46 protein-coding genes and 1 pseudogene are annotated in these 50,097 nt (G+C 42.8%); 24 read left to right on the plus strand and 23 right to left on the minus strand.

Going from position 1 to position 50,097, the window contains the following annotated elements; all coding sequences use genetic code 11:
* Positions 1–198: 198 nt before the first annotated feature.
* On the minus strand, positions 199–771 hold the full coding sequence (locus RJ01_RS12470; protein WP_034171325.1) for a peptidylprolyl isomerase: 573 nt from the start codon (positions 769–771) through the stop codon (positions 199–201).
* A 103-nt stretch (positions 772–874) separates the two neighbouring features.
* On the opposite strand from RJ01_RS12470, the pseudogene RJ01_RS15920 reads away from it, so the two are divergent.
* Positions 875–1,544 (plus strand): annotated as a pseudogene (locus tag RJ01_RS15920) (acetoacetate decarboxylase family protein).
* Positions 1,545–1,589: 45 nt separating this feature from the next.
* Here RJ01_RS15920 and RJ01_RS12485 read toward each other — a convergent pair.
* On the minus strand, positions 1,590–2,660 hold the full coding sequence (locus RJ01_RS12485; RefSeq protein WP_004780375.1) for an alpha/beta hydrolase: 1,071 nt from the start codon (positions 2,658–2,660) through the stop codon (positions 1,590–1,592).
* A 213-nt stretch (positions 2,661–2,873) separates the two neighbouring features.
* On the opposite strand from RJ01_RS12485, the gene RJ01_RS12490 reads away from it, so the two are divergent.
* The 6 genes from RJ01_RS12490 (at position 2,874) to RJ01_RS12515 (ending at position 8,810) form a co-directional block, all read left to right on the plus strand.
* Positions 2,874–3,407 (plus strand): hypothetical protein, encoded by a 534-nt coding sequence (locus RJ01_RS12490; RefSeq protein ID WP_034171327.1) that lies wholly within the window; start codon positions 2,874–2,876, stop codon positions 3,405–3,407.
* Between the two features lie 723 nt (positions 3,408–4,130).
* Entirely contained in the window at positions 4,131–4,673 is a 543-nt protein-coding gene (gene grpE / locus RJ01_RS12495) for a nucleotide exchange factor GrpE (protein ID WP_034171328.1), read from the plus strand.
* 119 nt (positions 4,674–4,792) lie between these two features.
* A complete protein-coding gene (dnaK, locus tag RJ01_RS12500) occupies positions 4,793–6,733 on the plus strand; it encodes a molecular chaperone DnaK (protein WP_034171329.1) in 1,941 nt (646 codons plus the stop codon).
* 166 nt (positions 6,734–6,899) lie between these two features.
* Positions 6,900–7,295, plus strand: coding sequence for a hypothetical protein (locus RJ01_RS12505; RefSeq protein WP_227504433.1), 396 nt, complete (start codon positions 6,900–6,902; stop codon positions 7,293–7,295).
* A 120-nt stretch (positions 7,296–7,415) separates the two neighbouring features.
* Positions 7,416–8,321: a matrixin family metalloprotease gene (locus RJ01_RS12510; protein ID WP_034171331.1), complete on the plus strand. Its 906-nt coding sequence runs from the start codon at positions 7,416–7,418 to the stop codon at positions 8,319–8,321.
* Between the two features lie 111 nt (positions 8,322–8,432).
* On the plus strand, positions 8,433–8,810 hold the full coding sequence (locus RJ01_RS12515) for a hypothetical protein (protein WP_162835342.1): 378 nt from the start codon (positions 8,433–8,435) through the stop codon (positions 8,808–8,810).
* 61 nt (positions 8,811–8,871) lie between these two features.
* Here RJ01_RS12515 and erpA read toward each other — a convergent pair whose 3' ends face one another.
* From erpA to RJ01_RS12535, 4 genes are all read right to left on the minus strand, one after another.
* Complete coding sequence (gene erpA, locus RJ01_RS12520) at positions 8,872–9,207, minus strand: iron-sulfur cluster insertion protein ErpA (protein ID WP_004780362.1); 336 nt, start codon at positions 9,205–9,207, stop codon at positions 8,872–8,874.
* Between the two features lie 116 nt (positions 9,208–9,323).
* Positions 9,324–10,337 (minus strand): putative solute-binding protein, encoded by a 1,014-nt coding sequence (locus RJ01_RS12525; protein ID WP_034171357.1) that lies wholly within the window; start codon positions 10,335–10,337, stop codon positions 9,324–9,326.
* Between the two features lie 194 nt (positions 10,338–10,531).
* The gene (locus RJ01_RS12530; RefSeq protein ID WP_034171332.1) at positions 10,532–11,542 is read right to left on the minus strand and encodes a putative solute-binding protein; all 1,011 of its coding nucleotides are present in this window, start codon (positions 11,540–11,542) and stop codon (positions 10,532–10,534) included.
* Between the two features lie 254 nt (positions 11,543–11,796).
* Entirely contained in the window at positions 11,797–12,801 is a 1,005-nt protein-coding gene (locus RJ01_RS12535; protein ID WP_034171333.1) for a putative solute-binding protein, read from the minus strand.
* A gap of 211 nt (positions 12,802–13,012) precedes the next feature.
* Between RJ01_RS12535 and RJ01_RS12540 the strand changes: the two genes are divergently transcribed.
* Positions 13,013–14,956 (plus strand): ATP-binding cassette domain-containing protein, encoded by a 1,944-nt coding sequence (locus RJ01_RS12540; RefSeq protein WP_034171334.1) that lies wholly within the window; start codon positions 13,013–13,015, stop codon positions 14,954–14,956.
* 304 nt (positions 14,957–15,260) lie between these two features.
* Positions 15,261–16,424 (plus strand): zinc-dependent alcohol dehydrogenase, encoded by a 1,164-nt coding sequence (locus RJ01_RS12545; protein WP_034171335.1) that lies wholly within the window; start codon positions 15,261–15,263, stop codon positions 16,422–16,424.
* A 690-nt stretch (positions 16,425–17,114) separates the two neighbouring features.
* Here the strand turns inward: RJ01_RS12545 and RJ01_RS12550 are convergent.
* The 5 genes from RJ01_RS12550 to dnaA form a co-directional block, all read right to left on the minus strand.
* Positions 17,115–17,462: a hypothetical protein gene (locus tag RJ01_RS12550; RefSeq protein WP_034171336.1), complete on the minus strand. Its 348-nt coding sequence runs from the start codon at positions 17,460–17,462 to the stop codon at positions 17,115–17,117.
* Between the two features lie 192 nt (positions 17,463–17,654).
* Positions 17,655–20,120: a DNA topoisomerase (ATP-hydrolyzing) subunit B gene (gene gyrB, locus RJ01_RS12555; RefSeq protein ID WP_034171337.1), complete on the minus strand. Its 2,466-nt coding sequence runs from the start codon at positions 20,118–20,120 to the stop codon at positions 17,655–17,657.
* Between the two features lie 54 nt (positions 20,121–20,174).
* Complete coding sequence (gene recF / locus RJ01_RS12560; RefSeq protein ID WP_034171338.1) at positions 20,175–21,257, minus strand: DNA replication/repair protein RecF; 1,083 nt, start codon at positions 21,255–21,257, stop codon at positions 20,175–20,177.
* A 25-nt stretch (positions 21,258–21,282) separates the two neighbouring features.
* Positions 21,283–22,431 carry a DNA polymerase III subunit beta gene (gene dnaN, locus RJ01_RS12565; RefSeq protein WP_004780351.1) on the minus strand — a complete coding sequence of 383 codons (1,149 nt, stop codon included), beginning with the start codon at positions 22,429–22,431 and terminating at the stop codon, positions 21,283–21,285.
* A 109-nt stretch (positions 22,432–22,540) separates the two neighbouring features.
* Entirely contained in the window at positions 22,541–23,923 is a 1,383-nt protein-coding gene (gene dnaA / locus RJ01_RS12570; RefSeq protein ID WP_004780349.1) for a chromosomal replication initiator protein DnaA, read from the minus strand.
* Positions 23,924–24,581: 658 nt separating this feature from the next.
* On the opposite strand from dnaA, the gene rpmH reads away from it, so the two are divergent.
* The 5 genes from rpmH to mnmE all read left to right on the plus strand — a co-directional run bounded on the left by rpmH (position 24,582) and on the right by mnmE (position 28,688).
* A complete protein-coding gene (gene rpmH / locus RJ01_RS12575; protein WP_000831329.1) occupies positions 24,582–24,716 on the plus strand; it encodes a 50S ribosomal protein L34 in 135 nt (44 codons plus the stop codon).
* A 29-nt stretch (positions 24,717–24,745) separates the two neighbouring features.
* Entirely contained in the window at positions 24,746–25,141 is a 396-nt protein-coding gene (rnpA, locus tag RJ01_RS12580) for a ribonuclease P protein component (protein WP_034171339.1), read from the plus strand.
* A gap of 9 nt (positions 25,142–25,150) precedes the next feature.
* Entirely contained in the window at positions 25,151–25,471 is a 321-nt protein-coding gene (gene yidD / locus RJ01_RS12585; RefSeq protein ID WP_004780345.1) for a membrane protein insertion efficiency factor YidD, read from the plus strand.
* A 5-nt stretch (positions 25,472–25,476) separates the two neighbouring features.
* Positions 25,477–27,240, plus strand: coding sequence for a membrane protein insertase YidC (gene yidC, locus RJ01_RS12590; protein ID WP_034171340.1), 1,764 nt, complete (start codon positions 25,477–25,479; stop codon positions 27,238–27,240).
* 92 nt (positions 27,241–27,332) lie between these two features.
* The gene (gene mnmE, locus RJ01_RS12595; RefSeq protein WP_004780343.1) at positions 27,333–28,688 is read left to right on the plus strand and encodes a tRNA uridine-5-carboxymethylaminomethyl(34) synthesis GTPase MnmE; all 1,356 of its coding nucleotides are present in this window, start codon (positions 27,333–27,335) and stop codon (positions 28,686–28,688) included.
* Between the two features lie 41 nt (positions 28,689–28,729).
* Here the strand turns inward: mnmE and RJ01_RS12600 are convergent, their stop codons facing one another.
* Both RJ01_RS12600 and RJ01_RS12605 read right to left on the minus strand, forming a co-directional pair.
* A complete protein-coding gene (locus RJ01_RS12600; RefSeq protein ID WP_034171341.1) occupies positions 28,730–29,875 on the minus strand; it encodes an MFS transporter in 1,146 nt (381 codons plus the stop codon).
* Positions 29,876–30,045: 170 nt separating this feature from the next.
* Complete coding sequence (locus tag RJ01_RS12605) at positions 30,046–30,309, minus strand: metal/formaldehyde-sensitive transcriptional repressor (protein ID WP_034171342.1); 264 nt, start codon at positions 30,307–30,309, stop codon at positions 30,046–30,048.
* A 40-nt stretch (positions 30,310–30,349) separates the two neighbouring features.
* Between RJ01_RS12605 and dmeF the strand changes: the two genes are divergently transcribed.
* Positions 30,350–31,303, plus strand: coding sequence for a CDF family Co(II)/Ni(II) efflux transporter DmeF (dmeF, locus tag RJ01_RS12610; protein ID WP_034171343.1), 954 nt, complete (start codon positions 30,350–30,352; stop codon positions 31,301–31,303).
* Positions 31,304–31,439: 136 nt separating this feature from the next.
* On the plus strand, positions 31,440–32,138 hold the full coding sequence (locus tag RJ01_RS12615) for a DsbC family protein (RefSeq protein WP_034171344.1): 699 nt from the start codon (positions 31,440–31,442) through the stop codon (positions 32,136–32,138).
* 84 nt (positions 32,139–32,222) lie between these two features.
* Here the strand turns inward: RJ01_RS12615 and RJ01_RS12620 are convergent, their stop codons facing one another.
* From RJ01_RS12620 to RJ01_RS12640, 5 genes are all read right to left on the minus strand, one after another.
* The gene (locus RJ01_RS12620; protein ID WP_034171345.1) at positions 32,223–32,480 is read right to left on the minus strand and encodes a GlsB/YeaQ/YmgE family stress response membrane protein; all 258 of its coding nucleotides are present in this window, start codon (positions 32,478–32,480) and stop codon (positions 32,223–32,225) included.
* Positions 32,481–32,655: 175 nt separating this feature from the next.
* Positions 32,656–33,183, minus strand: coding sequence for a hypoxanthine phosphoribosyltransferase (gene hpt / locus RJ01_RS12625; RefSeq protein WP_004780337.1), 528 nt, complete (start codon positions 33,181–33,183; stop codon positions 32,656–32,658).
* Between the two features lie 211 nt (positions 33,184–33,394).
* A complete protein-coding gene (gene guaD, locus RJ01_RS12630) occupies positions 33,395–34,714 on the minus strand; it encodes a guanine deaminase (RefSeq protein WP_034171346.1) in 1,320 nt (439 codons plus the stop codon).
* Positions 34,715–34,912: 198 nt separating this feature from the next.
* Entirely contained in the window at positions 34,913–35,878 is a 966-nt protein-coding gene (locus RJ01_RS12635) for a TerC family protein (RefSeq protein WP_034171347.1), read from the minus strand.
* Between the two features lie 331 nt (positions 35,879–36,209).
* The gene (locus RJ01_RS12640) at positions 36,210–37,403 is read right to left on the minus strand and encodes a sugar transporter (protein ID WP_171248475.1); all 1,194 of its coding nucleotides are present in this window, start codon (positions 37,401–37,403) and stop codon (positions 36,210–36,212) included.
* Between the two features lie 292 nt (positions 37,404–37,695).
* Here RJ01_RS12640 and RJ01_RS12645 point away from each other — a divergent pair, with 292 nt between their 5' ends.
* Entirely contained in the window at positions 37,696–37,983 is a 288-nt protein-coding gene (locus RJ01_RS12645) for a GNAT family N-acetyltransferase (protein WP_034171349.1), read from the plus strand.
* Here RJ01_RS12645 and RJ01_RS12650 read toward each other — a convergent pair.
* Entirely contained in the window at positions 37,976–38,329 is a 354-nt protein-coding gene (locus RJ01_RS12650; protein WP_034171350.1) for a hypothetical protein, read from the minus strand. The two genes, RJ01_RS12645 and RJ01_RS12650, sit on opposite strands and share 8 nt — an antisense overlap.
* Positions 38,330–38,531: 202 nt before the next feature.
* Here RJ01_RS12650 and RJ01_RS12655 point away from each other — a divergent pair, with 202 nt between their 5' ends.
* Positions 38,532–39,002 (plus strand): BLUF domain-containing protein, encoded by a 471-nt coding sequence (locus RJ01_RS12655; RefSeq protein ID WP_034171351.1) that lies wholly within the window; start codon positions 38,532–38,534, stop codon positions 39,000–39,002.
* A gap of 59 nt (positions 39,003–39,061) precedes the next feature.
* Here RJ01_RS12655 and RJ01_RS12660 read toward each other — a convergent pair whose 3' ends face one another.
* From RJ01_RS12660 to mpl, 3 genes are all read right to left on the minus strand, one after another.
* Positions 39,062–39,976 (minus strand): zinc-binding dehydrogenase, encoded by a 915-nt coding sequence (locus RJ01_RS12660; protein ID WP_034171352.1) that lies wholly within the window; start codon positions 39,974–39,976, stop codon positions 39,062–39,064.
* Positions 39,977–39,994: 18 nt separating this feature from the next.
* On the minus strand, positions 39,995–40,138 hold the full coding sequence (locus RJ01_RS16815; RefSeq protein WP_004780326.1) for a hypothetical protein: 144 nt from the start codon (positions 40,136–40,138) through the stop codon (positions 39,995–39,997).
* Between the two features lie 346 nt (positions 40,139–40,484).
* Positions 40,485–41,849: a UDP-N-acetylmuramate:L-alanyl-gamma-D-glutamyl-meso-diaminopimelate ligase gene (mpl, locus tag RJ01_RS12665; protein WP_034171353.1), complete on the minus strand. Its 1,365-nt coding sequence runs from the start codon at positions 41,847–41,849 to the stop codon at positions 40,485–40,487.
* 241 nt (positions 41,850–42,090) lie between these two features.
* Here mpl and RJ01_RS12670 point away from each other — a divergent pair, with 241 nt between their 5' ends.
* The 4 genes from RJ01_RS12670 (at position 42,091) to RJ01_RS12685 (ending at position 46,290) form a co-directional block, all read left to right on the plus strand.
* On the plus strand, positions 42,091–42,432 hold the full coding sequence (locus RJ01_RS12670; RefSeq protein WP_004780323.1) for a DMT family protein: 342 nt from the start codon (positions 42,091–42,093) through the stop codon (positions 42,430–42,432).
* 196 nt (positions 42,433–42,628) lie between these two features.
* Positions 42,629–43,141, plus strand: a complete 513-nt coding sequence (gene purE, locus RJ01_RS12675) for a 5-(carboxyamino)imidazole ribonucleotide mutase (RefSeq protein WP_004780321.1) — start codon at positions 42,629–42,631, stop codon at positions 43,139–43,141.
* 28 nt (positions 43,142–43,169) lie between these two features.
* Entirely contained in the window at positions 43,170–44,291 is a 1,122-nt protein-coding gene (locus tag RJ01_RS12680; RefSeq protein WP_034171354.1) for a 5-(carboxyamino)imidazole ribonucleotide synthase, read from the plus strand.
* A 703-nt stretch (positions 44,292–44,994) separates the two neighbouring features.
* On the plus strand, positions 44,995–46,290 hold the full coding sequence (locus RJ01_RS12685; RefSeq protein WP_034171355.1) for a lytic murein transglycosylase: 1,296 nt from the start codon (positions 44,995–44,997) through the stop codon (positions 46,288–46,290).
* Positions 46,291–46,392: 102 nt separating this feature from the next.
* Here the strand turns inward: RJ01_RS12685 and RJ01_RS12690 are convergent, their stop codons facing one another.
* Positions 46,393–47,520, minus strand: coding sequence for an anhydro-N-acetylmuramic acid kinase (locus RJ01_RS12690; protein ID WP_034171356.1), 1,128 nt, complete (start codon positions 47,518–47,520; stop codon positions 46,393–46,395).
* 63 nt (positions 47,521–47,583) lie between these two features.
* Between RJ01_RS12690 and tyrS the strand changes: the two genes are divergently transcribed.
* Positions 47,584–48,816, plus strand: a complete 1,233-nt coding sequence (gene tyrS / locus RJ01_RS12695) for a tyrosine--tRNA ligase (RefSeq protein ID WP_161792066.1) — start codon at positions 47,584–47,586, stop codon at positions 48,814–48,816.
* 568 nt (positions 48,817–49,384) lie between these two features.
* Complete coding sequence (locus RJ01_RS12700) at positions 49,385–49,606, plus strand: hypothetical protein (RefSeq protein WP_004780312.1); 222 nt, start codon at positions 49,385–49,387, stop codon at positions 49,604–49,606.
* Positions 49,607–50,097 lie beyond the last annotated feature (491 nt).

The following is a 50,097-nucleotide window of genomic DNA, read 5'->3' on the forward strand; positions in this document are numbered from 1 at the left end:
TTCGTTCGTTTCCGTCTATCTCGTCGGTATGAGCTCATTATAGGGCAATTTCTTACACAAGCAAGTGCTTTTAACGCACACCAATCATGACTGTTTCATTTTTATGCACCAAATTGGTTCATTTTTCTACTAATTGTTACATAAGTTCATAATATTCCAAATAAAATACTAACAAAACATTTATGTTTTATTTTTCACTTACTTTTTCACGATTGGTGTTTTAATGGTCACACTGTTGATTTTTACAGCTGTTTTCGGAACGTCCTGATGCATACCATAGTTCTGAGTAGGCACTTGAGCGATCTTATCAACTACTTCCATACCTTTAGTAACCCGGCCAAACACTGCATATCCGGCATTTCTTGGTGAACGGTCCAGAAAACTGTTATCTACCAGGTTAATAAAGAACTGCGCTTTAGCCGAATTAGGATCATTAGTACGTGCCATAGCCAAAGTGCCACGTTTGTTTTGCAAACCATTATCTGATTCATTCTTGATTGAAGCTTTATTATTGGCTTTTTCCTGCATGTTGAGATCAAAGCCTCCGCCCTGAATCATGAAGCCTGGAATGACCCGATGGAAGATGGTTCCTGTATAGAAGTTGCTTTTGACATATTCTTCAAAGTTTTTCACCGTAATCGGTGCTTTGTCATTAAAGAGTTCAATTTCGATATTACCGGATGAGGTCTTCATCTCGATCAGGGTATTGGCAGCAAAACTTGGCAAGCTAAATGCGATCAACGCGATAGCAGATAATGATTTTTTTAACATTTTTTAACTCATCTACTGATAAAGAAAGGTTGGGATTCACAACATATTAATCTTTCATGACTAATAATGCAGTGACCTGCCGACTAAAGACAAGAGAATAATAATGAGTCATGCATTACTACAGGAGAAAAGCGTCCATCAATTTCAGCCTTGGCATTTGTAGGGGAAGGGTTTTATTCTGAATTACTGGATTACCCCTCATTTTATTCGTGAATTTCAGAGTTTTCGGATTGCGCCATCTCCACTCGGCCGTGTCGTTCAGGTTCTATTGGTGCGCTATCATCATTCTCCTGTGGGTCCTTATGATGAATTGCTGATTATGGATCATCCTTTAATTAGCAGACGGCGTCTTTCGACTATTCCGAAAATTTATGTCTCTACCCATGAATCTATTGTGCATGGTCAGCACTTGTGGGGCATTCCTAAAGAATATGCAGAGTTTGATTGGCAACAACAAGGACAGGAAACGATTTGTCGCATAACTCATCGTGCAAAGCATGACGCTTAGTCTTAAAAAACCTAAATCTCCTCGTTCTTTCTATTTAAATAGTCATCATCTTCCAAGCTCCATGCTAAAAATCCGGCAAACCTGGAAATCCCAGCATTACCAGTTTAGCCCTCAATTTCGGGGTTATTTATCCAAACTTATTCAGGCAGAGTGGCAAGATACTCAGGATATATTCCCGGATTTTTCTAAAGCTAAATATTTACAAAGCTTTTATGTGCCTAAATTTAATTTAGTCTTTCCAGAAGCCAAGATCCATAAAAAATAAAAAAGGTGTTTCACGTGAAACACCTTAATTACATCTATTTTTGAATCAGATCTTTTTGTCCAAGAATTTACGGAAATTCTTGCTGAGTTCAATGACCTGCTTTTTCGAACGTTTATGAATTGGGGTCAGATTGATAAAACCGTGTGCCTGATCCGTATATTCCTGATAATACACTCGCACCCCATTCTCACGTAACTTCAGAGCATAGATTGAACCTTCATCATGCAGCACATCATGACGGGCGGTAATCACATAGGCAGGTGACAGATTCTTTAGTTCACCATAGGTCGGTGAAATCAGCGGATCATCCAGTTCGACTTGATGTGTTTCAGCATATAGCTTAGTCACCAGATCAATATCCTGAGCTGAAAGTACCAGGCCCTGATTATAGGCATAAAAAGAAGGATGGCGGCTTTTAAAATCGACAGCCGGGTAAAGCAATAACTGTGCGCGAGGTGCATAGATTTTATTGGCACTCCGCTGCGCAACCACTGCCGCCAGATTTCCACCTGCACTATCCCCTGCCACTACAATCTGGTTTTTATAGATTTTCAGCTGCTTGATGTTTTGATGTACCCAAGCCAGAGCATCTTCACAGACCTGTACCATCTGCAAAGGACTGTATTCTGGCGTTAGCGGATAAGCCACGCTGAGCACTTGCACCTTGGCATGCACCGCCAATAAACGGCAGAACTCATCATGTGTATCCAGACCACCCACTATAAATGCACCGCCATGATAGAAAATGACCATCGGCAATTTTTTCTGTGGTGCCGGATGATAATGTCGGGCAAAGATAGTGCCATTTTGCAATGGCAGACGCAGATCCTCGACTGCCTTGACCGGTGTCGGTTTTGCCTGAATAGCTTTCATGCGTTCATCAAACAGTTGACGTGATTGCACCGCATCTTCACTAATAAAACTGTGCTGTCCCTGTTTGATCTGAGTCGCCATCAAGCATTTTATATAAGGATCCAAATCAGGATAGTCATAAGGATAATCCAATGCTTTTACCAGACGTTCTTGTGCAAAGCTCGGCAGGCAATCCAGCAAACGTGCTGCAGTGCCCTGCCCCTTATCCATTACAAATTTTGTGACCGGATTATTCGCACCCATGAGTTTTCATCCTTTTCCCATAATTCTTCATTTTTTCTACATGATTAGGGTTTTAGTGACCATATTCTTATATAAGACTTAATATCAATGTACATAGATCATTTGCCAAATACGCTAACCTGAATTTAATCAGATGTCATTGAGAGTTTAAGTGAGATTTTTACAGCACTTTTGCGACTTTAATGTAGAAGTCTGTATAAAAGGAGATAGCTTATGGCGATAAAAATAATAACGGTATCTTTAGCCACTGCATTTTTAGCCGTAGGCTGTGTGGCTTTTCCTGATGATGGTTATTATGACGGACGTTATGACCGTCACGATCGAGGTTATGATTATCGTTATGATCAAGACCGTCGCTATGACCGGCAACGCTGGGAATACGAACAGCAGCGTAAAAGACTGGAACTGGAACGTCGCAAAAATATTCAGCAGCGTAACTGGGAACAGGAACGTCGCAAAAATATTCAGCAGCGTAACTGGGAACAGGAACGGCGTCGGCAAATAGAACTGGACCGGCGTAAAACTCAACTGGAACGACAACGTCTGGAACAGCAACGCAAAAATCTGAGTAATCAGCGTCAGAAACAGGCGCAGGCCGAACGTAAACGTCGCCAGCAGCTGGAACAACGTAAGAAAGTGGCAGAACAGCAGCGTAAACGGGTTCAGCAAAACCGCTCTAACAATCCACGCTGGAATGATCAGCGACGTAAACAAGAACAGCAGCGACCACATAATCGTCGTGATTAGGCAGAATATTAAATAAAAAGAGAGGCCCTGATTTAAATCAGGGCTTTTTTATGGACTGAGTTTTATAGTTTTGATCTCATTCCAGTCATTTTCTTTTAATAGAAGAAATTTTTTCACTCAGCATAGTCTTGATGAAGATGATCCCATTTTATAAGTCGAAAATCGTAGCAAATTTCAGGCAAAAAAAAGGCTTATCTAGAGAAAAGATAAGCCACGAAAACACATTTCTAAAAAAGAGAAGAAACTACAGCGATAGAATCTGAAATGAATAATATAGCGTTGCTCATTTTTTTTGTAATACTTTATTGCTTAGTTATTAATCGCTTTTATGTCTAAAAAATAATCTGGACAAAAAGAAGCCGGACCATATGTGAGGGATCCGACTGGAAAAACAGTTTAAAAAATAAGGCAACAGCAACCTGGTTCAGCTCTCTCCTCCGAACAAGGTCGCTGTTAATGACGCCATGATGTACCGGTCTTAAAAATATTTAAAACAGATAAAAATTATTATTCCTATCTAAAAATACGATGCTGCTTTTATTAAAGTCATTAAATCCAAATAAATCTTAAAATTAATCTGTATTTGTGCTTGAATTTTTTGCCCCTGCCCCGATTTCTTTAAATAATTAAAAATTTCAATCATGGCAGTTCAGTATTAACGCAGTTAACTCTGACGCCCAAGGACTGTACATGTTTAAGAACCCATTTAAACGGAGTAAATCAATGGCGACTGAGCAAAACGATCAAGCTCAAGAACTTGAGCAAGAGCAAACGGAACAACAAACAGCTCAAGCTGAACCTGAACAAGCTGAAGTTACCGTTGAGTCTTTACAGGAACAAATCGCACAGCTTGAAGGCGATTTAAAACTGGAAAAAGCACGTACTGCAAATGCCGTATATGAGGCACAAAAAAGTGTAGAACGCATTCAGCGCGAATCAGAAAAGCATAAAGATACTGTTTTGGAAAAGTTCTCTAAAGAGCTGTTAGAAACTGTAGATAACCTGGAACGTGCAATTCTCGCTGCAGGTGAAGAACAAGGCCCGTTACGGGAAGGCGTAGAACTAACTTTAAAAGGTTTACTGACAACATTAGAAAAATTTGGTGTGGTCGTAGTTGATACCGAGAATGGTTTTAATGCCGAGTTACATCAGGCAGTTGGTATTGCACCAGATGCCAAAGCCAATGAGATCGGTACAGTCTTGCAAAAAGGCTATGCCCTGAACGGGCGTTTATTACGTCCTGCAATGGTTATGGTTGGCTCTTAAGCTAAATAAATTCGGGAGTTTGTGAAATTTTTTCTAAAAACTTACTTGAAAAAAATTGAGCGGCTCTCATATCGGATAACAAGTGTAAATCACAAAAAAATTTTTGAGGAAACATCAAAATGGCTAAAATCATTGGTATTGACTTAGGTACTACAAACTCATGTGTTGCAGTACTTGAAGGCGACAAAGTTAAAGTTATCGAAAACGCTGAAGGCGCACGTACAACTCCATCTATTATTGCGTACAAAGATGGTGAAATTCTGGTTGGTCAATCAGCTAAACGCCAAGCGGTAACGAACCCTAAAAACACATTATTCGCGATTAAACGTCTGATCGGTCGTCGTTATGAAGACCAGGCAGTACAAAAAGATATCGGTCTAGTGCCATATAAAATCATCAAAGCAGACAATGGCGATGCTTGGGTTGAAGTAAACGATAAGAAACTTGCACCACAACAGATCTCTGCAGAAGTTCTGAAAAAAATGAAGAAAACTGCAGAAGACTATCTGGGTGAAACAGTCACTGAAGCGGTGATTACTGTTCCTGCTTACTTCAACGATGCACAACGTCAAGCAACTAAGGATGCAGGTAAAATTGCAGGCCTAGAAGTTAAACGTATCATCAACGAACCAACTGCTGCGGCGCTTGCGTTCGGTATGGACAAGAAAGAAGGCGACCGTAAAGTTGCAGTTTACGACTTGGGTGGTGGTACATTCGACGTTTCAATCATTGAAATCGCTGACCTTGATGGCGACCAGCAAATCGAAGTGTTATCAACTAACGGTGATACCTTCCTTGGTGGTGAAGACTTCGATAATGCATTGATCGACTACCTGGTTGAAGAGTTCAAGAAAGAACAAAACGTGAACTTGAAAAACGATCCACTTGCGTTACAACGTCTGAAAGAAGCAGCTGAAAAAGCAAAAATCGAGCTTTCTTCTTCTAACGCAACTGAAATCAACCTTCCATACATCACTGCAGATGCGACTGGCCCTAAACACTTAGTGATTAACGTGACTCGTGCAAAACTTGAAGGTTTAGTTGCAGATCTTGTAGCTCGTACCATCGAGCCTTGTAAGATTGCGCTGAAAGATGCAGGTCTTTCAACTTCTGACATCTCTGACGTAATTTTGGTAGGTGGTCAATCTCGTATGCCACTTGTACAACAAAAAGTACAAGAATTCTTCGGTCGCGAGCCACGTAAAGACGTGAACCCGGACGAAGCAGTCGCAATGGGTGCTGCGATCCAAGGTGCGGTATTGTCTGGTGATAAAACTGACGTACTTCTTCTTGACGTAACTCCACTAACTCTTGGTATTGAAACCATGGGTGGCGTGTTGACTCCAATCATTGAGAAAAACACGACGATTCCTGCGAAGAAATCTCAGGTGTTCTCAACTGCTGCGGACAACCAGCCTGCTGTAGACATTTCAGTTTACCAAGGTGAACGTAAAATGGCTCAACAAAACAAATTGTTGGGTAACTTCCAGTTAGGCGACATCCCACCTGCTCCACGTGGTGTGCCACAAATTGAAGTATCGTTCGACATCAACGCGGATGGTATCTTGAAAGTATCTGCGAAAGATAAGAGCACTGGTAAAGAGCAATCTATCCAGATCAAAGCAAACTCAGGTTTGTCTGATGCTGAAATCGAAGCAATGATCAAAGATGCTGAAGCAAATGCTGAAGAAGACCGTAAGTTCGAAGAGCTTGCAAAAGCACGTAACGAAGCGGATGCACTAGTTTCTTCTGCTCAAAAAGCAGTAAAAGATCTTGGCGAACAAGTGACTGCTGACGAAAAAACTGCAATCGAAACTGCGGTTTCTGAGTTAGAAGCGTCTACGAAAGAAAATGATGTCGAAGCAATCAAAGCAAAAACTGAAGCATTGCAAAACATTATTATGCCGATCACCCAACGTGCTTATGAAGCAGCTCAAGGCCAAGGCGGTGCACAAGGTTTCGATCCTAATGCATTCCAAGGCGGCGAAGGCCAAGCTCAAAAAGCAGATGACGGCGTAGTTGATGCTGAATTCACTGAAGTAAAAGATGACAAAAAATAATTTGTCACTTTGAGAAAAAGACCGCATTTTATGCGGTCTTTTTTTTGCTCAATGCATAGGCAATAGAATGTTTTTTAATTAAACTATAATGAAATAAATAACTTAAAAATAAAAACGTATGCAGAATTTTATTAAGCTTTTTCTTCTGGCTTCCGGGCTTGCGATCATGCTGCTCTACCCGATGGGCAATCTGCTTCTGATCTTACCGCCGAATGTGGTACTCGCGCCTTTTAATTACCTGCAAACTTTCGGAATTGAAGCTTCTTTTTCCTTGGGTTTCCTGATTGCTATCATTGTATTACTGATCCTGGCTGTACCTCAGCGTTACCCTTCCGGAAAAGGTTTTATCATTCTGGGTATTGGATTGCTGAGCTATATTATTTTCCAGATCTTTAAATCTGAAATCACGCTGTATGCCTTTAATCACCAAACCAGACATTCCTATAACCTGAAATATTTAATTGAATTTATGATCTTCTTATTGAATGGCATAGGCCTTGGTTTTATTTATCATTCCAATATGCCAAGACAGATTGAACAGTGGAAAGGTAAAAAATCATAATCTGACCTGAGTAGAACCGTGCATAGGCACGGTTTTTTATTGCCACTTTTTATCGCTCTGACGCTAGGATTTTGCTGGTTTTTTAGCTACATTGAGCCAAACAATATTTAAAAAAACACTATGCGTCTTTTAAGCTTTCTGGGGATTGTCGTTTTCATTGTGTCACTGTTTTTGTATCTACAAACCAAGACCCATCCACAATTAAAATTTAATTCCCTGGCTGACCGTTTGACCCATCCTTTTGATACGCGCCTACGTTTCCGGATTGACCAAGTCGATCCCGGTTTTGGCTTGACCCGTGATGAGGTCATTCAATTAAGTCAGGAAGCGATTCAGATCTGGCATGAAGGAACCAATCGCGATGATCTGATGGTCTATGATGAGAATGCTCAGCTGGCCATTCAACTGATTTATGATCAACGCCAACAGGACTATGAAGCCTTTAAAAAGGTTGAAAAAAAGTTACTTGCCGATGAAGCCAGATATCAGCGTGAAGTCAGCAATCTGCAAGTTTCACAGAAAAATCTGGAAGATCAGCAGCAACGACTGATCCAGCAAAAAAGTCAGCTGGAATTTGAATTTCAAACTTTATTGCAACGCCGTCAACAAGCCAGCTCATCTGCCGAGCGTGAACAGCTTCAGTATGAGATGGAAATGCTCAAGCCTAAATTGGAAAGTTTTAAGCGCGAATATGCCTATCTTCAGGAACAGCTATCTTCATTTAATCAGCAAGTTTCTGTTCATCAAAACAGTGTGCAAAGCCATCAGCGAAATATCCAGCAGGCCCAGCAGCGTTTTCCCCCACGCCAGTTTCATAAGGGTATTTTTATGGGAGATAAGATCCAGATTTACCAGTTTGATGCCAAAGATGATTTACGTTTAACTTTGGCACATGAGCTGGGCCATGCCTTGGGTCTCTATCATCATAATGATCCGGAAGCCTTAATGTATCCTGTATTGGGTGAACAGAATCTGCAAGATTTCAAACTACGCCCGGCAGACAAGACCCTATTGTATACCCGATAACATTCAGGTTTTAATTCCCTATATTATTTATGTGTTTAGGCTAGTAAAAATACAACTTGGTTTCATTTCATGTTATTGTGAAGAACAGTAGGACGTCTTAGGCCAACTTTCTTGGAGATTCATGTGAGTTACTACCATATTTTAATTGAAGTAAATGACCACATTAGTACGATTGATGAAACCCGTGATATCGAGATCTTTGATATCGAGGATATTCAACCTTATCTTCATTCAATTTTGCTGCCTTATTTCAATGAACAGCTGATCGAGCTGGATGATGAAAATCTTGAATTTAAGGATATTTTGCATCTGCAAGTGAAACAGACTTTGTTACCGATCAATGACTTGATTGAGGAAGAACAGCGTCTGTTGCCGAGTGATACGGACATTACCATTACAGCCTACGAGATATTTAATAACCGCGAACTGAGTCAGGATGTCACTACAGTGATTTTTGACCTGCTTGAAGCGGTCAAACTGGAAAGCTAAGCTTTCTTCAGACATAAAAAAAGTCCTCATATGAGGACTTTTTTATTCAACTTGATAGGTATTAGATCGAGAATGAAGATCCACAACCACAGGTCGTGGTCGCATTCGGGTTTTGTACCACAAAACGTGAACCTTCCAAACCTTCAACATAGTCAACCACTGAACCGACCAGATATTGATAGCTCAGAGAATCGACCAGCATTTTGACATCGCCATTGACGAATTCTGCATCATCTTCATTTTGGCTTTCCGCAAAGTTAAAGCCATAAGAGAAACCTGAACAACCGCCACCGGTGACATACACACGGAGCATTAAGTCTTGGTTACCTTCACTGTCACGCAACTGGCGTACTTTATTTGCGGCATTGTCGGTGAGCACAAGCGCTTGAGCATTCATGGCGGATTCCTCTGTTGAATGGAATGTCTTTAAAAAGAAAAGACCATATTTCAAGTATAACACACTCAATATATGGTCAGTCTGTACAGATTAAAAGTCAAATCAGAGTAATTTTATCAGGATTGTTTATAGTTCTCATCCTGTAATGCACATTCGAAGTTTTTCGGATTTTGCTTGCAGCGGAATTGCCAGAGTAACTTCATCATGCGTTTATCATAAATACCCCGTTTGGTCAGATCAATCCGCGAATCACGCATCAGCTTTTGGTAACCTAGCTTATCTGCTTCAGGAATATCCATCCAGTATTTAGAGGGAATATCTGCCTTCATTTTACCCAAAATTCCAAAAGCACGTGGTAACTGGCTTTTCACCCATTCACGTGATTTTTGTCCATATCCTGCCGGGAATTTATCTGGACGAATAATAATATTACCGGTGACCTGCAATACCGGATAATTCACAATAGCACCCTTGCTACCCAAACCTTTATGCAGTTCTAGCGGTTTAAATACAGCAGCCGGCGCGCCAATAATATCGACCTGACCATTGTTAAATTTAGAGCCAAAGTTGGTCACATCGGCGCTGACTGCCTGTGCACCCACTTGTTGAACCATGATTTTTTGTGCTTCGTCATAGTCAAGTACAGCAATTTTTTTACCTGCTGCTTTTGCAACAGTATTAATACTCCGGTCATTGACCATCAGGAAGGCATCGCCTACCGGAATTACCCCTGCGACTTCATACTTGCCTTGAACCATGAGCTTGGCAAAGGTCGGACTCGCCAAGCCTTGCATAACTTTTACCGCCAGGTTCAGATCAGGAATTGCACCAATCGCATCGAGTGAACCAGTAAAACGGTTGAACTGACGGCCACGCATACCAGTGACACTGATCCCGTCACATTTACCAGCTTTAAAATCTTCTGCGACGACGGCTTCATTGGTATTTACCCTGAGCTCGATATCAGCACCCCAGTTTTTTGCAGCCAACTGATAGTCTTTCATTACGGCATAGACGTCACCATTTTTGCCGACCAGATCGAATACACATACTACCTGTTTAGCCTGCGTCAGACCTGAAACTGCCGTGAGTGCTGCACCTACAGCCAGGGCTTTCCATCCTCTCTGCATCATTTTGCTTTCCTTGATTGCCTTGTTTTTGTTATCTGCTTTAAGTGCTACATGTTATTGTTTTTTATACTAAACATGAAAGCATTATTTTTAATCAGCTTAACTGCTTTACCGTGATCTGCAATGGCAGATCTGACTTTGTTTAATATAAAAAAAGCTTAGATAAATCTAAGCTTTTTTCCTTAAAAATCAAATTATTCGCCAGAAAGTGAACATTCAAAGTTGGCCTTATCGACAGAGCAACGTGCACGTTTCAATACCGACATCATGCTGGCCTCATAGATTCCACGCTTGGTCATATCCATACGCCCTTCACGTAATAACTTCTGGTACTTGGTTTTGTCTTCCGCGCTCAGATTCAGCTTATATTTCGCTGGAATACCGGCTTCCAGACGATTAATCATCGCCATGCTCTTAGGCAGGTTTTTAATGAACCAGTCACGAGACTTCTGGCCAAAACCGGCTGGGAATTTCTCCGGACGGATCACAAAGTCAGAGGTGACATGCAGTACCGGGAAGTTAAACATCGCACCGCTATTGCCCAGACCTTTATAGATTTCGAGTGGCTTGTACGCATACGCCGGTGCGCCCACCATATCGACCTGGCCATTATTAAACTTGGCCACGAAGTTGGATACATCAGACACTACGGCCTGAGCACCTACACGTTGAACCATGATTTTTTGCGCATCATCATAGCCAAGAACAGCGAACTTCTTCCCTGCGGCTTTTTCAATAGAGTTGATGTTTTTGTCACGCACAAAGATAAAAGCTGAACCCAGTGGCGCAATCCCGGCCACCTCATACTTTTTACCGCCCATGGTCGTAACCATTTTAGCCGCATTACGCTTATCTAAAGCGAAGCTAATCGCACGCTGTGCAATGGCATTACTTGGAGCACCACCTAAGGCATCGATTGAACCGGCAAACTTGTTATATTGACGGGCACGCATGGCGGTCATGAATACGCCATCACATTTGCCAGCCTTAAAGTCATTGTCAGCGACGGCTTCATCCTGACGAGCGATCAGATTAATATCTGCGCCCCAGCCTTTTGCTGCCAGTGCCCATTCCTGAGCCATCTGGAAAGACTCGCCAGATTTACCAAGTAGGTCAAACACACAGATATCGACCTTTTCTGCATGTGCCACACCTGCAAAACCAAATGCAGAAAATGCAGCCAATGATAAGAGTGTTTTTTTCATTTTAGTTATCCTTTGAAATCTTGTTGTTAGCTGAGTGTCCGTACACGCGTCAAATATTAAGCAAATTTATTTCAAAAAAATAGAGCATTTACTCCAGATAAAAGCGGCTTTTTGGCCTATAAAGATAAATCAGTTTTTCTTGATTTCTTTTATCTTATTTTTTTATAAATATATCAGCATCTTAATATTTTAGCTTAGCTACTTTGAATTACATTTCCTTCGATGTAGTTACAAAGATATACATGATTTTAAAACTATTCACCACTAATTGAACACTCAAAATTGGTTCTTTCTATAGTACAGCGTGCCCGTTTTAATACTGTCATCATGCCAGCGTCATAGATGCCCTGTTTGGTTAAATCCATGCGTCCTTCACGCAGAATTTTCTGATAACTGACCTGTTCCTCACGACTCAGGTTCAGAATATATTTACGCGGGATTTCTGCTTCCATACGTTTTACCATCGCGAAGCTGCGTGGTAACTGCTTAACAAACCATTGTCGGGAATTGGCTGCAAACTGTTCCGGAAATTTATCCGGTCGAATAATCAGATCTGCCGTGACATTGACCACCGGAAAGTTAATCATGGCTCCTTTTTGGCCCAGTCCTTTAGTCACTTCGAGAGGTTTAAAGGCATAAGCGGGCGCTGCCACAATATCCACTTCACGCTGATTAAATTTACGGATGAAATTGGAAATTTCCGAATTTACCGGTACAGCTTCTACCCGGTTCACCATAATGGTTTGGGCATAGTCATAATGCAGCACAGCAAACTTCTTGCCCTTAATATGTTCTAGCTTGTTCATATTACGATCACGGACAAAGATATAAGCAGGACCAATCTGGCCAATACCGGCTACTTCAAATTTTTCCTTGCCAATCTGAGTGGTCATGCGCTTGGTATTACGCTTATCCAGCACATAACTCACCGCTTTCATGGCAATGTCATTATTAGGAACGCCGCCAATGGCATCAATGGAGCCTGCAAATTTGTTATAAGCTCGCGCGCGCATGGATGTCATATAGAAGCCATCGCATTTTCCGGCTTTGGCATCCTGATCGACTTTGGCTTCATCCTGATAAGCAATCAATTGAACCGTAGCCCCCCACTGCTTGCTGGCTAATGCCCATTCTTCCAGCAGTTTGAAGGATTCACCCGATTTTCCCAGTAAATCAAATACACAGACATTGACTGGGGCAGCATGTGCACTCGAAGCCCATAGGCCCAGTGCAGATAAAATTAAAAATCCTTTTTTCATTTTTATTCTACTCAATATTATTATGAACCTTGATGGCTCTATCTTTCGGTTTTTAAACAAAATAGAGTATTTACTCAAAACATAGTTCATCATATATGAATCTATAAATTTTTAAAGCCTGAACAGGATAAACTACAACGAGGATTTTTTGTTTTCTCCCGGCTTTCCATTAGAATAGCGGCATTCTCTTTTGCCCTTGTTAGTAAGTTCAATGATTCAGTTAGACCAAGTTTCGTTACGCCGTGGTGGGCGAGTGTTATTTCAAAAAGCCTCCATGCAGCTTCATCCCGGCTGGAAAATTGGTTTAACCGGCGTGAATGGCGCAGGAAAATCTACCCTGTTTGCGGCTCTTTTAGGTGAGCTCAGTGCAGATGAGGGTTCGCTAACCCGTCCATCCGTTTGGACCGTAGCGCATATGGCTCAGGAAATTAAAGCCCTAGATATGCCAGCCATTGATTTTGTTCTGTCAGGCGATGAAGAGTATTGGGATATACAGGCTAAACTAGCGCATACGGAACAGCTTTCTGATGCAGAACTGGCACAGCTACATGGCCGTTTTGACGAGATTCATGGCTATTCCGCTCCCTCTAAAGCAGCACAGTTAATGGCCGGTCTGGGCTTTATGGATCATCAGATCCGTCTGGATGTTTCCAGTTTTTCAGGCGGTTGGCGGATGCGACTGAATTTGGCCCGTACCCTGATGAGCCGTTCCGACCTGCTATTACTCGATGAGCCAACCAACCACTTGGATCTGGATGCGATCTTGTGGCTCGAAGATTGGTTAAAGGCGTATGAAGGCACTTTAGTGCTAATTTCGCATGACCGTGATTTTCTGGATGCCGTGACGGATCATATTCTGCATATCGAAAATCAGGAACTCACCCTCTATACCGGCAATTATTCAACTTTTGAAGTGACCCGTAGTGAACGTCTGGCGCAACAGCAACAAGCCTTTGAGAAACAGCAAGAAGCCCGGGCACATTTACAAAAATTTATTGACCGTTTTAAAGCCAAAGCGACCAAAGCACGTCAGGCCCAAAGTCGGATCAAAATGCTGGAGCGCATGCAGGATCTCGCCCCTGCTCATGTGGATACACCTTTTACCTTCAGTTTCCGTGAACCGACCAAAATGAGTTCACCACTTCTGGCCTTGGAACAGGCGGAAATTGGTTATGGCGATAAATCGATTGCCAGCAAAATTAATCTGCAAATCACTCCAAATTCACGTATCGGTTTATTGGGGATGAATGGTGCGGGTAAATCAACCCTGATCAAAACCTTAGTCGGAGATTTGCCGTTATTAAATGGTCAACGCAAGGCCTCAGAATTACTCAATATTGGTTATTTTGCCCAGCACCAGATGGATGCTTTGGACGCTAATGCCAGCCCAATGCTGCAACTGGCGCGCATCGCCGATCCAAAAATCAGTGAAGCTTCTTTACGTTCTTTCCTCGGCAGTTTCGGTTTTAGCGGTGAGCGCATGGATACCCCATGTGAGAGTTTCTCTGGGGGGGAACGTGCACGTTTGGCTTTGGCTTTAATTGTTTGGCAGCGTCCAAATGTACTGATTCTCGATGAACCGACTAACCATCTGGACCTGGATATGCGCCATGCCCTGACTATGGCTTTGCAGGATTTTGAAGGTGCGGTGGTACTGGTTTCGCATGAACGTCAATTGATTGCGACAGTATGTGATGAATTGCTGTTAGTGCATGCCGGACGTTGTACCGAATTTGAAGGAGATCTACAGGACTATGCCAAATGGTTACGTGAAGCACGTCAACAGCAGATTAATGCGCAGAATGCCTTGGCCAAAGGACAGGTAGTAGAAACAGAAACTAAACCTGTAGTTGTAGCCAAAGTAGATAAGGAAGCACAGCGTAAACTGGCCGCCCAGCGTCGTGAGCAGACTCGTCCGATTCGCAAGAATATTGAAAAATGTGAAGCTCAAATCGACAAACTACAGCCGCGTCTGGCAGCAATTGAAGAATTACTGGCAGATAGCGCTTTATATGAAGCTGCACGTAAAGATGACTTGCTGAAACTCATGAATGAGCAGACAGAACTGAAACAGAAACTGGAAACTGCCGAAGAGCAAATGCTAGAACTGATGATGGAGCTGGAAAGTTTGGAGCAATCTTTTCAGGAAGGTTAAGTTTTAAACCTTGATTCAAATCTTGGAGATTAGCTACAACTGGAGCTAATCTCTTTTTTTTATACTTTTTATATATTGCTCTCTCCATCTTTTCCCTGATTTCTTCATCGAAACCATTTTTGACATATTTTGTAGTGAATTACGCAAATCCTATATAAGTTTATTTTTTAAACACTCGGATGTCTTATTTCATACATTAATTTACAGCGATTTCTTAGTGCATAAGGCTCTAATAAAAGTGTTTTTATTTTTGGCAGCCTTGATACGAGTCTGTTTAATGTTGAACTAGAGAGAGGAAATCCGTATGCGTGCTCTTACCTATCATGGTGCTCGGGATGTACGAGTTGAATCCGTTCCAGATCCAGTGATTCAGGAACCAGATGACGTCATTTTAAGGGTGACAGCGACTGCCATCTGTGGCTCAGATCTGCACCTATACCGGGGTAAAATTCCGGCCACTGAAGATGGCGATATTTTTGGCCATGAATTTATGGGAATTGTAGAAGAAGTTGGTCCTGAAGTCACAGAAGTGAAAAAAGGTGACCGGGTAATTATTCCTTTCGTGATTGCATGTGGTCACTGCTTTTTCTGTGAACATGAACTGATGGCTGCCTGTGAAAATACCAATACCGGCCGTGGTGCAATTATCAATAAAAAACAGATTCCACCAGGTGCAGCTCTGTTTGGTTATAGCCATTTATATGGCGGTGTACCAGGTGGACAGGCGGAATATGTCCGTGTACCTAAAGGTAATGTAGGCCCATTTAAAGTACCGGGGTCATTACCGGATGAAAAAGTCTTGTTCCTGACCGATATCTTGCCTACTGCATGGCAGGCTGTAACCAATGCCCAGGTCACTCGCGGTTCCAGTGTTGCGATATATGGTGCTGGCCCGGTTGGTTTACTGTCGGCTGCCTGCGCACGTATGCTGGGCGCAGAGCAAATCTTTATAGTCGATCACCACTCTTACCGCCTGCGTTTCGCCCATCAGACTTATGGTGCAATTCCAGTGAATTTTGATGAAGTCGATGCAGCTGAATATATTATTCAGAATACTGCCGGTCATCGTGGTGTTGATGCCGTCATTGATGCGATTGGTTTCGAGGCCAAAGGCAGTTTACTTGAAACGGTGATGACGAATCTAAAAATTGAAGGTTCGAGTGGCTCTGCCCTACGTCAATGTATTGCGGCAGTACGCCGTGGTGGCGTGGTAAGTGTGCCAGGCGTATATGCTGGCCCAATTCATGGCTTCCTGTTTGGTGATGCCTTCGATAAAGGACTAACCTTTAAAATGGGTCAGACCCATGTGCATAAATTCCTGCCACAATTACTTGAATATGTAGAAAATGGCCAGCTGTCTCCAGAAGTGATTATCACCCATCGCATGAAACTGGAAGAAGCTGCTGAAGGCTACCGTATTTTTGATAAACGTGAAGAAGACTGCCGCAAGATTATTCTGACCCCATAAATACAATGGTTATAAAAATAGAAAGCGCCGTTAGGCGCTTTTTTTATTTTTGATCACCATTTTATAAACCGTATTTTTCTATTTTTAGTTTTAAAAGTTCAGATCTATTGCTTGGTTATTAAATTAACTGGCTCTAGGTCAGGTGATGACCCAGCTTAAAAGACTAAGCTATAGAAGTAAAAGTTAGAAAAATCTATAACCCTATGATTCATTGAAAAAAATGAAATTTCACTTGATTATTAAATTAATTATGTAGTTTAACTACAGTGAAGATTTTTATAATTAAAATATGTTCCACGCTGATTGTTAATTAAACCTACAATATTAACATAAGCTATTAATTTTTAAATTATTTATATAATTTCTCCATTAAAAACAGATAAAAAATCACCTGAACTGGTCAATTTCAAAAACAGAGAAGATATGGCTCCAGCTAGTCTTTTAAATTCAAAACCATATTTTAAATTTAAAACTACTTATCCACAAGATGTAGAAAGTAAATTTGAATTTAAAAAATGAAAGACAAGAAACACAATATGACTTGTGGATAAATACTATCTTATTCACATAAAAAATATGGATAACTTTGTAGTTATCCACAAAATTGATCAGGGTTTAAGCAAGATTTAAAATAACACTATTCAAGTATTTTTAGAAAATTTCGAAGTAACTTAATAAATCATTGAAAGTTTAGGATTTCAAAAATCTAAGTTCTGTAATTTTCCATTCATCCTCTAGCTTCCAGATCTCCTGAAGAGGCTGTTTATTATTTTCCAGTCCAATCAAGATCCGGCATTCGGTCTGGTCTTCATTGTACTCGTATTCTTCATATTCTATTTCTGGCTTCAGCGGTTTCCATACGCCGTTTTGTACCGCATGAGCAATCCGGTCATAACGCAGATAACTTCCTTCTACACGGCCTTCCTGTTCAAAAATCACCTGAAAGTCCTGATGTTCATAGTGGCGCAGCAGATCATAGTCGCCACTGTAGAATGCATTTGCCCAGATCTCACGTATTTCTTCAAGCTGGCTATCCATGGATAAACCTCTTTATAAATAAGACTTGATTCTCCTGAACCAGGCTTGTTTGAAACCTAATATCAGCGGATCATTGGTCTAAAAACTGCTTAGATTAAAATTATTCTAAACAGTTCATCTGGTATTAATAGAAAATTTACGTAAAAAAAGCGCCTTAAAAGGCGCTTTTTCGTTTCGATTTATTCTGAGGGATTAGGTATCAATATCGGCATTCAAGGCATTTTCTTCAATGAAGGCACGACGTGGTTCCACATCATCTCCCATCAAACAAGAGAACATGCGGTCTGCTTCAATTGCATCCTGCACCGTCACTTGTAGCATGTTACGGTTTTCCGGATCCATCGTGGTTTCCCACAGCTGGTCTGCGTTCATCTCACCCAGACCTTTATAACGCTGGATCATCATGCCGCGGCGAGAGTCTTGCAAAATATGCTGCCAAACCTGATGGAAACTGCTGACCTGAATCTTGCGCTCACCTTTCTGTAAATAAGCACCCTCTTCAAGCAACGTGAACCAGCTTTTCGAGTTTTTCAGTAAACGCGCATATTCACTTGAGCTGAGCAGGCTGGCATCTAGCAGGTAATGATGCGGCAGGTTATGCACATAAATCGTAATCCGTGGCAACCAGCTTTCTACGATCTGGCCATCAACGTCTTTTTCAAAACGTTCTAGACTTAGTTCAGGGCGTAAACTTGGCTGGATTTTTTCAATCGCAGCACGCAGGTCTTTACCCCAAGTTTCTACATAAGCTTTATCTTCCAGCTGATCCAGCTTGAATGCTTCTAGTGAAATCAAAGCATCCAGCAAGCTTGCAGGATAACGTACAGTTAAACGTGCCAGACTCTTCTGTGAAGTTTGATAATCGGTAATCACATTGGCCAGAGCTTCCCCACGAATCGCAGGGGCATCGGCACTGATATGCAGTTCCAGCTCATCAATCGCATTCGAAATCAGGTAAGTTTCCAGCGCATCATTGTCCTTGATGTACTGTTCCTGTTTGCCTTTTTTCAGCTTGTACAACGGCGGCTGTGCGATATAGATATGACCACGCTCGACCAGTTCCGGCATTTGACGGAAGAAGAAAGTCAGCAGCAATGTACGGATGTGTGAACCATCCACGTCAGCATCGGTCATGATGATGATTTTGTGATAACGCAGCTTGTCCGGGTTATATTCTTCACGACCAATACCACAGCCGAGTGCCGTAATCAGCGTACCCACTTCTGCAGAAGAAATCATACGGTCAAAACGGGCACGTTCCACGTTCAGGATCTTACCTTTTAGCGGCAGAATTGCCTGCATCTTACGGTTACGGCCCTGTTTTGCAGAACCGCCCGCAGAGTCACCTTCGACCAGGTACAGTTCAGATAAAGCTGGATCTTTCTCTTGGCAATCCGCCAGTTTACCTGGAAGGCCGGCGATATCGAGTGCGCTCTTGCGACGGGTCATTTCACGTGCTTTACGCGCCGCATCACGGGCACGCGCTGCATCAATGATCTTGCCAGCAATTGATTTAGCCGCTTGTGGATTCTCTAACAGATATTCAGAGAATGCCTTGTTCATGGACTGCTCAACGGCAGATTTCACTTCACTCGACACCAGTTTTTCTTTGGTTTGTGAAGAGAATTTCGGATCAGGCACTTTTACTGACACAATCGCAGTCAAACCTTCACGCGCATCATCACCTGAAACCACAATTTTTTCTTTTTTCAGGATATTTTCACTGTCCATGTAGTTATTTAAACCACGGGTCAGTGCTGCACGGAAACCGGCTAAGTGAGTACCGCCATCCTTTTGCGGGATGTTGTTGGTAAAGCAGCGTACATTTTCCTGATAAGAATCATTCCATTGCAGTGCAACTTCTACACCAATGCCATTTTCTGCCTGAGTGGTGAAATGGAAAATATCATTTAGGTGGGTTTTACCTTGGTTAATGTACTTAACAAACTCAGCCAAACCGCCTTCATAATCAAAAATGTATTCGGCATTGATACGTTCGTCACGTAATACGATTCGTACACCTGCATTCAGGAAGGACAGTTCACGTAAACGACGGGCCAGGATGTCGACATTAAAAATGGTCTGACTAAAGGTTTCAGCACTTGGCCAGAAACGCACGCGAGTACCGGTCTTATCGGTCTCGCCCACCATTTTTAAAGGGAATTGTGGATCACCATGACGATATTCCTGTTCATGGATTTTACCGGCGCGATGAATGGTTAGTTCCAATTTTTCTGATAACGCATTTACTACGGATACACCTACACCGTGCAGACCGCCAGAGACTTTATAGCTATTATCATCAAACTTACCGCCCGCATGCAGAATGGTTAAAATCACTTCTGCAGCAGACACGCCTTCTTCAGGGTGAATGTCAGTCGGAATACCACGGCCATTATCTGATACTGAAACTGATTCATCTTCATGAATAGTCACTAAAATTTCATCACAGTGACCTGCAAGCGCCTCATCAATCGAGTTATCTACGACCTCGAAGACCATATGGTGTAAGCCGGTACCATCGTCTGTATCACCAATGTACATGCCTGGACGCTTACGTACTGCGTCTAAACCACGTAATACCTTGATGCTAGAGGAATCATAAGCTTTTTCAGTGGTTTGTTCTGTTTGAGAAGCAGCTTGATCTTCTGAACTCATGGTTTCTCCCTAGTGAAAGATAGGTTTATCCAAAGATAGGTAAAAATTTAAAAACTATTGCACAACAACTTGAACTGTACCGTTTTCAACATTGAATAACTGATATGAGATAGACAGATCATGTAGGTGCTTTTGTACTGATTCATGGTCTAAAGTGGTAATAAAAACTTGACTACCAAGCTGGCTCAATCGCTCAATTAAACGTTGTTGTGCGGTTAAATCTAATTCTGCTGTCACATCATCTAATAATACCACAGTTTCCTTATTACAAGAATGCAGCATTGCGATTTGCGACAGTTTGAGTGCCATCATTAAAAGCTTTTTTTGTCCGCGAGATAAGATCACATCGGCATCCCCCAAAGGGGTCTTGAGACGCAAATCTGCGCGATGTGGACCATATTCGGTATAGCGCCGTTCTACATCTTTGTCATGATGATTGGTTAGGTCATTCAGCAGGCCATGTTCACTGTGAAAGCCGGGACTGTATTCCAGAGAAATCTCCAGATCCGGTAATAGATGTTTGAGATCATCCTCAAAAAATGGCTTCCACTGTTCCATGATGCCGACACGTTGGGAGTGCAAAATCTCACCATATTCACTCAGCATCTGGTTCCACGCTTCCAGATCAGACAAACTTAGAAAACGTTTGGATTTAAGCAGACTGTTCCGCTGTTTTAGGGCTCGTGAATAATATTGCCAGGCATGATAAAACTCTGGTTCCACGTGGAACATTAACCAGTCCAATAGCTGACGACGTGGTTTGGCACCATGATCGATAATATCGGTACTCTGCGGATCAAGCAGTTGTAAGGGTAACATCTTGGCAAGCTGACCTTGGGTTGCAATCGCATCGCCATTGACCTTGATCAGCTGTTCCCCGCTGGCCATTTTTTGCATGCCGACTTTTTCAGTTTCCGATTGGGCGAACACAATCGCATCCGAGGCGCCATGCTGAATGTAATTTTTCGGGATATGGGTACGAAAGGAACGTCCTGTGGCCAGTAAATGAATAGCTTCCAGTACTGAAGTCTTGCCTGAACCATTCTGGCCATAAAAAACATTAAACGGTTGCAATCCCTGGAGTGCAACCGTTTTTAAATTTCGTACACGTTCAATATGAAGACGCGTAATATGCATAGCGTTGGCTTAGCTCAGCTGTCGCTTAGACACGCATTGGCATCACGACATAGGTCTGATCGGTATGAGATGGATCCTGAACCAGCACAGACTGATTCGCTTCAGTCATGGTCATGGATACATCTTCACCGTCCAGTACACCTAGCACTTCAATCAGGTATTGCGCATTGAATGACATTTCCAGTGGTGCATCTGCATACTGGATCGCCAGATCTTCAATCGCCTCATCCTGTTCCGGGTTATTGGCACGAAGTTGTAATGAACCGGCATTAAAGTTCAGGAATACGCCACGCAGTTTTTCATTACTCAAAATAGCCACACGTTGTAAGGATTGCTTAAACACGTCATGCGCAATAATCACATTCTTGTCGCCACCACGTGGAATTACACGGCGGTAGTCCGGGAATTTACCGTCAATCAGTTTCGTGGTGAAACGAACTGTGATATCAGCCTGTTCTTTATCACGGCTGGCCATACGAATGGTTACATTCAATAATTCACGACCAATTAACAACGAGAGTTGTTCATCTTCAACGCTTAATAAACGTTGCAGTTCAGCGACTGCCTTACGTGGAACAATGGCTTGAATCGGTTGAGTTGCTGTCGATTGGGCTGCTGTTTCACACAATGCCAGACGATGACCATCTGTCGTTACCGCACGAAGCTGATTAGCGTCAATTTCAAGTAAAGTACCAGTCAGGTAGAAACGTACGTCCTGCACTGCCATGGCGAAAGCCGTTTTTTCAAACAGACGTTTTAATTCGCGCTGAGTCACAGTGACTTGTGTGCCTTGAGTATTTTCAGTATTCAATAATGGATAGTCATCCGCAGGCAAAGTACCGAGCACAAAACGACTATTTCCAGATTTCAGGATACAACGCTGGTCATCAGTAATTTGCAGGTCGATCAGGGCTGCTGATGGTAAAGATTTACAGATATCAATCAGCTTACGTGCCGGAACAGTGGTTTCACCGGCTTGCAGACATGCACCTTCAGCCAACTGTGTGCTGGCCACCAGTTCTACTTCAAGATCCGAACCAGTGACGGTCAAAGCTTCAGCAGTCACCTGGATTTTCAGGTTTGAAAGAATATTTAAGGTATGGCGACGTTCAACCGCTCCTACGACATGTGAGAGAACATTCAGTAAGCTTTCTTTCGCGATTTTTAAACGCACGGTACATTCCTCTAAAGCTGAAGATTAATAAGATAAAAGTTGAATTTTTAGCAGTTAACTATGCGGCAAAACAGGCCGCATAGCAAGAACAGAATTTGAGCGTTTTAGGTCAACTCTGCAACAGGCGTTGCAGGTTTTTATAGTCCTCATTGAAGATCGGATCTTCTTCACGCAAGCTCTGTACTTTTTCGCAGGCATGCATGACTGTACTGTGATCTCGACCGCCAAAAGCCATACCAATTTCCGGGAAACTATCTCCGGTCAGTTCACGTGCCAGACCCATTGCAAGCTGACGTGGACGGGCATAAATACGAGTACGTTTTGGACCCACTAGCTCTTTAAGCGGAATGCGAAAATATTCACTCACGACACGCTGGATATTTTCAGTGCTGATGGTCCGGGCACGAATTGCGAGGACATCTTTCAAAGACTCACGTACCACATCCAGATCAATCGGCGTTCCTTTAAAACGCGAGATCGCCACCACTTTGTTTAGCGCACCTTCAAGTTCACGGACGTTCGCCACCACTTGTTGGGCGATAAATAGCGCACAGTTACGTGGTAAATCTACACCGGTGTTTTCGGCCTTTTTCAGCAAGATTTCAATTCGGGTTTCGATATCGGGTGGTTCCACACCTACAGAAAGTCCCCAGGAAAAACGTGAAACCAGACGTGGATCCAGTTCGGTCAATTCTTTAGGATAACGATCCGAGGTGAGGATAATTTGCTTCGATTCATCCAATAGCGCGTTAAAGGTATAGAAGAACTCCACCAGACTGGCTTCTTTACCTGCGAGCAAATGAATATCATCGACTAGCAAAAGATCCAGTGAACGGCAGTTTTTCTTAAACTCTTCAACCTTGCCCTGTTGTAAGGAACTGACAAAATCCTGTACAAAGCTTTCTGCAGTCATATACATCACGCGGGCATTGGGTTTTGCCTGTAATAATGCATTCCCGACTGCCTGCATCAAGTGGGTTTTACCCAGACCAGTGGGGCCATATAAAAATAGCGGGTTATGCTGCGAAGCACCGAGTTGGGTTAACACCTTACGACAGGTTTCAGCCGCCATCTGGTTAGAACGGCCTTCAACAAATAACGAGAAGGTAAATAAAGGGTTCAGCTGACGTTTACGGCTATTTTTGCCTGAATCTTCTTTTTCTTTCTTAGGACGCGGTGCTGGCGCAACCACAGGTGCAGATTCCAAAGCCGCTGTTGTCGTCGCTGGCTGTTCACTGGCAGATAAAATTGCACCTGGGCGGGAATCCACCAGAATTTCAACTTTACGTACGCGACCTTCAGATAGCTGTTCGGCCAAAATCGAAATCAGTTCCAGATGATGCTCTTGAATGTAGCGCGTCCAATACGGATTAGGTGCATAAAGACGCAGGGTATCGTCCAGCTCTTCCGCAACCAATGGGCGAATCCACATTGTAAAGACATTTCCAGAGAGCTCTTGTCGCAAGCGATTTAAGCAGTCTGTCCAAAGCATGTGAATCCCCTATCCATTCCATTGTTAATCAAAAAAGGCTGACCGCGACCAAAGCGGGTCGCCATTCTAACCAAGTTATCCACATCTGTCATGGCAATTTCCACAGATTTTGCACAAAAAGCAGTCATGGTGGATAAATTTAAATTTAAAAAGCTGGTGTGGATAAGTTTATCCGCAAGCTGTGGATAAAATATAGCACAAAGTTATCCACAAAGTATAAAATTAATAAAAACAGTTTTATCCACAAACTAAGTTTTTGTTTATTTAATACAAAATCACCTTTTCCACAGAAAAAGTCCACTCTAATAGTAATAAATTTAAATTTATAAATTTGAATTTATTTATAAGATTTGGTTCTTTTGTGGATAACTGAGAAAAGTTTAAATTTAAATTCAAAACTCAAGAGTTAAATTTAGATTTCACATAAGTTGTGGATAACTATGTTGATATAAGTGTTAATAACTTATATTTAATTTTAAAACAAATGGTTATATTGTGGTTAACTTATATATAGGTATTTGAATACAATTTTTTTAATCCTTATTTACATTTTGATTCCAGTCTTATTTGAAAAGAAAATGGCTTTTGCATTGACAGCTCAAGCAATGAGCACTAAAATCGCGGACCTTTATAGAAAGATCATTTTTGGAGTTTCAATATGAAACGTACATTCCAACCATCTGAATTAAAGCGTAAACGCGTTCATGGTTTCCGTGCTCGTATGGCTACTAAAGCTGGTCGTCAAGTTCTAGCTCGCCGTCGTGCAAAAGGTCGTCACAGCTTAACTGTTTAATCAGTTAGGCTTTGCCGATTTTGGGTGTTATGACTACACTTTATAGTTTTAGTACAGAGCTTCGTTTACGCTGTGCTGCAGATTATAAAGGAGTCTTTGATGGTGCGCTTTTTAAAGTGCATCAACCCCATTTCCTTTTTCTTGCAAAACATTCCGAACTGCCAAACAGCCGTTTGGGTTTAGTTGTTGCCAAGAAAAAAGTGCGCCGTGCGCACGAACGAAATCGAGTAAAACGACTTGCTCGCGAAAGTTTTCGCCTGCATCAACAGCAACTAGATGATTTGGATATTGTGGTTATGCCTAAAGTAGGTATAGAAGCGGTACCGAACGCAGAGTTGCATCAGCAATTACAATTTGCCTGGCAGAAACTCAACCGTCTTGCCAAAAAGCATTCCAAAATAGCATCATCCTCCCCACAAAAGTAGAGATGGCCAATGGTACGTTTACTGCATTGGTTAATACGTTTCTATCAGATTGCGATTAGTCCTTTATTGGGACCACGCTGTCGTTATATTCCAACATGTTCTCAATATTCCTTGGAAGCAGTCCATACACATGGAGCTGTACGTGGTGTGTGGCTGGCTACTCAGCGTATTTGCCGTTGTCATCCGTGGGGTGGCTCTGGATATGATCCGGTTCCCCCGAAAGCGATTCGTTTTATTTCATTTCAGCAAATAGATTCTCAAACGCTTCACGTTGCTGTACCCTTTCGTGATCGTTTATTGAACCAAAATCACTCTAACCACTTGGGGTAATACATATGCAACAATGGGCCAGGATTGCAATTCTCGGAGCCATGTTTGTTGTCGCATATTTGCTCATTTTGGCGTGGCAAAAAGATTATGGCAATGCTGAAACAAAACCACAGCAAGAAGCTGCGGTTGTTTCACATGAAGTATCTGCAGATTTGCCAAATGCTCAGACGGCGACAGCCGCTTCTGATCTGCCACAAGCAAATATGCCAGCGCAGCAAGCAACGGATGCCACCGCACCTGTAAGTCAGCAGCTTATTTCAGTACAAACTGACCTTTATCATCTTTGGATCAACCCTAAAGGTGGTGATATTGTTCGTGTTGAATTACTCAATCATGACAAGAATAAAGACAGCGATGAACCATTCGTCATGCTGGAAAGCGATGCGAAACGGACTTATGTCGCTCAGTCGGGCCTGATCGGTCTGAATGGACCGGACAGCAGCCGTAATGGCCGTCCAACCTATGAGCTGGAAAAAACGGCTTATACACTGGCAGATGCCAAAGCCGCTAAAAATAAAGATGGCGAAACTGTCAAAGTACTTTCTGTACCTATGGTCTTTAAAACGGCTGATGGTGTAGAGGTCATTAAAACCTTCAACTTTACTGAAGGTGAATATCCGATAGTTGTGAATCACAAAGTGGTCAACCGCAGCGGCCAGACCTGGCAAGGTCAGATGTTCGGTCAGATCAAACGTGACAATTCCGAAGATCCAGGTAAATCTGATCAGGGGATCTTCACACTGGGTACGTTCCTGGGCGGCGCTTGGGGTACACCGGATGAGCATTACAACAAGTTGAAATTTGACAACTTTGTTGAAGAAAAACTCAGCACTGAAGCCAAAGGCGGCTGGGTTGCGATGGTGCAGCACTACTTTGTCAGTGCATGGGTACCAGGTAACCTGAAACTGACACAGGGCAATGGCGAGGCCTATACGGCGAAGCTGGAATCACGTAAGTCAACTGATAACATGAATATCATTGGCTTTACCTCTCCGACCTTCAATGTACCTGCCGGTACTGTGGCTGAAATTGATGCGACCTTCTATTCTGGTCCAAAAATCCAGTCAGAGCTCAAAGATCTGGCAACAGGTCTGAACCAGACTGTAGATTATGGCTGGTTATGGCCGATTGCCAAACTACTATTTGTTGGTCTGGAATTTTTCCATGGCCTGGTAGGTAACTGGGGCTGGGCGATCATTCTGTTGACTATTCTGGTAAAACTGATCCTGTGGCCATTGTCGTCGAAGAGTTACCGCTCTATGGCGAAAATGCGTGTGATTGCGCCAGAAATGCAGCGTATGAAAGAAGAGTTCGGTGAAGACCGTATGCGCTTCTCTCAAGAGATGATGGCACTGTACAAACGCGAGCAGGTAAATCCACTTGCCGGCTGTTTACCGCTCTTGCTGCAAATGCCAATCTTCCTGGCATTGTACTGGGTACTGATGGAATCTGTGGAACTGCGTCATGCACCATGGATGCTGTGGATTCAGGATTTATCTTCAATGGATCCTTGGTTTATCCTGCCATTGCTGATGGGTGCAACCATGTATATCCAGCAGTCGTTGAACCCACAACCAACTGATCCAATGCAGGCGAAAGTGTTCAAGATTATGCCAGTGATCTTTACAGTATTCTTGCTGTTCTTCCCGGCAGGTCTAGTGTTGTACTGGATTGTGAACAACTTGATCACGATCTTGCAGCAAACACTGATCAACAAGTCTGTTGCCAAAGACCGTGCTAAACGCGATGAGGCAACACCAGTCAACTAAGTTGTATTGATGGGCTGAATAAATCCGCTTAAGATGGTAATCTTGAGCGGATTTTTTTTGCTGTATTTTTAAGTTTTTTCTAGGTGAATGTTATGCTCGACCGAACTACGATTGCTGCGATTGCAACTCCCCCAGGACGTGGCGGTGTAGGTGTCATTCGCCTGTCGGGTCCCCAGTCTTATGAAATTGCCCAGGCTTTGAGCCAAAAAGATTTGCCCAAAGCCCGTTTTGCTGGGTTTCGCCAGTTCTATGATGCAGCCGGTGAAGTAATGGACGAAGGTCTGGTGATTTGCTTCCCGAATCCGAATTCCTTTACCGGTGAAGATGTAGTGGAACTGCAAGGCCATGGTGGCCCGGTGATCCAGAATGCCCTGTTGGGCCGTTTGCTGGAACTGGGTGCTACTGCAGCCAAAGCCGGTGAATTCTCGATGCGTGCCTTTGAAAATGGCAAGTTGGATCTGGTGCAGGCCGAAGCCATTGCGGATCTGATTGATGCCACTTCTCAAGCGGCGGCACGTTCTGCCGTACGTTCGCTGCAAGGGGCATTCTCGACTAAGGTGAATACGGTATTAGAACAGCTGATTCACTTGCGTTTGCATGTCGAAGCGGCGATCGATTTCCCGGAAGAAGAAATCGACTTTCTGGCGGATGGCAAGATTTTAAATTTGCTGGATGGCGTGGCGAATGCCGTCACTCAGGTTCAGCAATCTGCACGTCAGGGGCAGTTACTGCGTGAAGGTCTGCAAGTGGTGATTGCCGGTAAACCGAATGCAGGTAAATCTTCCCTGCTGAATGCCCTAGCAGGTAATGAACGTGCGATTGTGACCGATATTGCCGGAACCACCCGTGATGTGCTGCATGAAAAGATTACATTGAATGGTCTGCCGATTACCCTGACCGATACTGCTGGTCTGCGTGAAACCGGCGATATCGTGGAAAAAGAAGGTATTCGCCGCGCGATTAAAGAAATTGAACAGGCCGATCTGCTGTTGCTGGTTTATGACCTGAGTCAAGGAGATGACCCATTACAACTTGCTCAAGAATATTTTGCTGAGCATCTCGAGCCAAAGCGTCTGATCCTGATCGGGAATAAAGCCGATTTGACCGGTGCCGATGCTGTTATGGGAGATTTTAAAGGCTTCCGTCATATTACCGTCTCAGCCAAGCAGGAAACCGGTGTCCAATCGCTCATAGATGCAATTACAGCGCATGCAGGCTTCCAGCCTGAAGAAGATACCTTTATTGCCCGTACCCGCCATTTAGATGCAATGAAGCGCACTCAGATGTACTTAGCTGAAGCTCGTGAGCAACTTGTTGTTTATAATGCAGGTGAACTGGTCGCAGAGTCTTTACGTCTGGCACAGAATGCGCTGGGTGAGATTACCGGTGACTTTAGTGCGGATGACCTATTGGGCAAGATATTTGGATCATTCTGTATTGGTAAATAATATTTAAAAAATAAAAAAGCCCTCAAATGAGGGCTTTTTTATTAGGCTTTTACCTGTAGTTTTTGATGCCATAACCACAAAATTAGACAGAGTACACTGATCGCCACACAGAAGCTGATCACGGCAAAGCCTAAGCCAAAGTGATCAGCCAGATAACCTACCGCGATAATCGGCACAATCGTGCCCAAATAGCCTATAAACAGGTAAGTCGACATCACGGCTGCACGGTTTTGTAAGGTTGTGATCGCATGAATCACACCGAATGCGCCCATTAAGGCAAAACCATGTCCAATCCCGAATAGGATATCACTGGCAAAGAATAAGATACTTGCTTTAAGGGTCATACAGAGTGCAAGACTAACCAAGCTCACCAGCATAATCATCAAGCCAATATTCAGACATTTTTTTGCAGGAACAGCTTTAGCAAAGAACTGCACCACAGCAGAAATCAGCAAAATGCAGGTAATGGCAGTACCGCTGACCAAAGGACCATGCCAGGGCAAGATATCCTGCACAAAAGACGGTGACAGTGAAGCAAATAAACTGAAAGCAGCAAAGGCATTAAATGCAGTTAACCCCACAATCATGAACACAGCATGATACTGAGGTTCAGGACGCAGTAATTTTGGTGCAATACTAAAAAGTTGGCGTTCAAAAGCAGGTGTTTTTAGCCAGAATAACCCGACAAAACACAGCACTGCCCCCAAAATAATAGGAAGGTAGGGAGTAACTAAAGGGGTTTGAGAAAACTGCGCAATTACCCCACCCACAAACGGCCCCAAACCAAAACCTATGGCCGTCAGAATCGATACCAGCTGCGGTGCAAGCTGCTTATGAGACTCTGGAATGGTTTGCATCATGCCCAGCATTGCTGAAGTGGTCATCAGACCTGAAGCAATGCCAATAATAAAACGGCCCACCGACAAAATCAGCGCATTCTCGGCAAAGACTGAAATGACCAAGCCAATGCTGATAAATACCAAGCCAATTTGCAGGGTTCTTAGGAAACCAATCGTATTGCTGGTACGTCCCAGGAATAACAAGGTACCCAGGCAGCCAAACATATAAGCGACAAAAATATAGGTAATCTGGCTTGGGGATAAATGCCAAATCTGTTGATAAATGGGGTAAAGCGGACTTGCCAGTGCTGTGCCGATGGTACCCATAATCAATGCAAGACTGACCATGGCGAAAGGTCGCCATGAGATATTTTCTGTCATGTAGCTGCCGTAAAAGTTTCACCACATAAGAGAATGATGTGGAAGAAAGAAGAGAATGGGTGGCAGTGTATCGGTTAGATGAAAAAGCGGTCAATTATCTTGCTGTAAAAAAAACAAAAAAAGGTTGAGCCAAACAATTAGCCATAACGCTTTAATAATTTTAAAAACTCAGCCAGTTCTTCTTCATTGACCGTAGCTTCTCCAATGACATGCTCTCTTAAATGGGTCTCGATCAATTCATTCATCAAACCGTTTATGGCACCTTTAATGGCTGCAACCTGTTGTAAGACCTGAATACAGCCTGTCTCAGTATTCAGGAGAGACTGCTCTAGGGCGTTCATCTGGCCTTGCAAGCGCCGTACCCGGTTTAATATTTTTTTATCATCATGTACATAACTCACCACAAATTTCCAAAAATAAATATACTAGGGGGGAGTATTAATAACAGTTCCCTTTTATGCAAAAAAACATACCGCCAATTCGCACAGCCATCAATTTGATGAAGGTAATCCACTCGCACAGAAAAAGATTCTGTTTGCCACAATTCTGACCGCCGTCATGATGGTGCTGGAAGTATTAGGGGGATGGATCTTCCAGTCAATGGCTTTGCTTGCCGATGGCTGGCATATGGGCTCGCATGTGTTGGCCTTGGGGCTGGCTTACTTTGCCTATAAAGCGGCCCGCCATTATGCGAATGATCCACGTTTTAATATGGGTACTTGGCGGATTGAAATTCTGGCCAGTTATAGCAGTGCGATTTTATTGCTCGTAGTAGCCGGATTTATGGCGATTCATTCGGTAGAACGCCTATTTTCGCCAGTTCAGATTCATTATAACGAAGCCATTCCAATCGCGATTTTAGGGCTACTGATTAACCTGGCCTGTGCCTGGTTGCTGCATGATGATGGGCACCATCACCATGATCATCATCACGGAAATTCCCATCACGAGCATGATAATAATCATGGTCATCATGACTTGAACCATAAAGCAGCCTTTCTGCATGTGGTAGCTGATGCTGTGACTTCTGTTCTGGCGATTATTGCTCTATTTGCCGGAAAATATATGGGCTGGGAGTTTCTCGATACAGTACTGGGACTTGTCGGCTCAGTCCTGATTGCACGCTGGGCGATTGGCCTGCTAAAGCAAAGTGCCAAGACTTTACTGGATGCCGATATGGATGCCCCAGTGGTCGAAGAAATACGTGAAGTCATTGCTGAATATGGAAGTGATCTACACTTAACTGATCTGCATGTATCGAGGGTCGGTAAAGCTAAATTTTCCTGTTTTGTTGCCGTTCAAATGGGAATCCCTATTAGTGCTGATCAAATCCGTGAAGCGATCTCTATTCATGAAGAACTCGTGCATATCTCGGTGGAAATCAATCAGCATTAAAGGGTCAATGTTCCACGTGAAACATAATTGATTGAGTAATTTGATTTGAAAATCACGCTACATAAAATAGTCAGAATTTTCTTTGTAAAAAGACTAAAATCGGAACACATTTAACTTGGACCTGAGCAGGACATTCATGCAAATAAGAAATATGCTGCTGGCTTTGACCCTATTCCCTGGCCTCAGCTTTGCCAATGTGGATACGGTTAAAGCCAATCTGGCAAAAAACAGTCCCAACCTGAAAATTGAAAATATTCAGCCTACCGAAATGAAAGGAATCTATAGCGGTTCCATGCAGGGACAGATTGTCTATCTGAATGAAGATGCTCAGCATCTCCTAGCCGGTTCAATGTTTCGGATCCAGGACCAGCATAATCTGACTCAGGATTTATTACTCAAACAAAACAGTGTCGACTGGAAAAAGTTACCGCTTCAGGATGCAATTAAATCAGTCAGAGGGACAGGGAAACGTCAGCTTGCCATCTTTTCTGACCCAAATTGCCCGTATTGTAAACAACTTGAAGTAGAGCTGAAAAAACTTAAAGATGTCACCATTTATACCTTCATCCTGCCCTTAAAACAGCAGTCAATTGCGCCATCTAAACAAGTTTATTGTGAAAAAAATCCGACCCAAGCTTGGGAAGACCTAATTGGTCAAGGTATACAGCCTAAATCGAAAAAGAGCTGTGCCAACCCGATTGAACGTAATAAACAGCTGGCACAATCACTCGGTGTAAATGGCACTCCAGCAATTATATTCTCGAATGGTTTTAAAATCATGGGTGCTCAGCCAGCAGAACAGATTGAACAAGGCTTCAAAGAATTCGGCCTGTAAAATTCTGACGATGATCAGCAAATAAAAAAAGAGCATCTATCTAGGCGCTCTTTTTTTATGAAAGAAACTTATTCCAAGCAGAGCTTAGATCCGTTTACGTTTAGTCACCATATTGTAGATAAACAGGATGACTACGGCACCGATCACTGAAGCAATGAAGCCTGCGGCAGAATCTTGGGAGTACAAGCCCAGCATACGTCCGGCAAAGGTCGCAACCAGTGAACCGGCAATCCCCAGCAGGGTCGTAACAATGAATCCAGCCTTGTCATCACCAGGATGAATTGCGCGTGCAACCAGACCCGCAATAAAACCCACTACAATTGCAACGATAATTGACCACATCAGCATACTCCTTATTATCATGTCTTTGTTTTTACATCAGGTTTATCTTGCGGCAAGAAAAGCCCTGAAAAAAGTCATGTCCTGCAACGGGCTGTTGCGTTTTTGTTTGCTGTGTTACTGAAATGATTCAAGAAATAAAAAAAGTGGCACGAAGCCACTTCTTTTAAACCGGTTCTTAAAGACCGATTTCACCAATAAATGGAATATGACGGTATTTTTGATCATAGTCCAGGCCATAACCGACAATGAACTTGTCTTCGACTTCAAAGCCCAGGAATTTTACTTCCAGCTCGATTTCACGACGTGAAGGTTTGCTCACCAAAGTGCACAGTTCAATTGAATTTGGCTGACGGGTTTGCAGGATTTCCAGGACTTTGCTTAAGGTATTACCTGAGTCGATAATATCTTCAACCACCAGCACATCTTTACCACGGATTTCACCGTCCAGATCTTTCAGGATTTTGACATCACGGCTCGAAATCGTACCGCCGCCGTAGCTGGATACAGTCATGAAGTCGAGTTCATGTGGCTTGGTAATGGCACGACACAAGTCTGCCATGAAAATCACTGAACCGCGTAACAAACCGATAAGTACAAGCTCTTTGTCACTATTAGCATAGTGTGCATCGATTTTAGCACCAAGCTCTTTGACTTTAGCTTGAATTTCTTCAGCGGAAATCATTACGCTCATTTGAACGGTCATGGGTAGATACCTAAAAAATAAAAATAGCAAAATAAAAAAGGTGTTGACCTGCAACACCTGAATTGCAGCAATTTTAATACATCCTTGCTTGAGATGCACCTGTTTTACTTGCTGTAAATGTAATCAATTTTTGGGCTGCTGTGAATCTCTCTTCAGCGCAAAGGCACAGACGGCGACGATTGCAGCCAAAATAATCCTGCGCTGACGCGATTTATTGGGCTTTGACATAGACAGCCTGACCATAGACATAAGTTGCTGCAATATTACGGTCATCCCCCAGCATGGTCAGTGCAAAAAAGGTCTCTTCAATATTTTTGGCTCTGCTCTGGCGCAGTTGTTGTAAAGCGGTGGCATTGAGATCCAGTACCACAAAGTCTGCTTCTTTGCCCACATTGAAATTCCCCAAGCGGTCATCCAGACTTAAGGCTTTCGCACCACCCAGGGTCGCATAATATAGCGACTCAAAAGCCGAAAGTTTTTCTCCTTGTAGTTGTTGCACTTTATAAGCTTCATTTAAGGTTTGCAGTTGGTTAAAGGAGGTTCCTGCCCCGATATCGGTACCCAAGCCGACTTTCACGCCTTTATCCCAAGCTTTCTTCAGCGGAAATAAACCGCTACCCAGGAACAAGTTTGAGGTTGGGCAGAAGGCAATCGCAGAGTCGGTTTGATGCATGCAATCCCACTCCCCTTCCTCCAGATGCACACAATGCGCAAATACGGATTTAGCACCGGTCAGCCCATAATGATAATAGACATCCAGATAGCCTTCACGTTCCGGAAAGAGTTCTTTTACCCAGGCAATCTCGTTTTTATTTTCACTGAGATGAGTATGGACATAGACATCTGGATATTCAGCTTTTAACTGGCCTGCTTTTTCTAGTTGTTCAGGCGTTGAGGTCGGAGCAAAACGGGGCGTAATCGCATAAAGATTACGTCCCTTACCATGCCATTTCTCAATCAGGGCTTTAGAGTCGCTATAGGCGGATTCTGCGGTATCGGTTAGGGCTTCAGGTGCATGGCGGTCCATCAGCACTTTACCGGCAATCAGACGCATATTCTGTGCTGTAGCCGCTTCGAATAGCGCTTCTACCGAAGCTGGATGAACGGTACAGAACACCAAAGCTGTGGTTGTGCCATTCTTCAGCAATTCCTGAATAAAAAACTGTGCAATTTTCTGGCTATACGCCGGATCCTGAAACTGGATCTCAGTCGGGAAGGTGTAGGTATTTAACCATTCCAGCAGCTGTTCACCATAGGCACCGACCATTTCGGTTTGCGGGAAATGGATATGGGTATCAATAAAACCTGGCACGATCAGCTGCTCAGGATAATGAGCTACCTGCACTCCTTCAGGCAGATGCTGCTGCCCCTCTTCCCAGCTGCCAAACCATTGAATCTCACCATTCTGGCTGATGAGCAAGCCATCTTCTACATATCGCACTTGGTCGTGAATTTCACGCGCTTGGGCAACCGTATTCTTGATATCCAGGAAGCGACCGCGTATTGCTGTCGTTGCAATGATAGAAGACATTTAAAACCTGCGCTTTTTGATTTTTTCGATTGATTGTAGCTGAAAAAATTAGCATGTTTATATGAACATTCATATTTAACCATGCGTATTTTTTATGAGATCAGACAATCACGAATAATTTCAACAGAGCGTGCGTATGCAGCTGAGCTTATAGACAAATAAAAAAGCCTGCATCAGCAGGCTTTTTTATGATTAGCTTTACAGCGTAGTTTCGTTATGTTTCTTGCTATGACGAATCGACAAAATCGCAGTCACCGTCAAGACAATCACAATAAAGCTCAGTGAAATCCAGATCGGCATATGGAATATATCCAGCATCAGCATCTTAAAGCCGATAAAGACCAGAATCAAACCTAGGCCATAAGGCAGATAATGCATTTTTGAGGCTGCACCTGAGAGCAGGAAGAACATGGCACGCAGGCCTAAAATTGCCATCAGGTTCGCGGTAAGCACAATGAAGGGGTCGGTGGTGACAGCAAAAATAGCAGGAATAGAATCGACTGCGAAGATCACATCAGAGGCTTCGACCAGAATCAGCACCAAGAATAACGGCGTTGCCCAAAGCAAACCATTTTGACGGACAAAGAATTTATCGCCCTGAAGTTGCGGGGTGATACGCATATGTTTACGTAGCCATTTCAGAATGGCCATATCTTCAATATTGCTGTCTTCTTCATGCTGACCACGCAGGAATTTGAAGCCGGTATATACCAGGAACGCACCGAAGAGATACAGAATCCAGGAGAATTCCTGTACAAACCAGGCACCAATAAAAATAAAGATTGTTCTGAGCACAATTGCACCCAGTACACCATATAACAGCAATTTACGTTGTAGCGCTGGTGGAATGGCAAAGGCGGCAAAGATCATCAGCCAGACAAAGACATTATCAATTGCCAAGGATTTTTCCAGCAGATAACCGGCAAAGTATTCCATGACCTTGGTATTGGCAATTGCCGCACCTGCAGTCTGCTCCAGATACAGCCATAATCCACCACCAAATAAAGTCGCGACACTGACCCAGGCGATACTCCAGTAGGCAGCGGTACGGACTTTTACTTCCTGACCATGCTGATGTTTAAAGCCGACAAAATCGATCACCAGCATGACGGCGACAATTGCGAAAAAGACAAGATACAGCCAGAGCGTACCAATTGTTTCCATGTGAATTCTCCACATCGGACGACTGGCCATAAAAAAACCTTGACCAGCTGCCAGATGAAAAACATCTATAACAACATGATCAAGGTCTTGCCTACATCTTAGTGTTTCACTTTTTTATATCAAGTGTGACCTAAAGATGCTCAGATACCGACTTTTTGCAAAGTGTAATGACGATATTCTGACACGTTCAAAAACTGAAATTTCATTCTTAAACGTTTGGAAGAGGCTACTCCCCTTGTTCAAACTCAATTCTGTTTGAGCAATTGCTCAATATCAGATGAGCATGACAGATTTTGTGCATAATCACAAATTATTTTACAAAAAGTAGCCTTTAATCAGCAGCTTTGGGCAGGAAATCCAAACGCTGAACCAGATAGAGACTGAGCAAAAATCCAATGATTGCCAGCCCTGCGCCTACCCAGCCAATACTCGATAGCCCAATCTGAAGCGTGACTATACTGCCAAGCAAAGCTCCTCCGCCAATACCGACATTATACAGGCCTGAATAAATAGCCATGGCGACATCTGTAGCATCTGCAGCCAGGTTCAGGGTTTTGGATTGTAGGGCCAGGCTAAAGCCAATAATGCTCAAACCCCACAGCAGAGATAAGCCAGAGAGGCCTGTGACTGTGCTCGACAGTGGTAATAACAGCAGCATGGAAATAACCAATCCAAAAGTAAAAGCAGGAATAGTCATTTTGGGGAACTGCGCAGCAAAACGGCCAAACAGATAGGAGCCTAGGAATCCTGCCCCGCCATAGACCAAGAGTAAAGTTGTGGTCTGGGCTGAATCAAAGTGGGCGATATTCAGGGAAAACGGTTCAATATAACTATAAGCAGTAAATTGCGCCGTAATCACTAGAATAGTGAGGGCAAAAACTAGCATCAGGCTGGGACGTTTGATCAGGCTTTTTAAGCTACTGAGGGAGCCTGAATTGACACTTGGAAGTAATGGCAAGGTTTTGGCCAGAATCAGGCAAATGATCAATGCAAGACATGCAATCAAGGCAAAACTGTTACGCCAGCCATATGCCTCACCAATCATCCGGCCAAATGGAATACCGAGCACCATCGCCATCGCTGTTCCTGTGGCCAATAAACCGAGTGCCTGAAACTCTTTACCTTTCGGTGCGACCCGAACCGCAAGTGATGCGGTAATCGACCAGAACAAGGCATGCGCAATGGCAATCCCTATCCGGCTGATCACCAGCGTGCTAAAACTCCAGGCAAAATAGGACAGCACATGACTTAAAATAAAGACCGCAAAGACCAGCATCAGTAGAAAACGCCGTTCTATGGCTTTAGTGAGCAGCATGATCGGAAGAGATAATAGGGCCACGATCCAAGCATAAATGGTCAGCATGATGCCGGCCTGAGTGGCGGACATGGCAAAGCTTTGCCCGATTCCACTCAGTAATGCCACAGGAATAAATTCGGTAGTGTTAAAAATAAAAGCCGCACAGGCTAAAGCGATGACACCAATCCATTGCTTGGTGACGGAAGAAGCGGAATATGAGTCAGACATACGAAGTTGCATGCAAAAAGATGCTGCATTCTAATCCTGTCTTTCTCAATTAGGGAGTAGGTAAAATTAAATTTTTGGGGTGATATGTGATCACTCAAACTGCATCCCCCTCAATCAGGCAAAATAGAGAAATAAAAAGTTATCAATATTTGAAAAAAATCACAGGAAATGATGAAAGAAAATAAAAAATTTCATCCAATATTAAAAACTTAACAATAATTCATATTATTTCTTTAAGAAGATGTTTTAAATTAAATAAACCAATAATTTTATTAAGGGATCAGCCTTCAGTATGGACATTCAACATCAAGATTCAAAACGCGGCGGTGTATTTTTTATAGAGGAAGATGGTCGACGTCTTGCTGAAATTACATATCAGTGGCAAGAAGCATCGACCATCGTGGCTGATCATACCTGGGTAGATAATTCCTTACGTGGTCAAGGCGTAGCACGCAAAATGCTGGATGTGCTGGTCGACTTTGCCCGCAAGAATAGCTTAAAAATTATTCCCCAATGTTCCTATGTAGATGTCATGTTTAAACGTGATCGCAACCTACAGGATGTTGCAGCTGCTATTTAGCAATTGAATTAAACTTATCCAAGATAGAGATATGTTGTAATTTGCCCTTAAGTGCAGGTACAGAAATATGCTGCAGCAGGTTATATACGCCATAACCTGCCATCAGGCCTATGCTGTTCCATAACACTTCTTCATATTTGCCTAACAACGTAAGTATTCCCATCATCAGGCTTATGCTGATATAAAAAAACATACGACGGCGAACAAACTGTAAAAGCGTCCAGCCTATAAAAACTGAACTGAGCAGAATGTTGGTTTCGGTCGTCAAGGCCAGTTCATTCAGCATAATCAAAAGCATAAAACATATACACAACAACGCTACAGTGAAAATCAGATCTTTTAACATCAGGTTTCACTCCTTCATTATTATTGCTATATATCTGAAATCATTGATTTCCTCTCAGGAAGTAATTGTTAGAAGTTTTCTTTGGAAAAGCAAACCTAAAATAATGTAAGCAAAAACGGATATTTGCTTAAAAAATGATCGACTAAAATTAAAATAATTGATTAAATTATGTTTTTAATTCTTTCTGCAGTGAGATGACCTTATGCTACAGCTTTGCTACGCCAGTGAACGGATAGAATCTGAACAAGAGTTATTACAGGATCTTAGCGATATATTATCTGTAGCGAGAAAATTTAATAAAGCTCATCAGATTAACGGGGTTTTATATTATTCCCATGGCAAGTTTTTTCAATGTCTGGAAGGTGAAGCAGAGGTGGTAGAAAATCTGTTTCAGAGCATTTGCCGAGATCCACGCCATCATCAGGTGCTTCGCTTTCAGGATGCAACAGTAGAACATCCACATTTCTCGGAATGGTCGATGAAATATGTGCATAAACATAGTGAAATTTCTTCTTTATTTTCACGTTTAGGTTTAGGTCAGTTTGAACCTCATGCATTGCAACAGGAACAGTTGAGTGGATTCCTGGAGCTGCTCTATCGTCTGGATGAAAATCAGACCAATCTTGCTTCTCCTCAAGGTTATAAACAGCGTGGTTATATTCCCTATTTTTAATTGACGCTAAAAAATAAAAAAGTCCGCTATGCGGACTTTTTTTTGTTGTCGATAATGATTTAAGTCATTTCAATCATGACCTTTAAAGCCTTTTCGTCAGAAGCATGTTTAAACACATCATAGGCCTTTTCAAATTCAGCAAACTTGAAGTGATGGGTGGCCAGTTTTTCCAGTGGCAATTTGCCGGAACAGCAGGTTTTGAGCAGTATGCCAGTGGTATTGACTAGGCCTGTGGTTATGGTCAGGTTCTTGATCCAGAGTTTATTCAGTTCAAAATTGACGGATTTACCATGTACACCGACATTGGCCAGATGTCCGCCCTCCTTGACGATGTGCTGGCAGATATTCCAGGTGGCTTCCAGGCCCACTGCTTCAATGGCACAGTCCACCCCTCGCCCATCAGTGAGTTCCAGTACACGTTGAATAGCATCCTCATTGGCTGAATTCACGGTATGGGTGGCCCCGACAGTTTTGGCAAATTCCAGCCGGTTATCATCGACATCGATCATGATGATATTGGCTGGAGAATAAAACTGGGCAGTGAGCAAGCCCCTCATGCCAATCGGGCCGGCACCGACAATCGCCACATTGTCCCTAGGTTTGACCTGACCATATTGCACGCCAATTTCATGTGAGGTCGGCAAAATATCGGAAAGAAAGACCGCAACATCTTCATTCAAACCTTCTGGTAAATGATAGAGAGAAGTATCGGCAAATGGGGTTCGGACATATTCGGCGTGAGTGCCGTCAATCATATAACCCATAATCCAGCCACCCTCGTTTCTACAATGGCCATACAGCTGTTTCTGGCAGTTTTCACAGGTGCCGCAGCGGCTGACACAGGAAATAATCACCCGATCGCCCTTTTTAAAGTTTTGAACTGCGGAACCGACTTCTTCCACAATACCAATACCTTCATGACCGAGAATCCGGCCATTAAAGCTGCCGGTTTTTTCTTTTGCAACCTCCTCAATTTCGGGGTTTTTACCTTTCTATATCCCGAGGTCAGTACCACAAATGGTGACTTTGCTAAGTTTGATAATGGCATCAGTAGGTTGCAGAATGTGGGGAATGGGACGTTCTTCAAAGCGGATATCATTGGCGCCGTAATAAACCATGGCTTTCATTGTTGTCATGACAGATCTCCTAGGGGAATGAGGGTCTGAACAAGATAGATAAAGCTATTTTTTTGCTGTCTTTACAGCCTGGAAAATCATCAGGAGGGTTGAGGATAAAAGAGGATCGAAATGCTATTATTCTTATTGATTGTGCCTAGAGCACTCAAAGACTGCAATGAGTCTTATGTTCAGATTGCAACAAAAGATAATGAAAAGAAAAAAGATAAATTTTAGCTGTTTTAACATTGAAATAAGAAGGTTGATTTGAACTTGGATGAGGGTCTATTTTCTTAAAAAAGATAGAAAGCGAATTTAATTTTTAAAATAAAAAAGCCCGTAATAGCGGGCTTTTTTATATAAATTTTTAAGCTTTTAAAGCACTAATCAGTTTTTGATGCAGACCGCCAAAACCACCATTGGACATGATTACCACCGCATCGCCCTCACCTGCTTCAGCCACTACGGTCTGGATAATCTCATCCAGAGTACGTGCGACTACAGCTTTATTTGGCGCAGCATTAATTACCGGTTGCAGATCCCAATCCAGGCCTTCTGGCTGATACCAGATCACCTCATCGGCCAGACGCGCGGAATGTGCTAGGCCATCTTTATGACTGCCCATACGCATGGTATTGGAACGTGGTTCAATAATTGCCCACAGCTTACGTTCACCGAGACGCTTGCGTGCGCCATCAAGGGTGGTATCAATCGCAGTTGGGTGATGGGCAAAGTCATCATAGACTTCAATGCCGCGTACAGTGTCCAGCAGTTCCATACGGCGCTTAACACCGCCAAAGTTGGAGAGTGCTTCACAAGCTGTTTCAATAGAGACACCGACATGCTCAGCAGCAGCAATGGTTGCTAGTGCATTGGCTACACTATGCTGACCCGTCATATTCCATTTCACTTCGCCTTTCACGGTACCGTGTTGCAATACCTTGAAGTGAGAACCATCTTCTGAAAGCTGTTCAGCATAAAGCTCAGATTTCTCATTGGTGTCTAATGAAGTGCGAATAACAGGTGTCCAGCAGCCTTGCTCTAACACTTCATCAATATTTGTTTCAGTAATTGGCGCAATAATGCGGCCTTCACTTGGAATGGTACGCACTAAATGGTGGAACTGTTTCTGGATTGCTGCCAGATCATCAAAGATATCAGCATGGTCAAATTCCAGATTGTTCAGAATCGCAGTTTTAGGATGGTAATGCACGAACTTGGAACGCTTGTCGAAGAAAGCAGAATCGTATTCATCGGCTTCAACACAGAAGTATTTACCGCCACCTAAGCGCGCACTTTCAGAAAAGCCAAGCGGGACACCGCCAATCAGGAAGCCAGGTTCTAAACCGGCCTGATCCAGTACCCATGCCAGCATGGTGGTGGTTGTCGTTTTACCATGCGTACCGGCTACACCTAAAACGTGTTTACCTTGTAGCACATGATCTGCCAGAAACTGTGGGCCTGAAATATAAGGCAGGCCTTCATTCAGCATATATTCCACGGCATCAATACCACGTTTCATGGCATTGCCGACAATCACCACATCCGGATGCGGCTGTAAATGGCTACGGTCATAGCCCTGCATTAAAGTAATGCCTGCATTTTCCAGCTGGGTCGACATCGGTGGATAAACGTTTTGATCCGATCCTGTCACCTTATGGCCCAGATCACGTGCCAGTAATGCCAGTGAACCCATAAAGGTGCCACAAATACCCAAAATATGCAGATGCATCTACTTCACTCCATTTTGCCTGACACATCACTTTGTACTGGTGCTGTTGCCATGATTTATTCGATTTGCAAGCAACGATAGCAAGGCTTTGACTGAAAAGATAGTCAAAGTTCAAGCATTCCTGCGGGATTTTTTAAATCCTGTTTCACAGACAAATTCAGGGAAATTTTCAAGCTTCTGGAATATCTTTTGGCAAAATAAATCGTAAAATAAGCCCGAACTTTTTGCAGAGTGCATGCAGATGCTACCGGCTCTATTTCTTCTGGTGATTGCTAACTGTTTTATGACCTTGGCCTGGTATGGACATCTCAAATTCCTGCCGCATGATGCACCACTGTGGCAGGCGATTTTATTTAGTTGGGCCATTGCCTTATTTGAATATAGCCTGATGATTCCAGCGACCAAATTATTAGCCCAACAGGGATTGGCGGTGGGTCAAATGAAGATTACTCAGGAAGTCGTCACTCTACTGGTCTTTGTTCCCTTTATGATCTTCCTGTTCAAACAGCCGTTTAAACTGGATTATTTATGGGCGGCGCTATGTCTCTGTGGTTGTGTCTATTTTGTATTCCGCAGTTCCTGAAATTATCTACTAGCCACTACTTCCCTATTTTTATTCTAGTTTTTAAGAATCCGCTAAAAAATAAGAAAAATCGAGCCTTGCTTTGACCGTTAAATTTTATGAAGCTGAAAAATCAGTCTATAATATGCCTTCCTATTCAAGCTTGGCTCTCTCGTCGAGATTTATCTTTCTTACTTTAATCTCTGGAAAATTTGCAATGAATGCGGCTGCTGCACAAGATACTCCTCTCGTAGGTATTATCATGGGTTCTCAATCAGATTGGGCAACTCTCGAACACACTGCCAAAATGCTCAAGCAGCTTGGTGTCCCATTTGAAGCCGAAGTCGTTTCCGCACACCGTACCCCGGACCGTCTGTTTGAATATGCTGAACAAGCGCGTGATCGTGGTATTCAGGTGATTATTGCCGGTGCAGGTGGTGCAGCGCATTTACCAGGTATGTGTGCAGCCAAAACTGATTTGCCAGTACTAGGTGTACCCGTCAAATCTTCGATCTTAAATGGTGTCGATTCATTGCTTTCTATCGTGCAAATGCCAGCGGGTATCGCCGTAGGAACATTGGCGATCGGTCCTGCCGGTGCAACCAATGCAGCCATTATGGCAGCACAGATTTTAGGTTTAACCCGTCCAGAGATCGCAAAAAATGTCGCAGATTTCCGCGCGGCACAAACCGAGAAAGTCGCAAGTAACAATATTCCAGGTCAAATGTAAGTCCAAGCTTAATACGGGATCAAACACAATGGATAAAACCATCGGTATTTTTGGTGGCGGTCAGCTCGGTCGGATGATGGCACAAGCCGCACTACCTCTAAATATTCAATGTACGTTCTTTGAAGCCAATACGGACTGCCCTTCTGCGGCTTTAGGTCCGGTTTTCTCCACCAAAGCTGTAAATGGCTTGCAGGACTTTATCAATAGCGCAGATGTCTTTAGCCTGGAGTTTGAAAATACACCATTGGCTGATATCGATGTTTTAACGCAAAACAAAGATCTGCATCCACCACGTCAGGCTTTAGCCATCGCACAGCATCGTCTGTCTGAAAAAGCCCTATTTGATGAACTGGAAATTCCGGTTGCACCGTATAAAGCGGTAACTTCACTGGAAAGCTTGCAGACGGCCGTGGCTGAGCTTGGCTTGCCGATCGTGCTAAAAACCTCTCGTGGTGGTTACGATGGTAAAGGTCAGTTTGTTTTACGTTCAGCTGATCAAATTGATCAGGCTTGGGCGGAACTCGGCCCTGCTGGTGAACTGATCGCAGAAAGTTTTGTGACTTTCTCGCGTGAAGTATCGATCATTGCGGTACGTGGTCAAAATGGTGATGTGAAAACCTGGCCATTGGCTGAAAATCATCACCACAACGGCATCCTGTCGCACTCGATTGTTCCGGCTCCCAATAGTGCGGATCTGCAACCAGTCGCGCAGGATTACGTCACTCGCCTGCTGAATCACTTGGATTATGTGGGTGTATTGACTCTTGAGCTGTTTGTGACAGACAAAGGCCTGTATGCAAACGAGATGGCACCACGTGTGCATAACTCAGGTCACTGGTCGATTGAAGGCGCTATTTGCTCGCAGTTTGAAAACCATGTTCGTGCGGTCGCAGGTCTACCACTGGGTTCAACTGAAGTGGTGCGTCCAACTGTGATGGTGAACATTATCGGTCAGCATCCCAAATCTGAAGATGTCCTGGCTTTAGAAGGCGCTCACTTGCATCTATATAACAAGTCAGAGCGTGAAGGTCGCAAGATTGGCCACATCACTTTGATGCCAACTGATAGTGCTCAGCTGACCACTTTATGTCGTCAACTGGCGAAGATTTTGCCAAATCCGCTGGCATTGAGCGAAGATATGACCATCTAAGCTTTAAGCTGCTGATAAAAAAAGCGATCACTTCGGTGATCGCTTTTTTATTTGTCCAGATTCAGGCATGATTGCGCCTCTTTAAAAATCCCTTGCCATTGGTCGGATCATTTTTAAAATCAATTGCTTATAAACTGATCAATTGAGTGTAAATATAATAATTTAACTTGCTCCTATTTTGAGCTGAATTCTGGGTTATTCACTTGTGGATAAACTTAACATTGAGTTTGAATTTAAAACCGGAAATAGGTTTTGAATTTAAATTCATAAAAATAAATTCAAATTTAAAAATGAACTTTGAATTTAAACTTCGCTGCTTAAATTTAAATTCAAAAATATGAATTCAAATTTAAAAGCTGATAAGTGAATTTAAAAATAGGTACTCCTAATAAAAATGAATTTAAAATAGAAATGCTATATACCAGAAGCCTTTGGTTGATTGAAAAGTTCTGATCTAAAGACAAGTTATCCACAATCATTTTTTAAATTCAAAAGTAATTTCCTGAATTTTGAATTTAAATTTAAAAATAAGCTTAATTTGATTTTAAAATGAGTTTGTGGATAAGTTTTTAAATTTAAAAGCTACAAAATGAATTCAAAAGTGTAGGAATTATGAATTTAAATTTACGTATTGGCGCTTTAATTTTCATCATGAACTGCTAAGGTAGAAACATAATTCAAAATCTAAATATTTAAGGGTCTTATGCAACGGCTTGCACTTTTTGTTGGTTCTTTGGTTTTAGCTGCTACACAGGCACAGGCAGAACTAATTATTAATGGTCAGCGTGTGACATCAACGGATATGTCTTCTGTGCCGAGCAGTCCGGTCAATTATGCGTTCCAAAATAATTTTCAGAATTGTCTTGCCAATTTGCGCAGTCAGGCGATTGCACAAGGCGTAAGTGGTTCAACCTACGATCGTTATACGCAAAATTTAACTCCTGATTATTCTGTGATTGAAAAGTTGAATTATCAGCCTGAGTTTTCGACCCCAATCTGGGATTATCTGTCCGGACTGGTGGATGAAGAACGTGTACAGCTGGGTCGACAAAAACTGCAGCAACATCGTGAGGTATTAAACCGGATTAGCGCAGCCTATGGAGTGCCGGCAGAAACGATCGTAGCTGTATGGGGCGTAGAAAGTAATTTTGGGGATATTTCCGGAAAATATCCTTTATTACAGGCCTTGGGTACCTTGAGTTGTGAAGGCCGTCGTCAAAGTTATTTCCGTGGTGAGTTCTTTACCACCATGAAATTGCTGCAACGGGGTGATGTCTATGAAAACCAATTAAAAGGTTCGTGGGCGGGGGCTTTTGGTCATACTCAGTTTATGCCATCGACTTATGATGAGCTGGCGGTTGATTTTGATGGGGATGGTCGTCGTGATTTAGTCGGCAGTATTCCTGATGCACTGGCTTCTACAGCCAATTTCCTGAAAAAACGTGGCTGGCAGACTGGCCAACCTTGGGGCTTTGAAGTAAAAATTCCACAAGGTATGTCTGTTGCAGGCGAAGGCCGACGCAATAAAAAATCACTGAGTAGCTGGATGAACCGTGGTGTGGTGCGTGCTGACGGTACTCCGCTATTACAGGGCAATTTATCAGAATCTTCTCAGGCTGGCTTATTGGCACCTGCAGGCGAAAATGGACCGGTATTTTTAGTCTTTAAAAACTTTGATGCTATTTACAGCTATAACGCAGCAGAAAGTTATGCTTTAGCGATTGCACATTTATCTGACCGCTTACAAGGTAAGGGAAGCATTCGGGCAGCTTGGCCAACCGATGATCCAGGCACGTCACGTGCGGAACGTCGCGAGATCCAACAATTCCTGTTAAACCGTGGCTATGATATTGGTGAGGTAGATGGTCTGATTGGGGATAAAACTCGTCAGGCGATTCGTCAGGAACAAAGCCGTCTGGGTTTAAGCCCGACCGGTCGGGCAGGACAGCAAATCCTGCGTGCATTTAGAAATGAAAATGCCAAACTAATGATGCGTTAGGAAGAATTTAGACATGATCTAAATATGGTTCTTCATCATAAAAAAGGTCTGCAAATATGCAGACCTTTTTTATAACTATATATAGTGAGCTTAAAGCTGCTTTTATACAGAGGTAATCGTACCTAGAACGCGATAACCGGATGCGCCTGTCACAGCCGGCAGATTGCCGCTGAGTTGATTCATAAAACGCATTGCCAGCCAGGCAAAAGCCGTGCCTTCCACCCAAGTCGGATTTAAGCCAAGGTCGGCTGTGGTTTGTACGTTCCAATGATGTTTACGCAAACGCCAGCGTAACTGTTCCAATAAATGTGAATTATAGGCACCACCACCACAAACATAAACTTCACCGGTATCCAGACCGGAACGGTAAATGGCTTTTTTAATCGCACGGGTCGTGAGCTTCATTAAAGTAGCTTGCACATTTTCTGGTGTATCTTCAAGTTCATCATATTGAAGATCATTGCGCCAATCAGCAATCTGTTCATCCAGCCATTCCAGATTAAAGTCTTCGCGGCCGGTACTTTTAGGTGGCTCTTTTGAGAAGAACTCATGTTCCTGTAAACGGTCCAATAAGCTACGGATTGGCGTGCCATAAGCTGCCCAGTTACCATTTTCATCAAAAGGCTGGCCGGTATAACGCTGACACCAGGCATCCATCAGAATATTGGCAGGGCCTGTATCAAAGCCATAGACCTGATCCGATTGACCTGCCGGCAGAATACTCACATTGGCAATGCCGCCCAGATTCAGAATCACACGGTGAATACTCTCATGCTGGAAAATATCTTGATGGAAAGCGGGGACTAGAGGTGCACCTTGGCCGCCAGCAGCCAGATCGCGACGACGGAAATCGGAAATGACCGGAATCTGGGTGATTTCAGTAATGATATTTGGATCACCAATTTGCAGGGTAAAGCCATGTTCAGGACGATGCCGGATGGTCTGACCATGCGATCCAATTGCCTTGATTTGCGATTTGTTTAAATTATTTTCTGCAATCAGCGTATTGATGCCATGACCAATCATCTGTGCCAATGCGACATCAGCTTTGCCCATGCGGTCGATTTCATTGTCATCTGGCAAAGTCAGTGCCATCAGTTCATCACGAAGATCGGGATCAAAAGGCAAGGTGAGGGTAGCATGAAGCTGAAGTGGATCAAAAGAAGCAGCAACAATATCGACACCATCCATGCTTGTGCCGGTCATTACCCCAATATAGATCGCTGTCATGATTATTCTTAAGCCTGCAATGTGCTGAAAAAGTGTTAGTATATCGCACAAATTGAATAACTGATGTATTTGGATTTTGTGATGTCAAATTTCCTGCCGGCTGAAGAACAACTTGCCCTCATCCAACGAGGCACCCACGAAATTATTTCTGAAGAAGACCTTCTGAAGAAATTAAAGCAGAATCGTCCTTTAAAAATTAAAGCGGGTTTTGACCCAACTGCACCGGATCTGCACCTAGGTCATACAGTTTTAATCAATAAATTAAAAGTATTCCAGGACTTGGGTCATGAAGTGTACTTCCTGATCGGGGATTATACTGCGATGATCGGTGACCCGACGGGTAAGAGTGCAACCCGCCCGCCATTGTCACGCGAGCAGGTACTAGAAAACGCAAAAACCTATCAGGAACAAGTATTTAAAATTCTTGATCCAAACAAAACCAAAGTCGTGTTTAACTCGGAATGGTTTGCACAAAAAACTGCAGCTGACCTGATTCAATTGGCATCACAACAAACAGTTGCACGTATGTTAGAGCGTGATGATTTCACCAAGCGTTATAACAACCAGCAACCGATTGCGATTCACGAATTCTTATATCCACTGGTTCAAGGTTATGACTCAATTGCTTTAGAAGCTGACGTGGAGTTAGGGGGTACAGACCAGACCTTTAACCTGTTGATGGGCCGTACCCTGCAAGGCCGTTATAACCAGGAAGCACAGGTGTGTATTACTGTGCCAATTCTTGAAGGTCTGGATGGCGTGAACAAGATGTCTAAATCTTTAGGCAACTATATTGGTGTATTCGATGCACCGGGCGCGATGTATCAGAAAGTACTGTCTATGCCAGATTCATTGATTGAGCGTTATTTCGATCTGCTCAGCTTCAAATCTATAGAAGAAATTCAAGGCTTGCTGAAAGAAATCGAAGAAGGCCGTAACCCGCAGGAAGTGAAACGCATTCTTGCCCTGGAACTGGTAGAACGTTTCCACGGTGCTGAAGCTGCCGCTCATGCCCATAAAGGTGCAGGTAATATCATTACTGAAGGTGAACTGCCTGAAGGTACGCCAGAAGTGACTATTTCACGTGGCGAATTTGGTGGTGAGATCTTCATTACTTCAATTTTACGTGAAGCTGGCTTAACCAAAAATGCTGCTCAAGCTAAAGATGCCTTAGGCCGCGGCACTGTGAAAGTGGACTGGAAACCGGTTGATGCATCTTTTTCTGTGAAAGAGAACGTAACTTTAATTATTCAGGCCAGCAAAAAAGCAATTGCAAAAGTGACCTTCGTTGACTAATGCTGGTTCTAAGTTATTGAAATAAAAGCAGGCTTCGGCCTGCTTTTATTTTTTAGGTTGTATATGAATTATATAAATATAGAAATTCAAAAAAAACCTTATAAAAACAACATTTAAATTTTTCCATTTGGCTTGCATTTCAGGTTTTTTGTGTATAAGATTTATTCGTCTAGAGATTCCGTGAAAAGCATATCTAGAGGGTAACGATCAATAACAGACAACTCCATAATTGATCAGGTCTCTAAGTAAAGAGACAAGTTAATATAATGTGAATAACTATAATAATGACATAATGGATCGGGTAAAGATTCAATTCTAAGGAAGAGATTTTGGGAGAGATCTCTTCCTTTTTTATTGGTGTTGTCTGGCTATATGTTCAATCTTCAATAAATTCAAAACAAAGATGGATGAATCAGCTTGGATTAAGGTTAAATCGATGGTGAGATAAATGAATCATCTTTGAATCTCAATCCATCTATAAAAAGAAAGGTAAATAAGGTGTATCAATACCAGACTGAACAGATGTTTGATGAAGACATCGATTTCATTTTGTGTTTTCTCTTCAAATATGAGTCTGCTGAGCGAAAACAAAAAATCTTTTGATCAGGTACAGGCCTTATTTCAGCAATTAGATCTTGCCTCCCACTATTTACTCTTTTCATTAGTCAAAGAACGCCTGCCACGTCGGGCCAAATTATTGTTTGCTGCTGAAGACTATAGTGATAAGAAAGAAGTGATTGAGGAAGTGATGCAGCACTGGATAAAAGATAAATACTCAAATGTGGCTTAATCGATTTTAATCTTCTGCTTATTCTTCTGCGCTTAAGTAAGATTTCTGGATGATCTGAAACCTAGAAAGATCATATCCTTATTTTTGTTCTTTAAAACCGAGTGTTAAGAAAAATCTGTATTCAGCAAGGATTTTGATCTTACAAAAAGCTCTATATATAAGTCGGATAGAAAACAGCAAAATATGTAACCTGATATAAGAAAGTTTCGGAAAATTCTGGATACAGCCCTTAAATTATACGGTCTTATTTAAAAATCACAGTTTTTTGATAGTTATCAGGTCTTAATAAATTTTACTGTTTTAAATTGAATTGCAATGAATACGGCTTTTATTGAAGAAAAACGCTCAAAATTTAGATAAAAAAGCGATTTTTTAACGAAATTCGTAGAAAAAAGATACATACGTGAAAAATATAGTGAATTGGGGGTTGCAATGATTCTGAAATCCTCTAGAATGCACCCATACCGACGAGATAGACGGAAACGAACGAA

It is taken from the genome of Acinetobacter sp. YZS-X1-1, from assembly GCF_000804305.1.
GTDB lineage: Bacteria > Pseudomonadota > Gammaproteobacteria > Pseudomonadales > Moraxellaceae > Acinetobacter > Acinetobacter variabilis.

What these genes read in the sequence shown, in the direction of transcription:
- rnpA (WP_034171339.1), top strand. Translation starts at nt 24,746, where the DNA reads ATGACTACACTTTATAGTTTTAGTACAGAGCTTCGTTTACGCTGTGCT.
- RJ01_RS12640 (WP_171248475.1), bottom strand. Translation starts at nt 37,403, where the DNA reads ATGTCTGACTCATATTCCGCTTCTTCCGTCACCAAGCAATGGATTGGT.
- RJ01_RS12545 (WP_034171335.1), top strand. Translation starts at nt 15,261, where the DNA reads ATGCGTGCTCTTACCTATCATGGTGCTCGGGATGTACGAGTTGAATCC.
- RJ01_RS12490 (WP_034171327.1), top strand. Translation starts at nt 2,874, where the DNA reads ATGGCGATAAAAATAATAACGGTATCTTTAGCCACTGCATTTTTAGCC.
- recF (WP_034171338.1), bottom strand. Translation starts at nt 21,257, where the DNA reads ATGCATATTACGCGTCTTCATATTGAACGTGTACGAAATTTAAAAACG.
- tyrS (WP_161792066.1), top strand. Translation starts at nt 47,584, where the DNA reads ATGTATTTGGATTTTGTGATGTCAAATTTCCTGCCGGCTGAAGAACAA.
- grpE (WP_034171328.1), top strand. Translation starts at nt 4,131, where the DNA reads ATGGCGACTGAGCAAAACGATCAAGCTCAAGAACTTGAGCAAGAGCAA.
- RJ01_RS12505 (WP_227504433.1), top strand. Translation starts at nt 6,900, where the DNA reads ATGCTGCTCTACCCGATGGGCAATCTGCTTCTGATCTTACCGCCGAAT.
- RJ01_RS12485 (WP_004780375.1), bottom strand. Translation starts at nt 2,660, where the DNA reads ATGGGTGCGAATAATCCGGTCACAAAATTTGTAATGGATAAGGGGCAG.
- RJ01_RS12550 (WP_034171336.1), bottom strand. Translation starts at nt 17,462, where the DNA reads ATGGATAGCCAGCTTGAAGAAATACGTGAGATCTGGGCAAATGCATTC.
- dnaA (WP_004780349.1), bottom strand. Translation starts at nt 23,923, where the DNA reads ATGCTTTGGACAGACTGCTTAAATCGCTTGCGACAAGAGCTCTCTGGA.
- yidD (WP_004780345.1), top strand. Translation starts at nt 25,151, where the DNA reads ATGGTACGTTTACTGCATTGGTTAATACGTTTCTATCAGATTGCGATT.
- RJ01_RS12600 (WP_034171341.1), bottom strand. Translation starts at nt 29,875, where the DNA reads ATGGTCAGTCTTGCATTGATTATGGGTACCATCGGCACAGCACTGGCA.
- RJ01_RS12700 (WP_004780312.1), top strand. Translation starts at nt 49,385, where the DNA reads ATGAGTCTGCTGAGCGAAAACAAAAAATCTTTTGATCAGGTACAGGCC.
- purE (WP_004780321.1), top strand. Translation starts at nt 42,629, where the DNA reads ATGAATGCGGCTGCTGCACAAGATACTCCTCTCGTAGGTATTATCATG.
- RJ01_RS12685 (WP_034171355.1), top strand. Translation starts at nt 44,995, where the DNA reads ATGCAACGGCTTGCACTTTTTGTTGGTTCTTTGGTTTTAGCTGCTACA.
- RJ01_RS12525 (WP_034171357.1), bottom strand. Translation starts at nt 10,337, where the DNA reads ATGCAGAGAGGATGGAAAGCCCTGGCTGTAGGTGCAGCACTCACGGCA.
- RJ01_RS12535 (WP_034171333.1), bottom strand. Translation starts at nt 12,801, where the DNA reads ATGAAAAAAGGATTTTTAATTTTATCTGCACTGGGCCTATGGGCTTCG.
- yidC (WP_034171340.1), top strand. Translation starts at nt 25,477, where the DNA reads ATGCAACAATGGGCCAGGATTGCAATTCTCGGAGCCATGTTTGTTGTC.
- RJ01_RS12510 (WP_034171331.1), top strand. Translation starts at nt 7,416, where the DNA reads ATGCGTCTTTTAAGCTTTCTGGGGATTGTCGTTTTCATTGTGTCACTG.
- RJ01_RS12680 (WP_034171354.1), top strand. Translation starts at nt 43,170, where the DNA reads ATGGATAAAACCATCGGTATTTTTGGTGGCGGTCAGCTCGGTCGGATG.
- RJ01_RS12690 (WP_034171356.1), bottom strand. Translation starts at nt 47,520, where the DNA reads ATGACAGCGATCTATATTGGGGTAATGACCGGCACAAGCATGGATGGT.
- RJ01_RS12470 (WP_034171325.1), bottom strand. Translation starts at nt 771, where the DNA reads ATGTTAAAAAAATCATTATCTGCTATCGCGTTGATCGCATTTAGCTTG.
- RJ01_RS12620 (WP_034171345.1), bottom strand. Translation starts at nt 32,480, where the DNA reads ATGTGGTCAATTATCGTTGCAATTGTAGTGGGTTTTATTGCGGGTCTG.
- gyrB (WP_034171337.1), bottom strand. Translation starts at nt 20,120, where the DNA reads ATGAGTTCAGAAGATCAAGCTGCTTCTCAAACAGAACAAACCACTGAA.
- RJ01_RS12530 (WP_034171332.1), bottom strand. Translation starts at nt 11,542, where the DNA reads ATGAAAAAAACACTCTTATCATTGGCTGCATTTTCTGCATTTGGTTTT.
- mnmE (WP_004780343.1), top strand. Translation starts at nt 27,333, where the DNA reads ATGCTCGACCGAACTACGATTGCTGCGATTGCAACTCCCCCAGGACGT.
- RJ01_RS16815 (WP_004780326.1), bottom strand. Translation starts at nt 40,138, where the DNA reads ATGACAACAATGAAAGCCATGGTTTATTACGGCGCCAATGATATCCGC.
- RJ01_RS12670 (WP_004780323.1), top strand. Translation starts at nt 42,091, where the DNA reads ATGCTACCGGCTCTATTTCTTCTGGTGATTGCTAACTGTTTTATGACC.
- RJ01_RS12655 (WP_034171351.1), top strand. Translation starts at nt 38,532, where the DNA reads ATGCTACAGCTTTGCTACGCCAGTGAACGGATAGAATCTGAACAAGAG.
- guaD (WP_034171346.1), bottom strand. Translation starts at nt 34,714, where the DNA reads ATGTCTTCTATCATTGCAACGACAGCAATACGCGGTCGCTTCCTGGAT.
- RJ01_RS12650 (WP_034171350.1), bottom strand. Translation starts at nt 38,329, where the DNA reads ATGTTAAAAGATCTGATTTTCACTGTAGCGTTGTTGTGTATATGTTTT.
- dnaK (WP_034171329.1), top strand. Translation starts at nt 4,793, where the DNA reads ATGGCTAAAATCATTGGTATTGACTTAGGTACTACAAACTCATGTGTT.
- hpt (WP_004780337.1), bottom strand. Translation starts at nt 33,183, where the DNA reads ATGACCGTTCAAATGAGCGTAATGATTTCCGCTGAAGAAATTCAAGCT.
- RJ01_RS12635 (WP_034171347.1), bottom strand. Translation starts at nt 35,878, where the DNA reads ATGGAAACAATTGGTACGCTCTGGCTGTATCTTGTCTTTTTCGCAATT.
- mpl (WP_034171353.1), bottom strand. Translation starts at nt 41,849, where the DNA reads ATGCATCTGCATATTTTGGGTATTTGTGGCACCTTTATGGGTTCACTG.
- erpA (WP_004780362.1), bottom strand. Translation starts at nt 9,207, where the DNA reads ATGAATGCTCAAGCGCTTGTGCTCACCGACAATGCCGCAAATAAAGTA.
- rpmH (WP_000831329.1), top strand. Translation starts at nt 24,582, where the DNA reads ATGAAACGTACATTCCAACCATCTGAATTAAAGCGTAAACGCGTTCAT.
- RJ01_RS12540 (WP_034171334.1), top strand. Translation starts at nt 13,013, where the DNA reads ATGATTCAGTTAGACCAAGTTTCGTTACGCCGTGGTGGGCGAGTGTTA.
- RJ01_RS12615 (WP_034171344.1), top strand. Translation starts at nt 31,440, where the DNA reads ATGCAAATAAGAAATATGCTGCTGGCTTTGACCCTATTCCCTGGCCTC.
- RJ01_RS12645 (WP_034171349.1), top strand. Translation starts at nt 37,696, where the DNA reads ATGGACATTCAACATCAAGATTCAAAACGCGGCGGTGTATTTTTTATA.